56 protein-coding genes (2 of these 56 only partly in view) are annotated in these 56893 nt (G+C 67.3%); 21 read left to right on the plus strand and 35 right to left on the minus strand.

The features are described from left to right. The 5 genes from ASG64_RS04590 to ASG64_RS04610 form a co-directional block, all read left to right on the plus strand. Positions 1-101: the end of an LmeA family phospholipid-binding protein gene (locus ASG64_RS04590; RefSeq protein WP_042573879.1), read on the plus strand. It extends 679 nt beyond the left edge of the window; the window shows 101 of its 780 coding nt (coding positions 680-780); the start codon falls outside the window, past its left edge; it ends in the stop codon at positions 99-101. Next, positions 98-544, plus strand: coding sequence for a TlpA family protein disulfide reductase (locus ASG64_RS04595; RefSeq protein ID WP_056070412.1), 447 nt, complete (start codon positions 98-100; stop codon positions 542-544). The genes ASG64_RS04590 and ASG64_RS04595 overlap by 4 nt, the downstream gene beginning before the upstream one ends. A gap of 278 nt (positions 545-822) precedes the next feature. After that, the gene (locus ASG64_RS04600; protein ID WP_056070416.1) at positions 823-1290 is read left to right on the plus strand and encodes a DUF4395 domain-containing protein; all 468 of its coding nucleotides are present in this window, start codon (positions 823-825) and stop codon (positions 1288-1290) included. Between the two features lie 40 nt (positions 1291-1330). Continuing rightward, complete coding sequence (locus tag ASG64_RS04605; RefSeq protein WP_042573882.1) at positions 1331-2164, plus strand: sulfurtransferase; 834 nt, start codon at positions 1331-1333, stop codon at positions 2162-2164. A gap of 3 nt (positions 2165-2167) precedes the next feature. Continuing rightward, complete coding sequence (locus tag ASG64_RS04610; protein WP_042573883.1) at positions 2168-2476, plus strand: DUF1416 domain-containing protein; 309 nt, start codon at positions 2168-2170, stop codon at positions 2474-2476. Positions 2477-2539: 63 nt separating this feature from the next. Here ASG64_RS04610 and ASG64_RS04615 read toward each other — a convergent pair whose 3' ends face one another. Further along, positions 2540-4018, minus strand: coding sequence for a cutinase family protein (locus ASG64_RS04615; RefSeq protein ID WP_235579484.1), 1479 nt, complete (start codon positions 4016-4018; stop codon positions 2540-2542). 283 nt (positions 4019-4301) lie between these two features. Between ASG64_RS04615 and ASG64_RS04620 the strand changes: the two genes are divergently transcribed. Continuing rightward, entirely contained in the window at positions 4302-4979 is a 678-nt protein-coding gene (locus ASG64_RS04620; RefSeq protein WP_056070418.1) for an FABP family protein, read from the plus strand. Positions 4980-4982: 3 nt separating this feature from the next. On the opposite strand, the gene ASG64_RS04625 is transcribed toward ASG64_RS04620, so the two are convergent. From ASG64_RS04625 to ASG64_RS04650, 6 genes are all read right to left on the minus strand, one after another. After that, positions 4983-5279, minus strand: a complete 297-nt coding sequence (locus ASG64_RS04625) for a hypothetical protein (RefSeq protein ID WP_052493162.1) — start codon at positions 5277-5279, stop codon at positions 4983-4985. Between the two features lie 300 nt (positions 5280-5579). After that, positions 5580-7310, minus strand: coding sequence for a thiol reductant ABC exporter subunit CydC (gene cydC / locus ASG64_RS04630; protein WP_056070421.1), 1731 nt, complete (start codon positions 7308-7310; stop codon positions 5580-5582). Beyond that, complete coding sequence (gene cydD, locus ASG64_RS04635) at positions 7307-8983, minus strand: thiol reductant ABC exporter subunit CydD (protein ID WP_056070426.1); 1677 nt, start codon at positions 8981-8983, stop codon at positions 7307-7309. The genes cydC and cydD overlap by 4 nt, the downstream gene beginning before the upstream one ends. After that, the gene (gene cydB, locus ASG64_RS04640; protein ID WP_042573919.1) at positions 8980-10014 is read right to left on the minus strand and encodes a cytochrome d ubiquinol oxidase subunit II; all 1035 of its coding nucleotides are present in this window, start codon (positions 10012-10014) and stop codon (positions 8980-8982) included. The genes cydD and cydB overlap by 4 nt, the downstream gene beginning before the upstream one ends. A 12-nt stretch (positions 10015-10026) precedes the next feature. Next, complete coding sequence (locus ASG64_RS04645; RefSeq protein WP_056070428.1) at positions 10027-11502, minus strand: cytochrome ubiquinol oxidase subunit I; 1476 nt, start codon at positions 11500-11502, stop codon at positions 10027-10029. Between the two features lie 106 nt (positions 11503-11608). Next, complete coding sequence (locus ASG64_RS04650) at positions 11609-12469, minus strand: aminodeoxychorismate lyase (protein ID WP_056070431.1); 861 nt, start codon at positions 12467-12469, stop codon at positions 11609-11611. Between the two features lie 54 nt (positions 12470-12523). Between ASG64_RS04650 and ygfZ the strand changes: the two genes are divergently transcribed. From ygfZ to ASG64_RS04665, 3 genes are all read left to right on the plus strand, one after another. Then, positions 12524-13660: a CAF17-like 4Fe-4S cluster assembly/insertion protein YgfZ gene (ygfZ, locus tag ASG64_RS04655; protein ID WP_056070434.1), complete on the plus strand. Its 1137-nt coding sequence runs from the start codon at positions 12524-12526 to the stop codon at positions 13658-13660. Beyond that, complete coding sequence (locus ASG64_RS04660; protein ID WP_056070438.1) at positions 13657-14319, plus strand: MOSC domain-containing protein; 663 nt, start codon at positions 13657-13659, stop codon at positions 14317-14319. Before ygfZ ends, ASG64_RS04660 begins: the two co-directional genes overlap by 4 nt. A gap of 122 nt (positions 14320-14441) precedes the next feature. Beyond that, the gene (locus tag ASG64_RS04665; RefSeq protein ID WP_042573921.1) at positions 14442-14630 is read left to right on the plus strand and encodes a DUF3073 domain-containing protein; all 189 of its coding nucleotides are present in this window, start codon (positions 14442-14444) and stop codon (positions 14628-14630) included. Between the two features lie 162 nt (positions 14631-14792). Here the strand turns inward: ASG64_RS04665 and purM are convergent, their stop codons facing one another. The 7 genes from purM to purF form a co-directional block, all read right to left on the minus strand. After that, positions 14793-15878 carry a phosphoribosylformylglycinamidine cyclo-ligase gene (gene purM, locus ASG64_RS04670; RefSeq protein WP_056070442.1) on the minus strand — a complete coding sequence of 362 codons (1086 nt, stop codon included), beginning with the start codon at positions 15876-15878 and terminating at the stop codon, positions 14793-14795. Between the two features lie 71 nt (positions 15879-15949). Further along, entirely contained in the window at positions 15950-17584 is a 1635-nt protein-coding gene (locus ASG64_RS04675; protein WP_056070443.1) for an ABC transporter ATP-binding protein, read from the minus strand. Next, a complete protein-coding gene (locus tag ASG64_RS04680) occupies positions 17581-18540 on the minus strand; it encodes an ABC transporter permease (RefSeq protein WP_042573893.1) in 960 nt (319 codons plus the stop codon). The genes ASG64_RS04675 and ASG64_RS04680 overlap by 4 nt, the downstream gene beginning before the upstream one ends. Then, positions 18540-19628 (minus strand): ABC transporter permease, encoded by a 1089-nt coding sequence (locus ASG64_RS04685; protein ID WP_082042958.1) that lies wholly within the window; start codon positions 19626-19628, stop codon positions 18540-18542. The genes ASG64_RS04680 and ASG64_RS04685 overlap by 1 nt, the downstream gene beginning before the upstream one ends. Before the next feature lie 3 nt (positions 19629-19631). After that, complete coding sequence (locus ASG64_RS04690) at positions 19632-21257, minus strand: ABC transporter substrate-binding protein (protein WP_082518331.1); 1626 nt, start codon at positions 21255-21257, stop codon at positions 19632-19634. A gap of 113 nt (positions 21258-21370) precedes the next feature. Continuing rightward, entirely contained in the window at positions 21371-21955 is a 585-nt protein-coding gene (locus tag ASG64_RS04695) for an ASCH domain-containing protein (RefSeq protein WP_056070446.1), read from the minus strand. 14 nt (positions 21956-21969) lie between these two features. Beyond that, positions 21970-23541: an amidophosphoribosyltransferase gene (purF, locus tag ASG64_RS04700; protein ID WP_056070449.1), complete on the minus strand. Its 1572-nt coding sequence runs from the start codon at positions 23539-23541 to the stop codon at positions 21970-21972. A gap of 164 nt (positions 23542-23705) precedes the next feature. Between purF and ASG64_RS04705 the strand changes: the two genes are divergently transcribed. Both ASG64_RS04705 and ASG64_RS04710 read left to right on the plus strand, forming a co-directional pair. Further along, a complete protein-coding gene (locus tag ASG64_RS04705; protein ID WP_027504293.1) occupies positions 23706-24221 on the plus strand; it encodes a DUF427 domain-containing protein in 516 nt (171 codons plus the stop codon). After that, entirely contained in the window at positions 24221-24544 is a 324-nt protein-coding gene (locus ASG64_RS04710; protein WP_056070453.1) for a hypothetical protein, read from the plus strand. The genes ASG64_RS04705 and ASG64_RS04710 overlap by 1 nt, the downstream gene beginning before the upstream one ends. A 3-nt stretch (positions 24545-24547) precedes the next feature. On the opposite strand, the gene ASG64_RS04715 is transcribed toward ASG64_RS04710, so the two are convergent. Beyond that, positions 24548-24934 (minus strand): sterol carrier family protein, encoded by a 387-nt coding sequence (locus ASG64_RS04715; protein ID WP_056072686.1) that lies wholly within the window; start codon positions 24932-24934, stop codon positions 24548-24550. Between the two features lie 165 nt (positions 24935-25099). Here ASG64_RS04715 and ASG64_RS04720 point away from each other — a divergent pair, with 165 nt between their 5' ends. Further along, positions 25100-25513 (plus strand): VOC family protein, encoded by a 414-nt coding sequence (locus ASG64_RS04720; protein ID WP_056070456.1) that lies wholly within the window; start codon positions 25100-25102, stop codon positions 25511-25513. On the opposite strand, the gene ASG64_RS21760 is transcribed toward ASG64_RS04720, so the two are convergent. The 8 genes from ASG64_RS21760 to ASG64_RS04760 all read right to left on the minus strand — a co-directional run bounded on the left by ASG64_RS21760 (position 25482) and on the right by ASG64_RS04760 (position 34927). After that, positions 25482-25832: a CPBP family intramembrane glutamic endopeptidase gene (locus ASG64_RS21760; RefSeq protein ID WP_056070459.1), complete on the minus strand. Its 351-nt coding sequence runs from the start codon at positions 25830-25832 to the stop codon at positions 25482-25484. The two genes, ASG64_RS04720 and ASG64_RS21760, sit on opposite strands and share 32 nt — an antisense overlap. Next, positions 25829-27622, minus strand: coding sequence for an alpha/beta hydrolase (locus tag ASG64_RS04730; RefSeq protein ID WP_056070463.1), 1794 nt, complete (start codon positions 27620-27622; stop codon positions 25829-25831). The genes ASG64_RS21760 and ASG64_RS04730 overlap by 4 nt, the downstream gene beginning before the upstream one ends. A gap of 22 nt (positions 27623-27644) precedes the next feature. Next, positions 27645-29954, minus strand: coding sequence for a phosphoribosylformylglycinamidine synthase subunit PurL (gene purL / locus ASG64_RS04735; RefSeq protein WP_197074706.1), 2310 nt, complete (start codon positions 29952-29954; stop codon positions 27645-27647). A gap of 114 nt (positions 29955-30068) precedes the next feature. Beyond that, a complete protein-coding gene (locus ASG64_RS04740; protein ID WP_200933419.1) occupies positions 30069-30611 on the minus strand; it encodes a dihydrofolate reductase family protein in 543 nt (180 codons plus the stop codon). Between the two features lie 104 nt (positions 30612-30715). Next, positions 30716-31615 (minus strand): MetQ/NlpA family ABC transporter substrate-binding protein, encoded by a 900-nt coding sequence (locus tag ASG64_RS04745; RefSeq protein WP_056070466.1) that lies wholly within the window; start codon positions 31613-31615, stop codon positions 30716-30718. Beyond that, positions 31612-32355: a methionine ABC transporter permease gene (locus tag ASG64_RS04750; RefSeq protein WP_056070469.1), complete on the minus strand. Its 744-nt coding sequence runs from the start codon at positions 32353-32355 to the stop codon at positions 31612-31614. Before ASG64_RS04750 ends, ASG64_RS04745 begins: the two co-directional genes overlap by 4 nt. After that, the gene (locus ASG64_RS04755; protein WP_056070472.1) at positions 32352-33356 is read right to left on the minus strand and encodes a methionine ABC transporter ATP-binding protein; all 1005 of its coding nucleotides are present in this window, start codon (positions 33354-33356) and stop codon (positions 32352-32354) included. Before ASG64_RS04755 ends, ASG64_RS04750 begins: the two co-directional genes overlap by 4 nt. Positions 33357-33652: 296 nt before the next feature. Beyond that, positions 33653-34927: a M18 family aminopeptidase gene (locus ASG64_RS04760; RefSeq protein WP_056072687.1), complete on the minus strand. Its 1275-nt coding sequence runs from the start codon at positions 34925-34927 to the stop codon at positions 33653-33655. Positions 34928-35604: 677 nt separating this feature from the next. Here ASG64_RS04760 and ASG64_RS04765 point away from each other — a divergent pair. Beyond that, positions 35605-36870 (plus strand): alpha-amylase family protein, encoded by a 1266-nt coding sequence (locus ASG64_RS04765; protein WP_056070476.1) that lies wholly within the window; start codon positions 35605-35607, stop codon positions 36868-36870. On the opposite strand, the gene purQ is transcribed toward ASG64_RS04765, so the two are convergent. Then, positions 36860-37537 (minus strand): phosphoribosylformylglycinamidine synthase subunit PurQ, encoded by a 678-nt coding sequence (gene purQ, locus ASG64_RS04770; RefSeq protein ID WP_042574506.1) that lies wholly within the window; start codon positions 37535-37537, stop codon positions 36860-36862. The genes ASG64_RS04765 and purQ overlap by 11 nt on opposite strands. Further along, positions 37534-37767, minus strand: a complete 234-nt coding sequence (gene purS / locus ASG64_RS04775) for a phosphoribosylformylglycinamidine synthase subunit PurS (RefSeq protein WP_027504302.1) — start codon at positions 37765-37767, stop codon at positions 37534-37536. The genes purQ and purS overlap by 4 nt, the downstream gene beginning before the upstream one ends. Before the next feature lie 89 nt (positions 37768-37856). Between purS and ASG64_RS04780 the strand changes: the two genes are divergently transcribed. Next, positions 37857-38501, plus strand: coding sequence for an MBL fold metallo-hydrolase (locus ASG64_RS04780; RefSeq protein ID WP_056070479.1), 645 nt, complete (start codon positions 37857-37859; stop codon positions 38499-38501). Positions 38502-38546: 45 nt separating this feature from the next. Further along, entirely contained in the window at positions 38547-39281 is a 735-nt protein-coding gene (locus tag ASG64_RS04785) for an SIMPL domain-containing protein (protein WP_056072691.1), read from the plus strand. Between the two features lie 8 nt (positions 39282-39289). Here the strand turns inward: ASG64_RS04785 and ASG64_RS04790 are convergent, their stop codons facing one another. After that, on the minus strand, positions 39290-40948 hold the full coding sequence (locus ASG64_RS04790; protein ID WP_056070481.1) for an FAD-binding dehydrogenase: 1659 nt from the start codon (positions 40946-40948) through the stop codon (positions 39290-39292). A 64-nt stretch (positions 40949-41012) separates the two neighbouring features. Between ASG64_RS04790 and ASG64_RS04795 the strand changes: the two genes are divergently transcribed. Beyond that, on the plus strand, positions 41013-41645 hold the full coding sequence (locus ASG64_RS04795; protein WP_056070484.1) for a TetR/AcrR family transcriptional regulator: 633 nt from the start codon (positions 41013-41015) through the stop codon (positions 41643-41645). On the opposite strand, the gene ASG64_RS04800 is transcribed toward ASG64_RS04795, so the two are convergent. Then, positions 41630-42211 carry a helix-turn-helix domain-containing protein gene (locus ASG64_RS04800; protein ID WP_042574502.1) on the minus strand — a complete coding sequence of 194 codons (582 nt, stop codon included), beginning with the start codon at positions 42209-42211 and terminating at the stop codon, positions 41630-41632. The genes ASG64_RS04795 and ASG64_RS04800 overlap by 16 nt on opposite strands. 65 nt (positions 42212-42276) lie before the next feature. On the opposite strand from ASG64_RS04800, the gene ASG64_RS04805 reads away from it, so the two are divergent. Both ASG64_RS04805 and hglS read left to right on the plus strand, forming a co-directional pair. Beyond that, entirely contained in the window at positions 42277-43854 is a 1578-nt protein-coding gene (locus tag ASG64_RS04805; RefSeq protein ID WP_056070487.1) for a bifunctional NAD(P)/FAD-dependent oxidoreductase/class I SAM-dependent methyltransferase, read from the plus strand. 11 nt (positions 43855-43865) lie between these two features. Continuing rightward, complete coding sequence (gene hglS, locus ASG64_RS04810) at positions 43866-45125, plus strand: 2-oxoadipate dioxygenase/decarboxylase (protein ID WP_056070488.1); 1260 nt, start codon at positions 43866-43868, stop codon at positions 45123-45125. Here hglS and ASG64_RS04815 read toward each other — a convergent pair. The 3 genes from ASG64_RS04815 to ASG64_RS04825 all read right to left on the minus strand — a co-directional run bounded on the left by ASG64_RS04815 (position 45105) and on the right by ASG64_RS04825 (position 47913). Then, positions 45105-45842, minus strand: a complete 738-nt coding sequence (locus tag ASG64_RS04815; RefSeq protein WP_042574570.1) for a DUF2334 domain-containing protein — start codon at positions 45840-45842, stop codon at positions 45105-45107. The genes hglS and ASG64_RS04815 overlap by 21 nt on opposite strands. A gap of 69 nt (positions 45843-45911) precedes the next feature. Then, entirely contained in the window at positions 45912-46412 is a 501-nt protein-coding gene (locus ASG64_RS04820) for a glutathione peroxidase (RefSeq protein ID WP_042574499.1), read from the minus strand. A gap of 109 nt (positions 46413-46521) precedes the next feature. After that, a complete protein-coding gene (locus tag ASG64_RS04825; RefSeq protein ID WP_042574498.1) occupies positions 46522-47913 on the minus strand; it encodes a cation:dicarboxylate symporter family transporter in 1392 nt (463 codons plus the stop codon). Positions 47914-48069: 156 nt separating this feature from the next. Between ASG64_RS04825 and ASG64_RS04830 the strand changes: the two genes are divergently transcribed. Further along, positions 48070-49653: a sensor histidine kinase gene (locus tag ASG64_RS04830; RefSeq protein ID WP_056072694.1), complete on the plus strand. Its 1584-nt coding sequence runs from the start codon at positions 48070-48072 to the stop codon at positions 49651-49653. A gap of 4 nt (positions 49654-49657) precedes the next feature. Then, positions 49658-50347: a response regulator gene (locus tag ASG64_RS04835; RefSeq protein WP_056072697.1), complete on the plus strand. Its 690-nt coding sequence runs from the start codon at positions 49658-49660 to the stop codon at positions 50345-50347. On the opposite strand, the gene ASG64_RS04840 is transcribed toward ASG64_RS04835, so the two are convergent. From ASG64_RS04840 to ASG64_RS04850, 3 genes are read right to left on the minus strand one after another with little or no spacing between them, the layout of a single operon-like run. Beyond that, positions 50344-51243 carry an alpha/beta hydrolase gene (locus ASG64_RS04840; RefSeq protein ID WP_235579485.1) on the minus strand — a complete coding sequence of 300 codons (900 nt, stop codon included), beginning with the start codon at positions 51241-51243 and terminating at the stop codon, positions 50344-50346. The genes ASG64_RS04835 and ASG64_RS04840 overlap by 4 nt on opposite strands. Before the next feature lie 52 nt (positions 51244-51295). Beyond that, the gene (locus ASG64_RS04845) at positions 51296-53425 is read right to left on the minus strand and encodes a S9 family peptidase (protein ID WP_056072706.1); all 2130 of its coding nucleotides are present in this window, start codon (positions 53423-53425) and stop codon (positions 51296-51298) included. Between the two features lie 44 nt (positions 53426-53469). Next, positions 53470-54354, minus strand: coding sequence for a phosphoribosylaminoimidazolesuccinocarboxamide synthase (locus ASG64_RS04850; protein ID WP_056070491.1), 885 nt, complete (start codon positions 54352-54354; stop codon positions 53470-53472). Between the two features lie 98 nt (positions 54355-54452). On the opposite strand from ASG64_RS04850, the gene ASG64_RS04855 reads away from it, so the two are divergent. Next, entirely contained in the window at positions 54453-55892 is a 1440-nt protein-coding gene (locus tag ASG64_RS04855; protein WP_056072708.1) for an MDR family MFS transporter, read from the plus strand. Here the strand turns inward: ASG64_RS04855 and ASG64_RS04860 are convergent. After that, a complete protein-coding gene (locus ASG64_RS04860; RefSeq protein WP_056070492.1) occupies positions 55850-56764 on the minus strand; it encodes a siderophore-interacting protein in 915 nt (304 codons plus the stop codon). The genes ASG64_RS04855 and ASG64_RS04860 overlap by 43 nt on opposite strands. A gap of 102 nt (positions 56765-56866) precedes the next feature. Continuing rightward, positions 56867-56893 carry the 3' portion of a DUF4012 domain-containing protein gene (locus tag ASG64_RS04865; protein WP_056070495.1) on the minus strand. 1779 nt of this gene lie beyond the right edge of the window, so the window shows 27 of its 1806 coding nt (coding positions 1780-1806); its start codon lies beyond the right edge, outside the window; the stop codon is at positions 56867-56869.

Raw genomic sequence — 56893 nt, forward strand, 5'->3', positions numbered from 1 at the left:
GCATCCTGCCGTCGACGGTCTACGCCGAGGGCGGCCAGATCGTCATCGAGGGCAGCGCTCAGGACGTCACGATCGATCTCGACGAGATCCGCGCACCGTGACCGCCGTTCTCGTCCTCGTCGTCGCACTGGTGCTGGCCGGAGTGGTCGGCCTGTGGCTCAGGCGGCGCGAAGGCGCCGTCCGGTCGACCGAACCCGGCACCGCGTCCGCGAGTCGCGCGGACGCCCTCCGCGCCGTCGGTGTGCGCGACGGCGCGGTGACGGTGCTGCACTTCTCGGCCACGTGGTGCGGTCCGTGCGCGGCCGTGCGCCGGGTGGTGGCCTCCGTGGTCTCCGATCTCGACGCGTCCGGGCGCGCAGTGTCCGACGTCGAGGTCGACATGGACGAACAGCCGCAGCTCGCCCGCGAGTTCGGTGTCATGTCGTTGCCGACGACGTTCGTGCTCGACCCGTCGATGCGGGAGCGCTCGCGTGCGTCCGGGGTGCCATCCGTCGCCGACCTGCGTACCGCGATCCTGGCTGCGTCCGGACCCACGACTTCGTGATCCTCGCCATCGTGCGTACGATGGCCTGCGTGACCGCCAGCCACGAGCTTCTGCTCACCCGACGCCGCACAGTAGATCTGTGCCGCCTCGGCGGCTGTTGCTGCCGTTGCCGCTGACGACGGTCCTTCCCCAGCGCTGATCCGCTCCCGCGCCGCGTGCACCTCACGCCGCCGGTAGAGACGTATCCCGAGGAAGACCATCGGCCGCCCGCGTATCCCGCGTGCCCCGGCCTTCCGCGCTCGGTCCCACCACTCTTTCCTCACCGCAGGAGCATCTCGATGCCAACTCCCACCGCGAGTCCCTCACAGGTCGACGTGCGGGGTCCCCGGTTCGTCGCCTGGGTCACCACCGTCGTCCTGGTCGTCACTCTCCTCGTCTCCACCGTGTCCCTCTCCGCGGCCGCGATCATCCTGGGTCTGCAGACTCTCGTCTTCGCCTACGGCGCTGCCGCAGGTCCGGCCGCACACCCCTACGGCCGCGTCTACGCCGCAGTGGTCGCACCACGGCTCGGGCCGGTGCAGGAGAAGGAACCGGCGACACCTCTGCGGTTCGCGCAGGGCCTGGGGTTCGTGTTCGCGGTCGTCGGCACGGCAGGCTTCGCTCTCTCCTCCACCGCCGTCGGGACGATCGCTACCGGACTCGCCCTGTTCGCAGCCGTCCTGAACGCCGCCTTCGGTATCTGCCTGGGCTGCAAGATCTACCCACTCGCGAGCCGGCTCCTGCCTGCTCGACAAGCCATCTCCTGATCCACCCGTCACCTGTAGAAGAAGAATCGAAAGGAACCACATGGCTCGCTCCGACGTCCTGGTCACTGCCGACTGGGCCGAGCAGAACCTGCATGCTCCCAAGACCGTGTTCGTCGAGGTCGACGAGGACACCAGCGCCTACGACACCGGCCACATCGAGGGTGCCGTGAAGCTCGACTGGAAGTCCGACCTCCAGGATCCGGTCCTTCGCGACTTCCTCAACCAGGAGCAGTTCTCCGACCTGCTGTCGACCCGCGGCATCGCCAACGACGACACCGTGATCCTCTACGGCGGCAACAACAACTGGTTCGCCGCGTACGCGTACTGGTACTTCAAGCTGTACGGCCACAAGGACGTTCGTCTGCTCGACGGCGGCCGCAAGAAGTGGGAACTGGACGGTCGTCCGCTCAGCACCGACGCCGTCTCGCGCGAGACCACGTCGTACAAGGCCGAGGCTCCCGACCTGTCGATCCGCGCGTTCCGCGACGAGGTCATCGCCGCCATCGGCACCAAGAATCTCCTCGACATCCGCTCCCCCGACGAGTACTCCGGCAAGATCCTCGCGCCGGCGCACCTCCCCCAGGAGCAGAGCCAGCGTCCGGGCCACATCCCCGGAGCCGTCAACGTTCCGTGGAGCAAGGCTGCCAACGAGGACGGCACCTTCAAGTCCGACGAGGAACTAAAGGAGCTCTACGACGGTGTCGGCATCGATCCCGCCAAGGGCACCATCGCGTACTGCCGCATCGGCGAGCGTTCGTCGCACAGCTGGTTCGCACTGACCCAGCTGCTCGGCTACGACAACGTCAAGAACTACGACGGCAGCTGGACCGAGTACGGCTCCCTCGTCGGAGCACCGATCGAGTTGGGAGCGTAAGACATGTGCGGAGCACCAGTTCAGGGACAGACCCTTCCGGCCGGCGTCGACATCGAGAAGGAAACGGTCATCACCGGCCGCGTCCTCGCGAAGTCGGACGGCCAGCCCGTGGGCGGCGCGTACGTGCGTCTGCTCGACAGCACCGGTGAGTTCACCGCCGAGGTCGTCGCATCGGGAACCGGTGACTTCCGGTTCTTCGCTGCGCCGGGCACGTGGACGCTGCGCGCCCTGTCCGCCAGTGGCAACGGCGACGTCACCATCTCCCCCGAGTCCGCCGGACTTCACGAGGCAGAGATCGCCATCGGCGCCTGACCGCCTCCGATCGACAAGAGCCCCGCCCGAGCAGTTCTCGGGCGGGGCTCTTCGCGTTCGTCTCTACTTGCCGGGTTCGGGCGGCAGTCCGAGCGACTTCAGCACTTCTTCCCATGTCGACGGCACGGTCTCCGTCGGCGTGGCCGGCGGTGCGAGGTACCCGGGGGCCACCGGGGGGATCACCCGGGGAGCCCCGACGCCGTCGGCTGCCGGCGGGACGGCCGGCTCGGTCACCGGCGGCTTCTCACTCTCGTCCCTCGCGATGTCGGTGATCCACCGGATCAGCTTCTCGCTCTCCCAGTCCCTACCGTTGTCCGGGAAGTTGTCCCAGTAGTAGAGGTGCTGGAGGAACCCGAGCTCGATGTACGGCTTCTCCCACAGCTGCGGGATGTCCGCGTTGTCCGCGGCGAAACCCTTCGCTTCGGCCGCCAGCTTCGCCTCGACGACACTGCGGCCCGGTCCCATGGCCCACTGCGCGGCGTCGAACATCTCCTGCGGCGACGGCGCAGGCTCGTCGGCGGTGGGTTCGGTGCGGTCGGACACGCGCAGCATGACGTCGAGAACGGACTCGTCGGACGTCGCGAATCCGGGGTCGGAGAACACGTGCGCGATGGTGCGCGCGGCCACGTCGGACGACACGGCGGCGAACTCGGTGACCGTCCGTGCGGGGTCGAGAAGTGTGAAGTGCATGCGCCCGAACACGTTCAGCGCCAACGGGAGTACGCCCAGATTCTCGGGGGCGTCGCAGGCGATGTCCATCGGACGGCAGGCCCACCGGATCTTGTCGGTCAGCGTTCCGTAGTCCTTCGGCTCCGAGGACATGAAGCCGCCCCCGGGAGGTCCCGGCTTGTCCAACGACGCGGTGCCCGCGGGTCGGTAGGGATCGCCGACGAGGGCGACCCCGGCGATGTCGTCGGACGTGACGTGGGCCGTCGACGGGCGTGACCCGATGTCGACGGCCAGACGTTCGACCGCTTCGGCGCCGACGCTGTAGCCGAGCAGGACGTACTTCGTCGACGTCCCGCACGCAGTCTTGTTCTCGTCGATCATCCGGGTCATCGTGCTCAGGCCCTCGCGCACCGACTCCTGGTAGGTGGGCACCGGATCGGCCACCGCGACGCCGTACTCGGAGGCATAGGGGACGTAGACCCACCCGACGCGTCCGGGGTACTCGGCGTTGGCCTCACCCGTCGGAACGGTCACGTTGCCGACCCAGTTCGACCACGGCAGTCGGTCGACCTCGTCGACGGGATTCCTGTCCGACTCCGAGTCGGTCGCTCCCGTGATCGCGACGATCAGGACATCGGGGCAGTCGTAGGCGTAGTTGTTCGGATCCTGGTCGACCTTGTTTCCCAGGCCGAACGTGTCCAGTACGGACTCGACCGGGTCGTCGCCGAGGCCGAGCGGATCCGACGGTGTGATCGGGGCGGCCGCGGCGACGGACGTCTGCAGGACACTCACCGCCAGCAGGGCCGTCGCACACACGGCGAACACTCGTGTGGCGGCTCCACCGGGCGACATCCGCCCCGTCCTCGACTCCATGACCCTCTTCACCGGCACCTCTCCGACCACGTATCTGCAGTTCCGACATCGGAACGCTCCGACCCTATGCAACCCGGCGGCCGTTCGGACCGACGCGAGCTTGTCATCGGTCACAAGGTCTGCGGCCCGAACAGTCGGGCGCCCGGGCCAGGAACGACGACCGACGCGCCGCGGTCTACACTCGATACGTGGTCATCTTCTTCGAGGTACTCCTGGTGCTGGCGTCGATTCTCATCGCCTGGTTCTCCCTGTACGTGGTCTACCGCTTGGTCACCGACGAGTCGTGAGCAGTCCGTTCGACGACGGCCGGTCCGGCAGCGCATCGCCACGCCTGAGTGGTGACGAGGCAGTAGCGCGCGCCGAGGATCGGGCCAAGGAGACTGCGGGTCGCAACATCCCGGTGCTCCCCGACCTTCCGGCGACCGACGACACCGCCAATCTGCGACTCGGCGTCGACATCTCGCATTCCGTTCTGGCCCTCCTCCCCCTCGTGGGCGTGTGGCGGGGCGACGGTGAAGGACATGACGCCGACGGCGACTACACCTTCGGCCAGCAGATCATCGTGAGTCACGACGGCGGCCCGTACCTGACGTGGGAGTCCCGGACCTGGCGCACCGACGCCGACGGCGCCTACACGGCCGAGGATCTTCGCGAGTCCGGCTTCTGGCGCGTCAGCGGATCCGGCATCGCGGGTGCCGAGGACGAGGAAACTCTCGAGCTTCTGCTGACACACGCGACCGGCCTCATCGAGCTCTACTACGGGCGCGCGCTGACACAGTCGTCGTGGGAGTTGGCCACCGACGTCGTCATCCGCACCACCTCCGCCGCGCTCGTGGGCGGGGCGAAGCGTCTGTACGGCATCGTCGACGGCGGCGATCTGGCGTATGTCGAGGAGCGCGTCGGACCGGACGGCGATCTCGCCCCCCGATTGTCCGCACGCCTCGCCCGCTACGTCGGCTGACCTCTACTCAGCGCTCGCTTCGGCATCGTCCTTCGAGGACGACTCGTCGTCGGAGTCGGCCTTCTCCGGATCGAAGTCGGCGAACGCGGTTCCCGACACGGTGCCGTTGGTGCCCGGCAGTGTGACCGTCTCGCGGGCGCCCGTCTTGTACCGGTCGTTCAGTCCGTCCATCTTCTCGCCGGCGCGGTCGAGGTCCTCCTGCGTCAACTCGGGGCCCACCGTGTCCTCGTTCGACGTGGTCGTGTCGGCATCGTCGGACTCTGTGGTCTCGGTGGTCTCGCTGCTGCGGTCGTCAGTCATGCACCCACACTGACACACCGTCGGCGTCGCCTCGGCAGAACGGGAAAGACCGTCGTCGGTAATGGTCCCGATCGACCCCGGACATGACGCGACCCCCGAGCCCTACCGGTACACCCTTGCGGGAGTACGGGTCTCGGTCTGGACGGACCGAGGGCTCGGGGGTCGGGTAGCTGCCTGGTATTCGCCCGCCGCTCGCGCGGTGAGTGATATCCGTCAGCGGGTGCGGCTAGCGGGCAGCCACCTCACGCGTCCAAGAGTCATACAATTCCAGACCACCTCCTCTCTCGTGTACTGACGACGCTACGCGTGGAACAGCGCGCTCTGCAACGGCTTTTTCTCGGAGCGAACAGACGATGTCCGGACCGCGCCGGCAGGGGCCTCGCCGCGGACGTGGAGTGTGCGCACACCATTCGGTACCGGACTGTGCGTCACGACCACGACGGACCGCTCCGGCTCGAACAGTCCGCCTGCGGGGTCGAGCGCCGCGGAGAGAAGCCGAGCCGACGATGCGTCGTCCAGGTGCTCGGTGGGTTCGTCGACGACCAGCACCGACGCTCGCGACACCACCGCCCGCGCCAGGAGCAGTCGACGACGCTGCCCGCCGGATATCGCTCGATCCCCGCCTTCCAGCAGGGTGTGCAGTCCCCCGGGCAGGGTCTCGACCCAGTCACCGAGACCCACTCGCTGCACGGCGTCCAGAGCGTCGCGCTCGGTGAGGTCGCCGCGCACCACCCGAAGATTCTCCAGCACGGTCGTCTCGAAGACGTGTGCGTCCTCGGCGAAGTAGGTCACCTCGGCGCGCAACCAGTCCTCGGGCACGTCGTCGATCGGGTGACCCGCCACGCGCACCTCCCCCGAGATCGCCGGCACGAGCCCGGCGAGTGTCATGGCCAGAGTCGACTTGCCGATGCCGCTCGGGCCCACGATCGCTATGCGCGCACCGGGTTCCAGACGCAGCGACACAGGCGCGGTGTGGGCGCGCCCGCGGCCGGCGACCACGGCGTCCCCCTCGAGACTCACATCCCCGGTGGGGACCGACCGATCGGCGGCCGCGTGTCCGGGGCCCGCCGAGTCGACCAGAGCCATGATGCGCCGGGCCGCCGCGGAGCCTCGCACCAGAGCGACAGCCGCCGCAGGCACGGCCCCTGTCGCCTCGAAGGCCGCGAGGGGCACGAGGACGACGACGGCCAGGCCCGTCGGATCGGCACCCCCGGAGAATCCCGTTCCGCTCCCGTAGGCCGCGATGCCCGTGATGAGCGCTCCGAGAACGGCGGCCCCCATCGACAGGGGCGTCGCCGCAGCGGACAACGCGGACCACGTTCCGGCGCGATCCTGCGCTGCGGCGGCGGCCGCGTCCGCCTCGTCCGCCCGGCGTCGGACGTCCGCCAGACGGCCCGAGACGCGCAATTCGGCGGCGTGGTCGACGGCCGTGACGGCATGTCCCGCATAGTCGGCCCGCGCGAGAAGCAGGGCCTGCGCCGACGCCGTCTCGGCCCGACCCGCGAGCCACGGCGCGACGACACCGGACACGAACAGTGCTGCGGCGAGGATCGTCGCGGCTGCGGGCGACCACACGGCGACCACACCGACCGCCGCGACCGAGATCACCGACGCGACCGCGACGGGGACGAGCGCGCGCACCACCACGTCGCCGACGGCGTCCACGTCGGCGCCGGTACGCACGAGGAGATCTCCCCGTCGCAGAGTTACGGAGGCCGACGAATTCCCCTGCGCAAGAATGTGATACAGCGAGGACCGCGCCGACACCATTCCTCGCAACGCGACATCGTGGGTCGCCAACCTCTCGAGGTAGCGGCACAGGCCGCGAGTGATTCCGAGGGCGCGCACCGCGACGACGGCGACGGACAGGTGCAGCACCGGGGGCATCTGCCATGCCCGCGTGATGAGCCACGCCGACAGCGCCGACAGCGCGAGCGCGCTGCCGAGCGTCGCGACTCCCGCCAGGACGGCGCGGATCATCCTGCGCGGCTCGAGGTCGAGAAGACGCACAGCCCTCACGAGGTCGTTCATGCCGGCACCGCCGGTCGGCTCGCCGTCACGACACCGTCCGCGACCGCGAGCAACTCGGGCGCGTGCCCCACCACGACGACGGTGCGGCCGGATCGCGCCGCCGCGACGAGCGACTCGAGCACGCGTGCAGTACATTCCGGATCCAGGTGAGCAGTCGGTTCGTCCAGGAGCAGCACGGGCGCGGCGGACGCGAGAGTCCGCGTCAGAGCAAGTCGTTGCGCCTCCCCGAGGGACAAGCCGGCTCCCCCTGCACCCAGCACGGTCGAGCGTCCGTGCTCCAGCGTCGCGAGGACACGGTCGAATCCGGTGGCGCGCGCCGCCGCGTCGACGTCTCCACCCGCCCCGAGGTCGAGGTTGTCCGCGACAGTTCCGGCGACGATCGCCGGCCGCTGCGGGAGCCATGCGACACGGTCCCACCAGGTCTCCAGGTCCACCCTCGACAGGTCGAGACGTCGACCGTCGGACGAGATCAGCTCGACGCGGCCCTCGTCGGGTTCCACGAGACCCAGGATGGTCGCGAGAATCGTGGATTTGCCGGTGCCGTTCGCACCGGTCAGGACGGTCACCTCGCCGGGCCGGAACGTCGCGTCCACACCCGAAGGCGCCCACCCGTCGCGGCCGCGCACCGATACTCCGGTGAGCTCGACGGTGAGGGCACCGGTCGGCGGTGCCTGCGTGCGGAAGCCGGGACGTGCAGAGCCCTCGGTGGATTCGAGCAGGGCGAAGGCCCGACCGGCGGCCTCGGTCCCGTCCTCGGAGGCGTGGAACGCGCTGCCCAGCGCACGGAGAGGGAGGTAGACCTCGGGTGCCAGGACGAGGGCGATGATACCGGCGGTCAGCCCCATCTCGCCGTACACGAGTCGCAGGCCGATCGTCACCGCGACGAGCGCCACACCGAGCGTCGCGAGCAGCTCGAGGACCATCGACGACAGGAAGGCGACGCGCAGCGCCGACATGGTCCGACGTCGGTGGCTCTCTCCCAGCTCGGCGATCCGCGCCGCGGGTCCGTCCTGACGGCCCAGTGCGCGCAACGTCGGGATGCCCGCCAGCAGATCCATCGTCCGAGCGGACAGTCGCGCCATCGCATCCAGTGTCCGACGCGATCGGCCGCGCGTCAGGAGCCCGATGAGCACCATGAACACCGGGATCGTCGGCAGGGTCACCACGACGATCACCGCGGACAGGGGGTCGACGAGGGCGATGACGAGAACCGTTGCGGGAGTGACGATTGCTGTCAGCACCAACGCCGGAAGGTAGTCGGTGAGGTAGGGCGCCAGTCCGTCGAGTCCCCGCGTGAGCACTGTCGTCCACTCACCACGATCGTCCACCCCGCGGAGGTCGCGACAAGTGGTCGCGGCATCGAGAAGGTCGGCCTTGAGACCACGCACGACCCGGAGCGCGGACCGTTGCGCGTACCGGGACCTCGCCCACGTCGCGATGCTGCGAACGACGACGGCGCATCCGAGGACGACCAGCTCGGCAGTCCAGGCGCCGGGATCACGACGCGACGGGTCGGTGATCGCTCCGCCCAGCACGGTGCCGACCATGACGGCGACGACGATGACGCAGGCGGTGGTCACCGAGGAGAAGACCACCGACCCGACGAGGTAGCGCCGGACCGGTGCGGACCGTGTCCACAGGCGAGGATCTATCGGACCCGACCGCGTGCTCACGGCGCCCTCGTCAGACCGATCGACGGCGGGATGTGCTGTGACCCGATGCGGCGGCGGAACACCCAGTAGGTCCAACCCTGGTACGCGAGCACGACCGGCGCGACGATCGCCGACAGCCACGACATGATGCGCAACGTGTAGGCCGAGGACGATGCGTTGTCGACGGTCAGCGAGAACGCGTCGTCGATCGTCGACGGCATGACATCGGGAAACAGCGAGCAGAACAGCAGCAGCACCGCGCTCGCTATGGTCACCGTCGTTCCGACGAACGCCCACCCGTCACGCCCGCGAGCGAGAGCGGACGCAGCCGCCGCGAGCCCGGCGACCGCCGCGAGGACCAGCCACCATGTCCACCCCTTGCCGTGTGCGACCTGGGTCCACAGCGCGAACACCCCGGTGACCGCGGCGACCGGAAGGAGCAGCCGGGCAGCAAGAGTCGACGCGTCGTCGTGTACCTCGCCGGCAGTCTTCAGCGCGATGAACACGGCGCCGTGGAACGCGAACAGCAGCGCCGTCGTCGCGCCGCCCAGCAGGGCGTACGGCGAGAGCAGGTCGAGCAGTCCGGACGTCACCTTCTTGTCGGCGTCGATCGCGACACCACGGACGATGTTGGCGAAGGCCACGCCCCACAGCACGGCAGGCACCCACGACCCGATACCGATACCCAGGTCGCACCGCCGACGCCACACCGGATCATCGATCTTGCCGCGGTACTCGATAGCGCAGATGCGGAGGATGAGCGCCACGAGGATCAGCAGCAACGGCAGGTAGAAGCCGGAGAAGAGCGTCGCGTACCACTCGGGGAAGGCCGCGAACAGCACTCCTCCCGCCGTGATGAGCCAGACCTCGTTGCCGTCCCAGACCGGACCGATGGTGTTCAGCACGACTCGCCGCCGGGTCTCGCCGTCCTCTCGCCGCGACGACCCCAGGATCGGCATGAGCATGCCGACGCCGAAGTCGAAACCCTCGAGGACGAAGTATCCGACGAACAACGCGGTCACGACGACGAACCAGAACTCGGGTGTACCCATGTCCATCTCCTCCTAGTAGGCGAACGACAGGGGACGCGCGTCGGCGTCGTCGCTGCCGTCGTCGTCGCGGTCGTCGTCGTGTGGATGCCGGTCGTGCTCGAGAGGTCCCGCCTGCACGTAGCGCTTCATCAGCAGGAACCAGACCGCGCCGAGTCCCGCATACAGAACCGTGAAGGTGATCAGGGATGTGAGAACGAGGCCGACCGGGTGGTCGGAGACGCCCTGGTCGACCGTCAGACGGATCATGTCGACACCCGTAGGATTCGGCGCGACGATCCACGGCTGGCGTCCCATCTCGGTGAAGATCCATCCCGCGCTGTTGGCCAGGAACGGCGTCGGGATCGCCAGGATCGACAACCGGGAGAACCACCGCTGATCCGGGACCCGGCCCCCACGAGTAACCCACAGACCGGCGAGGGCGAGCACGGCCGAACCCGCTGCGAGACCGATCATCATGCGGAATGCCCAGTAGGTGACGAAGAGGTTGGGCCGGTAGTTGCCGGGGCCGTACTGCTGCTCGTACTGCTGCTGCAGCTCCGTCACTCCCTGCACCGTCGCGTTCAGGTCGCTCTCGGCAAGGAAGGACGTCAGTCCCGGTATCGCGACGATGTGCTGGACGCTGTCGCAGTTGTTGTGGGTGCCGATGGTCAGGATGGAGAACGACGCACCGGTCTCGGTGTGGCACAACGATTCGGCGGACGCCATCTTCATCGGTTGCTGGTCGAACATCAGCTTGCCCTGGATGTCGCCGGTGATCGCCAGCGCGGCGCCGGATGCGATCATGACCACGAACGCCATGCGCGCGGCCGGACGGAACATGGTGCGCGCCTGCGATGTCGGGCCGGTCTCACCCTGCCGTGCACTGCGGACCATCCACCACCCGGCGATGCCGGCGACGAACGTCGCTGCGGTGAGGAAGGATCCGGCGACCGCGTGCGGGAAGGCTGCCAGCGCGGTGTTGTTGGTGAGCATTGCCCAGATGTCGATCAACTCGGCACGGCCCGTGTCCGGGTTGTAGACGGCGCCGACCGGATGCTGCATCCAGGAGTTGGCCGCGATGATGAAGTACGCGGACGCGTTGACGCCGATGGCCACCAGCCAGATCGTGGCCAGGTGAACGACTTTCGGCAGGCGCTGCCACCCGAAGATCCACAGACCGAGGAAGGTGCTCTCGAGGAAGAAGGCCACCAGGCCTTCGAGAGCGAGCGGGGCACCGAAGACGTCGCCGACGAAGCGCGAGTACTCCGACCAGTTCATACCGAACTGGAATTCCTGGACGATGCCGGTGGCGACACCGAGAGCGAAGTTGACCAGGAAGAGCTTGCCGAAGAACTTGGTCAGCCGATACCAGGAATCCTTGCCGGTGATCACCCACATCGTCTGCATCGCCGCGACGATCGGAGCGAGTCCGATGGTCAGCGGAACCAGCAGGAAGTGGTAGACGGTAGTAATTCCGAACTGCCATCGTGAGACATCGAGTGCGTCCATGCCCAGCTTCTTCTCGTCGGCGGCGAGGCGGGACTCCGCCTACGACGCAGACGTTACTACTACGCGTAGTAGTAGGCGATGGAATGTGTGCACCGTTACCCGGGCGTCAGCGCATGACGGCGGCGTCCACGAGGTCCCGCACGATGCGGTCGGTCGGCCGCTCGCGGTAGGTCGTGGAATCGAGCGTGTGCACGCGCGCGGCGAGCGTCACCGACGACACCAGCCAGACACTGTCCGCGAGAATGAGATCCGCGACGCGCAGCGGTGCGTGCTCGGTGCTGAAGCCGGCGTCCCCGGCGATCTCGAACAACGCGTCGACGGTGGTTCCGCGCAGCACACCGTGCTCGACGGGCGGCGTCACCATGCGGCGGCCCGTGATCGAGAGCACCGTCGACCGTGGCCCCTCGAGCACGTGCCCCTCGGTGCTGCGGAACACCACGTCGTCGACGCCGGCACGGGCCGCGTGCCGCAGTGCCGCCATGTTGGTCGCGTAGGACAGCGTCTTGGCGCCGAGGAGCGTCCACGGGGACGTCTCCCCCGCATCGATGGAGTAGCCGCGAGACAGGGTCATCGCCGACACGCCCTTCGCGCGCGATCGCGCCACTCTCTCCGAGACCTCGGAGACCGTCACCAACCCGGTGGGCGCCCCGCCGGAGTCCGACTCCCGGCCGCGGCTCAGATAGAGGCGCATGGCGCCTTCACCGGACCCGGTCCGCTCCCACTCCGCCACGGCCACCGACACCGCCGCGCGCCATGCCTCGGCGTCGGGCTCGTCGAGATCGAGCATGTCCGCCGAACTGGCGAGGCGCGCCAGATGGGCGTCGAGTCGACACGCTTTCCCGTCGCGGATCAGAATCGTCTCGAAGACGCCGTCACCACGGACCGCACCGAGATCGTCGGCATGCAGAACTGGGGCGGTCGGGTCCTGTACGACGCCGTCGAGGGTCACCACAACTCGTGAAGTCATGACCCCGAGGGTAGTGCCGTGGTAAGAAACCGGACGCGCTCCTAGACTGGGTGCGTGTCCGAGATTCCCGCAGTGACGTCCTCATCCGTGCTCGCTCGACCGGGTGCCGTCCGATCTCCCGACGACGGACCGGACCGCGGAACTGCATGGCACTACGGTGACCCGTTCGGCGAGCAGCGCGCCACTGCCACCACGGCAGCCGTCATCGACCGCTCGACCCGCTTCGTCATCGCCATCACCGGCGAGGAGCGCCTGACGTGGCTGAACACGATCTCCAGCCAGCAGGTCGCGACGTTGACCGACGGCTCGTCCGCCGAGAATCTCAGCCTGGACGTCAACGGTCGAGTCGAGCACCACATGGTCATGACCGACATCGACGGAACCACGTGGATCGACACCGAGGCCGATCGGGGGCCCGATCTGCTGGCGTTCCTCACCAAGATGGTGTTCTGGTCGAAGGCGGCCCCGCGGCGCGGCTCCGAACTCGTCGTCCTCTCCCTGCTCGGACCGAAGGCACCGTCGATCCTGCGCGCCGTCGGCACCGAGGTTCCCGATGCCGCGTATCAGGCAACGCTTCTGGTCCCCGGGGATCCGTCCTCGGGGTTCGTCCGGAGGATGCCGTGGCCGGCGCGCGTCGACTCGTTCGACGTGCTGGTCCCCGCGGCCTCGCTGGACGAGTGGTGGGCCAAGTTCGTCGTCGCCGGTGCGCGCGAAGCCGGCAGTTGGGCGTTCGAGGCACTGCGGGTCGAGTCCGGACGCCCGCGCATCGGCCTCGACACCGACGACCGAACGATCCCGCACGAGGTCGGCTGGATCGGCGGTGTCACGGAGTTCGGGGCGGTGCACCTGGACAAAGGGTGCTATCGCGGCCAGGAAACCGTCGCCCGCGTCCACAACCTGGGCAAGCCACCCCGTCGCCTGGTACTCCTGCACCTCGACGGATCCGCCGACGGCCGCCCCGAGACCGGTGACGACGTGACGGTCGGTGGACGCGCAGTGGGCCGTCTCGGCACCGTCGTCGACCACTTCGAGCTGGGCCCGATCGCCCTCGCGCAGATCAAGCGGGCGGTTCCGGTGGACACCACGCTCGACGCGGGTCCGTGCGCGGCCTCGATCGATCCCGAGTCGTACACGGCCGACACCGCCGTGCAGGCGGGCCGCGCTGCCGTGGATCGGCTGCGAGGTCGGTGACGAGCGCTGCAACGGGACGTGTCCTGTCGGTGTGCGTCGTGCACACCATCCATCCCATCTCACGGCCCGCCGTCGTGGACTCGGCCATCGACAAGCGCGCGGTCGAGGGTCCGGTCGCCGTCGACGAGAACGGGCTGCACGGCGATCGTTCCTGTGACACGAAGTTCCACGGCGGCGCCGATCAAGCCGTGTACGCCTACGACGAGTCCGAGGCGATGCGCTGGGCGGTGGATCTGGTTCGCGACGTTCCGGCCGGATACTTCGGCGAGAACCTCCGGGTCACCGGCATCCCCGTGACGGACGCGGTCGTCGGCACCCTGTGGTCGGTGGGTACCGCCGTCCTCGAAGTCACGATCCCTCGACGTCCGTGCGCGGCATTCGCTCGGTGGACGCAGGAGCAGACGTGGGTCAAGCGTTTCACCGAGCGCGCCGACGTCGGCGCATACCTGCGCGTGGTCCGGCCGGGCGTCCTCACCGCGGGTGATGCGATCGAGATCACGATGGTGCCCGATCATGGCGTGACCGTCCGCGATCTGTTCGTCGGGGACTCCGCGGACGCGATGGCGACCCTTCTCGAGACCCCCGGCCTGGCCCCCAAGGTGTATCGGGAGGCTCGGGACATGGCAGCGCGAGCGGCGCGGCGCACATCGTCGGTGTGACACCGGATCCGGTGGAAGCGCAGACCCGATTCGCACGCTAGAGTGTGGTCAGGAAGAACACACAATCAGACGGGGCCGCCAAAAAATCCCAGGCCGCCCCGCTATTCGCGAGGGGGTTAGCCATGGGCCGCGGCCGGGCTAAGGCAAAGCAGACCAAAGTTGCACGTGAGCTCAAGTACAGCTCACCGTCCACGGACTTCGAGAGTCTCCAGAAGGAGCTCGCAGGTTCCCCCGACTCGCACCGCAACGGCATCGCCGACCGGGAGCCATCCCGGCACGACGATGACGAATACGACGACTGGCGGCGCTGACCGCACCCCCTGATCGGGGATCATCCACTCTTCACACCGCAACCGTGCGGGGCGTTCCGAATCCGGGACGCCCCGCACGGTTGCGCGTGGTGCGTGTAGTCGTCATCGGACACACAGAATCGCCCGGGACAGGAATCCTGCCCCGGGCGATCTGTTCGTCTGTCAGAAGCGCGGGTGGTTGCCCATCAGCACTGCGCGCTCGTCGGTCCCGGTGTCGGCCGACTTCTTCACGGTGCCCAGCGTCCAGCACTCGATGTGGCGTGCGGTCAGCACCGCGAGCGCCCGGTCGACATCTTCGGGCGCCACGATCGCGACCATACCGACGCCCATGTTGAACGTCCGGTCCATCTCCTCGCGCTCGACGCGGCCGCGCTGCGCGATCATCGCGAAGACCGGCGCGGGGCTCCACGTTCCACGGTCCAGTTCCGCGACCAGACCCTTCGGCATGACGCGCGCGAGGTTCGCCGCGAGTCCGCCGCCGGTGACGTGGCAGAACGTCCGCACGTCGGTCTCCGCGGCGAGCGCGAGGCAATCCTTGGCGTAGATGCGCGTCGGCTCGAGCATTTCCTCGCCGAGCGTGCGGCCGAACTCCTCGACGTGACCGGTCAGGGACATACGGCTGATGTCGAGAAGGACCTTGCGCGCCAACGAGTAGCCGTTGGAATGCAGACCCGACGATCCCATCGCGATGACGACGTCACCCGGGCGGACCCGGTCCGGTCCGAGCACCTGATCGGCTTCGACGACGCCGACGCCGGTGGCGGACAGGTCGTACTCACCGTCGGCCATCATGCCGGGGTGTTCCGCGGTCTCTCCGCCGAGCAGGGCGCATCCCGCGAGGATGCATCCGTCGGCGATTCCCTTCACCAGCTGCGCGACATGCTCCGGGACGACGCGGCCGACGGCGATGTAGTCCTGCAGGAACAACGGTTCCGCGCCGCAGACGACGAGGTCGTCGACGACCATGGCGACGAGGTCGAGCCCGACCGTGTCGTGCTTGTCCAGAGCCTGGGCCACCGCGATCTTGGTGCCGACTCCGTCGGTGGAGGCTGCGAGCAGCGGCTCCCGGTAGCCACCCTTCAGGGCGAACAGACCGGCGAACCCTCCGAGCCCACCCATGACCTCGGGCCGCGACGCGCGCTTGGCCAGCGGCGCGAACAGCTCGACAGCGCGATCACCGGCTTCGATGTCCACTCCCGCTGCTGCATACGAGGCGCCGGCGCCGTGCTGGTGGGTGTCATCGGTCATGGGTGTACTGCTCCAGCCTGATCTGAGGGATGCCCGTGCGGGTCGAGTGCGGCCCTAACGGTACCGGAGGACTATCGGTCCCCACGGTCTCGTGTCACCTCGGGGCGAGGAATGGCCGCGATGAGGCGCTTGGTGTACTCCTCCGCCGGATCACGCAGGATGCGTCCCGGTGTGCCGAGTTCCACGACGGCGCCGCCCCGCAGCACCGCCACCCGGTGTGCGAGACGGTCGACGACAGCGAGATCGTGACTGATGAACAGGCAGGCGAAACGGAGTTCGGTCTGCAGTTCCTCGAACAGGTCCAGCACAGCGGCCTGCACCGAGACGTCGAGCGCGCTGGTGGGCTCGTCCGCGACCAGCAGATCGGGCTTGAGCACGAGTGCGCGGGCCAGAGATGCTCGCTGCCGCTGACCACCGGACAGCTCGTGCGGGTAGCGCTTCTCGGTGCCCTTCGGCAGCTGCACCGCATCCAGCCACTCGGTCACCGTGCGTGCGATCTCTGCTTTGGACCCGCTCTTGTGCACGATCATCGGTTCGGCGACGCACTGGCCGACCGTCAGCCGCGGATTCAGCGATGTCGACGGGTCCTGGAAGACGAACCCGAAACGCTTGCGCAGACTCTTCAGCGCCGATCCTCGGAGCCGGCCGATGTCCTGCCCGAGCACGTCGACCTCGCCGGACGTCGGCTTCTGCAGCGCTGCGACGCACCGGCCGATCGTGGACTTGCCGGAGCCCGACTCCCCCACCAGCCCCAACGTCTCGCCGCGGTGCAGGTCGAACGTCACCGAGTCGACGGCGCGGAAGACGGACTGTCCGATACCGCCGGGGAACTGCACGACCAGGTCGCGCACGGACAGGACGACCTCGTCCTCGATGGTGCGGTCCGAGATCTGCGGGTCCAGCGTCGGGACGGCAGCCAGGAGCTTCTTCGTGTAGTCGGCCTTCGGTGCCTCGAACAGATCGTGCACCGAGGCTTCCTCGACGACTTCGCCGTCCTTCATCACCACGACACGGTCCGCGATGTCCGCGACGACACCCATGCTGTGGGTGATCAGCACGATCGCGCACCCCAGCCGGTCCTTGAGGTCCCGCAGCAGGTCGAGGATCTCCGCCTGCACCGTGACGTCGAGAGCCGTCGTCGGCTCGTCGGCGATGATGACCTTCGCCTCGCACGAGATGGCGATCGCGATCATCACGCGCTGCTTCTGACCACCGGACAGCTCGTGCGGGTAGTAGCCGAATCGCCGCTCGGGGTCGGGGAGACCGACCATCGTGAGCAGTTCGATCGCACGCGCTCGGGCGGCCTTCTTGTCGCGGGTCTTCCCGTCGGGGCCGGCGTGAGCTCGCAAGGCCTCGACGATCTGGTAGCCGACGGTGAACAGCGGGTCGAGTGCGCTTCCCGGTTCCTGGAAGACCATCGCGATCGCGTTGCCGCGGAGGTCGGCCCACTGCTTGTCGCTGAGCGAGGTGACCTCGCGCGTACCGACGGTGACGGACCCCCCGACCTTCGCGGTGTCGGGAAGCAGTCCGATGGCGGACCGCACACTGACCGACTTCCCGGAACCCGATTCACCGACCACGGCCAGCACCTCGCCGGGGAACACCTGGAAACTCACGCCCTTCACGGCGTCGACGGATCCCGCGTCGGTGGCGAAGCTGACCGACAGGGCCTCGAGTGTCAAGGCGGCCGGAGTCGACGCTGTCATGAGGCGTCCTTCTGCTTGCGACGTGTACGGAGAACGGGATTGAGTGTCTCGCTGACGGATTCGCCCACCATGGTCATGCCGAGCACGACCAGGACGATGGCGGTTCCGGGGAAGATCGACGTCCACCAGATGCCGTTGGAGATGTCCGGCAACGCCTTGTTGAGGTCGTATCCCCACTCGGACGCGGACGTCGGCTCGATGCCGAACCCGAGGAATCCGAGACCGGCGAGCGTGAGGATGGCCTCGGCGCCGTTCAGCGTCAGGATCACAGGAAGCGTCTGGGTGACGTTGGCGAGAATGTGGCGGAACATGATGCGCAGCGGACTGGCTCCGGTCACACGAGCGGCGTCCACGTACGGCTCCGTCTTGACCGACACGGTCGCGTTGCGCACCACCCGGAAGTACTGCGGCACGAAGACCGCCGTGATCGCGATGGCGGCGGACAGGACACCGCCGAAGCTGGAGGATTGACCACCCGCCACGACGATCGAGACGACAACCGCCAGAAGCAGACTGGGGAACGCGTACATCGCGTCCATGAACAGCACCAGCACGCGGTCGACCCATCGACCGATGTATCCGGAGATCAGACCGAGCGGGACACCCACCACGATCGAGAGCACCAGCGACGTCACGATCACCAGGAGTGCCGTGCGCGCGCCGTAGACGACGCGGGAGAACACGTCCTCGCCGCGGACCGACGTACCGAAGATGTGATCGGCGCTCGGCGCCGCCTGACGTGCGAATTCGACTCCGTCGGAGGAGGTCTGGGAGAAGCTGTACGGCGCGATCAGCGGCGCGAAGACGGCCATGATCACGAACAGCGCGACCAGGACGAGGCCGATGACGATGGTCGCCTTCTGCAGCCCGGCGCTGGATCGGATGATCGACAGACCCGGTACACCGCGGCGTCGTTTCGGGGTCTCGATTGCGCCGACGGTGACCTCGATACTCATCAGAACCTCACTCGTGGGTCGACGATCGCCACGATGGCATCGGTGAGGAAGCTGATGACGGCCACGACGATCGCCAGGAACGTCACGATGCCCTGCACGGCGATGAAGTCACGGGCTTGCAGGTAGCGGGCCAGCTGGTAGCCCAACCCCTGCCATTCGAAGGTGGTCTCGGTGAGCACGGCACCGCCCAGCAGCATGGCGATCTGCAGTCCCATCACCGTCACGACGGGAATGAGTGCGTTGCGGAAGGCGTGCCGACGTGCGACGACGCGCGACGAGAGTCCGCGCGCACGAGCAGCTTCCACGTATCCGGACTGCAACGTCTGCAGCAGGTTGACTCGGACGAGGCGCAGGAACACACCGGCCGTCAGGAGCCCGAGTGCGACGGCGGGGAGGACGGCGTGCTTCAGCACGTCGACCGTGTAGCTCGGCTCGCCGTAGAGGATCGAGTCGATCAGCAGGATGTTCGTCTTCGGTGACACGTTCTGCAGAGCGAGTTCGACGTTGGTGCTTGCGCGGCCGGCGACGGGCAGCCACCCGAGTTTCACGGCGAAGACCAGCTTGAGCAGCATGCCGACGAAGAACACCGGGGCCGCGTAGAACAGGATCGCGAGGATGCGGAGCGTGCCGTCGGAGATCGAGTCCCGACGCGTCGCCGCATAGAAGCCGAGTGGGATCCCGACGGCGAAGGCGACGAGCAACGCCCAGAACGCGAGTTCGAGCGTGGCGGCACCGTTGGTGATCAGCACACTGCTGATCTCCTGGTTGCTGGTGGCGCTACGGCCGAAGTCGCCGCGCAGCAGTCCCGAGAGGTACTCCCAGTACTGCACCAGGATCGGCCGGTCGTAACCGGCCGCGGCGCGTCGTTCGGCGATCTGATCGGCGGGCAGTCGTCCACCGAGGGCAGCACTGATGGGATCGCCGAGAACGCGCATGAGGAAGAAGACGACCGTGACCAGGATCCATGCCGTGGGAATGATCAGCAGGAACCGGATCACGAGATAACGGGCGAGCGCGCCGTAGCGTGACGACGCGCTCGCCCGTGACTGCTTCCCCACCGACGCCTCGTCGGGCGTGGTGGTGACCATGGATCAGCCCTTCGTGAGCGGGGTGAAGCGGAACTTGAAGGAGGCGTCGAGCGTCTCGTCGACACCCTGCACCTGGTCCGTGGAGATGGCGATCTGCTTGCCCTCGAGAAGCGGCAGCGTCGAGACGAAGTCCTGCGCCATGCGGGTCTGGATCTCACCGATGATCTCGAAGCGCCGGGCCGGGTCGGTCTCGGTGCGCTCGGAGTCGATCAGCGCGGTGATCTCCGGGTTCTCGAAGTGGTTCTGCAGGAAGTTGTCCGGCGCGAAGAACGGCGTCAGGTAGTTGTCGGCGTCCGGGAAGTCCGGGAACCAGCCGAGCTGGTACACCGGGTAGGTGTCGGCGACGCGTTCCTTGTTGTAGGTGTTCCACTCGGTGGACTGCAGGTTGACCGTGAACAGTCCCGAGCTCTCGAGCTGGCCCTTGACCGCGGCGTACTCCTCCGACGAGGACGAGCCGTAGTGGTCGGGGTTGTACTGCAGGTTCACCGCGACGGGGGTCTGAACGCCGGCGTCGGCCAGGAACTTCGCGGCCTCGTCCTTGTTCGGCGCCTCACCGTAGACGTCCTTGAACGCGGTGTTCGCGCCCTCGAGTCCACTGGGGACCACCGACCACGCCGGCGTGAAGGTGCCCTTGTAGACGTTCTCCGACAACGCATCTCGGTCGACCGACGCGGCCATGGCCTTGCGGATCGCGAGCTTCTGCTCGGGGGTGCCGCCGGGCATCGTGTTCTGGTTGAAGACGATGTAGCGGAGCTCTCCGCCGGGGCCCTCGTGGACGGTGAGACCGTCGACCTGGTCGAGGGACTCGATGTCCGTCGGGGTCAGCGAACGCCACGCGACGTCGATGGACTTGTTCTGCATGTCGAGCTTGAGGTTGTCCGCACTGGTGTAGGTGCGCAGAGTGACCGAGCTGGTCTTGGGCGCACCGAGCACACCCTTGTAGTCCGCTGCGGCCGAGAAGCTGACGAGCGAGTTCTTCTCGTAGCTGTCGATCGAGTAGGGGCCGGCGAAAGGCTTGGCCGCGACGACGGCGTTGTCGTCCATGATCGAGTCGGCCGGGAAGACCTCGGAGTCGATGATCGGGCCGGTGTTGGTCGCGAGCACCTGCGGGAAGGTCTGGTCGTTCGGGGCCTTCAGCGTGAACTCGACGGTCTTGTCGTCGGGCGCGGCCACCGAGTCCAGGTTCGCCAGCAACGAGGAGGGACCGTTGGGATCGTTGATCGACACGATGCGGTCGAACGAGAACTTCACGTCCTCGCTGGTCAGCGCGTGTCCGTTGGAGAACTTCAGGTCGTCCTTCAGCGTGCACGTGTAGACGGTCGGCTGGCTGAACTCGCAGCTCTGCGCGGCGTCCGGCTGCAGCTCGTCGCTGCCCGGCGCGTAGTTCATCAGGAACGGGTAGACCTGGTTCATGATCGTGAACGAGCCGTTGTCGTACGACGCGGCGGGATCGAGCGAGTAGACCTGATCGGTGGTGCCGACGATCAGGGCCTCACCGCCGCCCTCGCCGCCGCTGCCGCCGTCATCGGTGCGGCCGGAACCGCAGGCCGCAGCAGTGAGAGCAGCGACGGACAGGATGGATACGGCCGCGGTACGCCGCGCCGTGCGTCCTCGTGAGGGCACGCTCATGGTGTGGATGTCCTTCGTGAGTGTGGACCGGGATGATTCGGTGAACGGCACGTTACCGAGTTCGCGTGTCGTTCATGTGTCGAACCACACGATATTTTTAACATGACCGGTACTTACCTGTCCGACGGCCTGACGTCCAACAGCTTCTCGCCTCGCGGAGACAGCCGGTACCCCACGGCGAGACTCTCGGTGAGACCGAGTGCTTTGAGCCGTCGCACGCGCGGCTTGAACACGTCGCGCTCGAGGCCCAGCACGGCGCCGAGATCGGCAGCCAGCACGGCGGGGCGGTCCCGGATCAACTCGAGCGTGCGCCAGGCCCACGGCACATCGGCACGGTCGTCCATGCGGTCGATCTTGCCGATCAGTACGGCGAACTCGTCGTCCGACAGATCGTCGTCGGCACGAAGAGCGATACGGGGATCCTCACCACCGAATGAGACCTCGACGCGCCATACCGGATCACCCTCGGACCCGCGAAAACCCTTGCGAAGAGCGACGATCGACGTTTCGCCGGCGGCAACGGCGTCGTCGTCGGTCAACGAGTCCGGATCGACCTCGGTGATCGCGTCGACCACGATCACTCCGGCAGAAGTGTGAATCCACGTGCCCGGCTTGACGCGCCGCTTCGACCACCGGCGGTACTGGACGCGCACCGTTCCGGCGGCGATTGCCTGCGCGACGGCGAGACGGATCAACATCGGTCTGCGGGACGTCAGGGCCGGGAGAGCGCGCTCACGTTGTCGTCCGTGACGGGCATCGCGATACCGGCAGTCGTCGCGAGCATCCCCTCGAGCACGTTCTTACCCATGGCGGTCTCCTTGGGGAGCTCGATCGGGTACTTGCCGTCGAAACACGCCGAGCACAACCGGCTGGCGGGCTGCTCCGACGCGGCGATCATGCCCTCGATCGAGATGTAGCCCAACGAATCGGCGCCGATGGCCTGCCGCACACCCTCGAGCATGCCGTCCTCGGAGTCCATGCCGTTTGCGATCAGCTCCGCCGGCGAGGCGAAGTCGATGCCGTAGAAGCAGGGCCAGCGGACGGGCGGCGACGCAATCCGCACGTGGATCTCGAGTGCGCCGGCCTCCCGCAGCATCCGCACGAGCGCACGCTGGGTGTTGCCGCGAACGATGGAGTCGTCCACCACGATGAGTCGCTTGCCGCGGATGACCTCGCGGAGAGGGTTGAGCTTGAGGCGGATGCCCAGCTGACGGATGGTCTGCGACGGCTGGATGAACGTGCGCCCGACGTAGGCGTTCTTCATCAGACCCTGGCCGTACGGGATGCCCGAACCCTGCGCGTACCCCACGGCGGCGGGAGTACCGGATTCCGGAACGGGGATGACCAGGTCGCCCACCGCGGGGTGTTCCTCCGCGAGGCGGCGGCCGATCTCGACGCGTGTCGAGTGGACCGAGCGGCCACCGATGACACTGTCGGGACGAGCGAGGTAGACGTACTCGAAGATGCAGCCCTTGGGCTCGGGAGCCGCGAATCGCGACGACCGCACGCCGTCCGCGTCGATGGCGAGCAGTTCGCCGGGCTCGATGTCGCGGACGAACGAGGCGCCGACGATGTCCAGGGCGGCGGTCTCGGAGGCGACGACCCAGCCGCGGTCGAGGCGACCGAGCGACAACGGGCGCACGCCGTGAGGATCACGCGCCGCGTACAGGGTGTGCTCGTCCATGAAGGTCAGGCAGAACGCGCCCTTCAGTGTGGGCAGCAGTTCCATCGCGGCCTGCTCGATGGTGCTGTCCGCTGCGCCGTGCGCGAGAAGAGCGCCGACGATGTCGGAGTCCGACGTGGCACCGGTCCCACGGGGGCGGCCCATGATTCCCGCATCGCGGGCGCGCTCCGACAATTCAGCGGTGTTCACGAGGTTGCCGTTGTGGCCCAGAGCGATGCCGCTGCCGGCCGCGGTGGTGCGGAAGATGGGCTGCGCGTTCTCCCACGTCGTCGATCCGGTGGTGGAGTACCGGCAGTGCCCGATGGCGATGTGGCCACTCATCGCGCCCAACGTCTGCTCGTCGAATACCTGGCTGACCAGGCCGAGATCCTTGAACACCAGCACCTGCGATCCGTCGGCGACGGCTATGCCGGCAGCCTCCTGACCGCGATGCTGCAGAGCGTAGAGACCGTAATAGGTCATCTTGGCGACGTCCTCGCCCGGAGCCCACACACCGAAAACGCCGCATTCCTCGCGCGGGTCGTTCTCGTTGATGTCCAGATCCGGACCGGATGTGTCATCGAGCAGATTCGGGCTGTGGACCGATGGTTCACGAGTCACGACGCGCTCTCCTTGACTACGGCGAGGGGTTGGGGTGCAGAAGATGCGCTGCACACACACTGCGTGAGTCTACGGCCATCACGACCTCGAACCAGCCCCCGGCGGCAATCGATACCGCCGCTCGGTGTGATCCCCGACTCGTTCATCGGTGCCATGATGGATGCATGGCCAGCAGACTCCCGTACGGCGTGACCCCCGAACAGCCCGGCGAGGGCCAGGAATCGGTGTGGGACTACCCCCGACCGCCCGCGCTCGAAGCGTCGGACAAGCGACTCGTCGTGCGATTCGGGGACGTGGTCGTCGCCGACAGCACGTCCGCGTACCGGGTGCTCGAGACCAGCCACCCGCCCACCTGGTACATCCCTCGCGCCGACATCGACGAGAGCCGACTCCGCCGATCCGGCGCCCGATCCACCATGTGCGAATGGAAGGGCTCGGCGACGTACTGGGACATCCTCGGCGAGGACGGCGCCGTTCTGGAGGCGGGCGGATGGAGCTACGAGAACCCCACTCCGTCGTTCGTCCCCATCTCCGGCGCGCTCTCCTTCTCCCCCGTCTCCCTGACGTGCGAGCTCGACGGCGAGGTCGCACGTGCGCAGGAGGGCGGCTTCTACGCCGGCTGGATCACCCGCGACGTCGTCGGACCCTTCAAGGGCATCGCCGGGAGCTGGGGCTGGTAGTGGCCGAGAAGAACTTCTACAGCCACTCCGACGCGGCCGAGAAGTCCCGCCGCGACAAGGCCGTCGCTCTCGCTCGATACCTGTGGGACCGCGACATCTCCGCAGACGACCTCGCGGCGATGGCCGCGGACGTCCGACGCAAGGTGGCCCGTGCCGCGGACATCAATCCGCCCAGCTCCGACGAGACATGGACGGTGGTGTCGACGCTGTTGCGCGAGAAGGCCGAATGGGCGCGCGATCACCCCGATCACGACGCGGCCCGTCGAGCACACTCGGACGAGAAGATCCTGTGGGTGAAGCCGCCGGTACAGCCCTGGCGGTGAGGGTCAGATCCGGACGAGTGGGAGCCAGTGCGCCACCTCGCCGGCGCGGCCACCCGATGCCGTGACGCCCGCTCCGCGCACGGCGTCCTCGAACGCCACGCGCCCCGTCACCATCAACAGCCATGTCCGAGGGTCGCATTCGACGACGTTGGGGGGCGTACCTCGGGTGTGACGCGGTCCGACGATGCACTGCACCGCGACGAACGGCGGTACGCGCACCTCGACACTCGAGCCGGGCGCCGTCTGCTCGATGGTGCGCGCACTGAGCCGCACCGCGGCGGCGAGATCGGCGCGCGGCGGCTTCGGAAGGTCGGGATCGTCGAGCCATGCCGATACTGCCTGGAGGGACGCGCGGAGTTCGGCCGGGTCGACGGGTTTCGAGGGTGCCACGCCGTTCAGTGTCCCACCGAGCGCGGTGGGTCCCGAGCCGTGCCTCACCGTCCACAGGTCGCTCTTATCGACGGGATCCCGTCGATTCGTGAGAGTTGTGGATGCTGAGGCACGGCCTGATCAACGAGGACCGCGGCTGTCCGCGATGGACGCTTCACTGTTTCCATGACACCGAACCCTTATCAAGGATCGACCATCGACCACCTCAACGTGACGGTCACGGACGTCGATCGCTCACTCGCAATCTACGTGCCGGCTCTCGGCGTACTCGGGATCGAGAAGCTGCTCGACTTCACCGGCGGACCGGACGACGACTACGTCCGCATGGTCGGATTCGGCAGTGGCCGCAAGCCGTTCTTCTGGCTCGTCCAGGGAACCACCGTCGATCCTGAACTGCACGTGGCGTTCTCGGCACCGACCCGTGACGCCGTCCGGGAGTTCCACGCCGCGGCCCTTGCGGCGGGCGCACGGGACAAGCTGTCTCCGCGCGTCTGCCCCGAGTACCACGAGAACTACTTCGGCGGCTTCGTGTACGACCCCGACGGGATCAACCTCGAGGCGGTCTGTCACCTCGAGTAGAGCTCCACCACGTCGATGCGATCGCACCGACCGAGTTGGCGGCCCAGTGCAATGCCATGGGCGTGAGAATGGTTCCGGTTCGCCGCTTAGACTCGACGAACAGTGCGCCGGCCGCCCCGGTGAACAGGACGACGGGCACCGACCTGCCCGAGTCGTACCAGTGCCAGACCCCGAATGCCGTGGAGCCGACCACGAGTGCGGCACGCGGACCCACTACGGCAGTGGCCACGGTGTCGACGACGCCGCGGAACAGGAACTCCTCGGGAAGCACTGTGCCGATGGGGATGTCGAACAGCACCCACCGGGCCAGTCCGGTCACTTCTCGGGACCGTCGGCGTCCGCGTACTCGTTCATGACGACGCGGATGCGCTCGGTGTCCGCCTGGGTCCAGCCCTCGGGTGCCGCCACCGCGGCGAAGCCGTCGAGCACCGTGGTGCCGTAGTTGTGGCCGTGTCCGTCGGGCACACCGGCCGCATTGGTGAGGTCGGCGCTGACCTGCCAGAAGGTGACGAAGGGGAACCACCGCATGCTCGGCAGTCGGTCGTACCCGGGCGGCTCGGCGAGCCAGTCGGGCCGCTGGAACAACAGGTCCGGTGTCCACCACACGATGGGGTCGGACGGGTGCTGGATGTAGAGCACTCGCGGATACGGCCAGTCGCCATCGAGGGCGTCGACATCGCGTGTGCTGTCGGCGAACCTCATGAGAAGCCCACCGGCGTAGACGGGTTCGACTTCGGTGCTGCCGGGGTCGCGGCGGCTCACGTACGTGTCCCAGATGCGGTTCGAGTTGGGCGGCCCCACCCAGAGAACGCCGTCGACGGTATCGCGAATGTCCGCGATGTCGGCGAAAGCTCCCTCACCCGCCTGCGTTCCGAGACTCTCGCCGTAGACGTAGAACTTGGGCCTGGTCGCCTCGGGCTCCTGCTCCCAGCGCTCGTGCACGCTGTCGATGAGCAGTTTCCCTGCCGCCGCGGCTTTCTCACGGTCGGCGAGGAACGAGATCCAACTGGGAAGGTACGAGTACTGGGACGCCACCAACGTGACGTCGCCGTCGTACATCAGCTCCACCGCGCGCGCTGCTGTCGGATTGACCCAGCCGGTTCCCGTGGTGGGGATGACGACGATGGCCTTGCGCGAGAACGCATCCATTCGATCGAGCTCGCGCAGGAGCAGATCCATGCGCTCGTCGTCGGTCTCGGCGCTTTCCAGGCCGACGTAAGCCCGAATAGCCTCCTTGCCCGTGCGGCCGGTCGCTCGTGTCATCTCGTCGGCGGACAGCCCGCCCGAGACGAAGTTACGACCCTCGAATCCCAAGGTGTCCCAGCCGACCAGCGACCCGGAGCCACCCGACCGCTCCGGCACGGTCGGCTGTTCCGCACCCTCACGGGTATCACCGTTGGCGGTACTGAACACCGAGTTGGCGACGCTCATCGTCCCGCGCAGCAACACACCCTGCACCAGCGTGATCAGCACCGTCAGCACGAGAACGAAGCCGACGAGGTTGGCAACCCACTGCGGGAGGCGGATGAGTCGTAGGAGCGATCGCACGACGAAACGACGGATGTCACGGATGACGCGCCACAGACCGATCAGCACCGCACACACCGCGAAACTGATGATGCCGGTGCGGATGAACCCCGTGGACGTCAGACCTTCGGCGCCCATCAGCGCGGCAAGCTGACGTTGCCAATCCGCCGAGGCGTACAGCATGACGGCGCCGGAGACGGTGGCGATCACCGGGACAGCGACCAGAAGCGCACGCTCGACGCGGAGCGGCAACGGCCACCACGGTTGTTGCCGCAGCACCGTGCGCAGCATGATCCAGCCGACGGCGACACCGACTCCGTAGCCGATGGCCGCCGTGATGCCGCTGACGATTCCCTGGAACAGCCACCCACGCGGAAGCAGCGACGGTGTCAGCGACCAACAGAAGAACAACGCGCCGAACGCGATACCGGTGACGTCCAGGCGCAGAAGCCCCCACGCCCAGACCCAGGCAGGGTGCTTGCGCACCGTGCGCGTCGCGGACGCGAGGACGTAGGCCGGTAATTCCTCGAAGCTGTGCGGTCGCTCCAGCTCGTCCGACGGCCGGGTGTCGGTGTCGGTCATCGGACGGTGCCGGAAACTTCGGTCAGCCGAACAGCGCTGGAAGCGTCCCCTCGTACGCCTCGCGGAGTTCGGTGAGGGGGACGGTGAACAGCCCCTGGAACTCCACCTCGTCCGACCCTTCGTCGGCCACCCCGATACGCACCCATGGCATCCCCCTCGCACTGCACATCCCCGTGAACCTGGTCTCCTCGGTCCGAGGGACTGCAACGAGTACCCGCCCGGACGACTCCGAGAACAAGGTGACGAAAGGATCTGTTCCCTCCGGCGGCAAGATGCGGCAGCCGGTTTCACCGGCCAGCGCGACCTCGACGACCGTCTGCGCGAGTCCGCCCTCGGACAGGTCGTGCGCTGCGGTGACCAGACCGTCGCGGCTCGACGCGGTGAGGATGTCCGCCAGCAACTGCTCGCGGGCCAGGTCGACCTTCGGCGGAACACCGCCGAGATGGTCGTGCACGACCTGCGACCAGATGGATCCGTCCAGCTCGTCGTGGGTCTCCCCCAGCAGGATCAGAGTCTCGCCCGGTTCCAGGCCGATCCCCGTCGGGATGCGGCGATGGACGTCGTCGAGCACACCGAGCACACCGACCACGGGCGTGGGCAGGATCGGCGTCGATCCGGTCTGGTTGTAGAAGCTGACGTTGCCGCCGGTGACCGGAATGCCCAGTTGCACACAGCCGTCCGCCAGACCACGCACGGCCTGCTGGAACTGCCACATGACACCCGGGTCCTCCGGCGAGCCGAAGTTCAGGCAGTTCGTCACGGCCTTGGGTGTGGCGCCCGTCGTCGCGACGTTGCGGAACGCTTCCGCGAGAGCGAGTTGCGCGCCGCGGTACGGATCCAGCGCCGTGTAGCGACCCGACGCATCGGTCGCGAGAGCGATTCCGCGACCGGTCTTCTCGTCGATACGGATGACGCCGGCGTCGGCGTGCTCCGCCAGAACCGTGTTGCCGCGGACGTAGCGGTCGTACTGCTCGGTGATCAGGCGACGGCTGCACAGCTGCGGCGACGAGATCATCGTCAGGAGCGTCTCGCGCAACTCCACACCCGTCGTCGGGCGCGGCAACCCCTCGGTCGTGTTCGCGACCAGAGCATCCTGCGACGCGGGCCGCTGCACCGGGCGCTCGTAGACGGGGCCGTCGTGCGCCACCGTCTTCGGCGGAACGTCCACGACAGTGTCACCGTGCCAGGTGATCTGGAGGTTGTCGCCGTCGGTGACCTCACCGATGTCCGTCGCCAACACGTCCCACTTCGCGCAGACAGCCATGAAAGCGTCGACGTTCTCGGGAGACACGACGGCGCACATACGTTCCTGCGACTCGCTCGAGAGCACCTCGGCGGGTGTCATCCCGGTGGCCCGCAACGGAACCCGATCCAGCGCGATGTGCATGCCGCCATCGCCCGCGGATGCGAGCTCCGATGTGGCGCAGGACAATCCGGCACCGCCGAGATCCTGGATGCCGACGACGAGCTTCTGCTGGTACAGCTCGAGGCAGCACTCGATGAGCACCTTCTCGGTGAACGGGTCGCCCACCTGAACGGCCGGAAGCTTGCGCCTGCCCTGTGTCTCGTCGAACGTCTCCGACGCCAGCACCGACACTCCGCCGATACCGTCGAGGCCCGTTCGGGCGCCGAACAGGATGATCTTGTTGCCCGCACCCGACGCGAACGCCAGATGCAGGTCCTCGGTGCGCATGACACCGGCACACAGCGCGTTCAGCAGAGGGTTGCCCGCGTACGACGCGTCGAAGACCGTCTCGCCGCCGATGTTCGGCAGACCCAGCGAATTCCCGTACCCACCGACACCGCGGACGATGCCCTCGAGCACGCGACGAGTGTCGGGGGCATCCGCAGCACCGAAGCGCAACTGATCCATCACCGCGATCGGTCGGGCGCCCATCGCCATGATGTCGCGGACGATGCCGCCGACGCCGGTCGCAGCGCCCTGGTAGGGCTCGATGTACGACGGGTGGTTGTGGCTCTCCACCTTGAAGGTGACCGCCCAGCCGTCGCCCACGTCCACCACGCCGGCGTTCTCACCGATACCCGCGAGCATCCCGGAACGCATCTCGTCCGTCGTGGTCTCACCGAAGTACTTCAGGTGCACCTTCGACGACTTGTACGAGCAGTGCTCGCTCCACATCACGGAGTACATCGCCAGCTCGGCATCCGTCGGACGACGCCCGAGAATCTCCTTGATCCGTGCGTACTCGTCGTCCTTCAAGCCCAACTCCGCGTACGGCTGGGCGGTGTCGGGCGTCTCGGTGGCGGTGGTGACGGTGTCGACCGGAGGCACGGAGACCGCCTCGACCTGAGGAGTGGACTCGACAGACACGGTGGATGGGGTCCTTCCCTCGGCAGAATGTCGAGGTCATTCTATGTCCACCGTCGACCGGCCTCCGACCGGCCTCCGGCCTGCCCGCTATCCCTCCGACCGGCCTCGGCCTGCCTACTCGGGGCGGATGCCGTAGTCGAGCACGGCGTTGCCCTTGCTGGTGATGGTGGCGTTCTTCAGCACCAGCCGGGTCAGGGGGTCGCCGGGCTCGAACAGTCGCTGACCCTTGCCGACGACGACGGGGTGCGTCATCAGGGTCAGCGTGTCCAGGACGCCGGCCGCGAACAACTGCCGGACCAGAGAGATGCCGCCCACGACGGCGATCTCACCACCGTCCGACTTCTTGAGCTCCCGCACGAACTCGACCGGGTCACCCTCGATCAACGTGGAGTTCTGCCACGACAGATCGCCCGTCAGGGTGCGCGACGCGACGAACTTCTCCACGGGGTTGATGAACCCGGCGAACGGGTCGTCGGCTCCGGCGTTGCCGAAGTGATCCGACCACGACTCGTACGCGACCCGCCCCATGATCGCCGTCGTTGTCCTGCCCATGAAACCGCCCATGGACTGACCGAGCTCGTCGTCGAAGCTGTCGAACTGCCACTGGTCCGGTGCCTCGACCACTCCGTCCACCGAATGGAACAGACCTGCTGTCACTGTGCGCATCGTGCCGACCCCTCGTGATGAACCGGCGCCGATCGCCGGTCGTCCTGCAGGAGTGACCGTAGACGGCGCCGGAACTCATCACGGGCAGTCACCGACTACAGCGGAAGCAGGATCCCCTTGACCCGAGGATCGGTGGCCAGGAACTCCTGCACCGCCGGATCCTTGAACGCGTCGACAAGCTTGGTGATGTTCTCGCTGTCCTGCCACTGCGTCCCGATGGTGAGCTGGCCGGCGAACTCGTCCGGGGCGGCGGGAGCGAAGATCTGCTTCTCCTGCGGGATACCGGCGGCCAGGTAGTACTCGGTGTACCCGACGGCCGCGTCGATGTCGGGCAGCGCCCGCGTCTGTGCGCCGAAGTCAAGCAGCGCGAACTGGAGGTTCTTCGGATTGGCGACGATGTCCTTCTGGGTTGCCGACGCCTTGTCGACCGCCGGATCCAGAGTGATCAAGCCTGCGCGTTCCAGGACCCACAGGCCCTGCGCCTCGTTGGCGGGGTCCGAGTACAGCGACACGGTGGCGCCGTCGGGTAGCTGCGAGTAGTCGGTGTACTTGTCCGACCAGAGCCCGAAGCCCCAGCGGAACACGGGCGTCGCAGCGACCTCCTCGAAGTCGGGATTCGCCTCGAGCACCTGGGACAGCCACAGCTGGTGCTGGTAGACGGTGCCGGCGACCTCGCCTTCGCTGACGGCGCGGTTGATGGTGTTGGAGTCGGCCAGCCCGCGGAACTCGACGTCGATGCCGTACTTCGGAGCGACGTTCTCCGCGACGAAGTTCACCAGCGCCTGCTCGGATGCGTTCCCCTCGGCGGTGGCGACCACCAGCGTGGCGCCGGCGATCTCGTTGGGCGACTGTGTGTCACCGAAGAAGACCAGGCGCGTCGCCACTGCAGCGGCCGCGACTACGACGACACCACCGATGATCCACGGTGCCTTTCGACGCTTCTGCAGTTCGAAGCCGTGATCGTCGGTGCGGGAGTCGTTCTCGGTCGTGGTCATGCGAGTGCCTTTCGGGTGGGTCGCGTCGGCCGGATGCCGATTCTGCGACTGGGTGTGGTGAGGCGCACCAGCGCGTCACCGACGAGTTGGACCGTGGCCACGGTGGCCACGGTGGCCACGAGGATGAGAATGGTGGCGATCATGACCGTGTGATCGAACCGCTGATAGCCGTACGTCACTGCGACGTAACCGATTCCACCGGCTCCGATGGTTCCGGCGATGGCGGAGTACTCGATCATCGCGATGGTGTTGATGGTCAGTCCACCGAGGATCGACGGAACGGCCTCGGACAGTTGCGCGGTGGTGACCACCTGGAACGTCGAGCCACCCGAGGCTCGGGCCACGCGCACCACGTCCGGCGGTACCGACCTCAGCGAGTTCTCGACGATGCGCGTGAAGAAGGCGATGCCCGCCAACGACATCGGCACGACGGCGGCGGCGATACCGATGTTGGTGCCGGTGATCCACCGCGTGAACGGCACGATCGCCGCCATCAGCACGAGAAACGGCAGCGAACGACCGATGCTGATGACCCAGGTGAGCGGTATGTGCACGGCGCGGTTCTCGAACAGGCCACCGGGCGCGACGTTGAAGACGACCGCACCCAGCGGAGTTCCCACCGCGACGACGATCACCATGACGATGCCCACCATCGTGACGGTGTCGACAAAGGCGGGTATCAACAGTGCGGGCAACTCGTTCACCGGCACCTTGTTCCCGGCCGCCAGTACCCCGCTCATGCGACAGCCACCGACAAGTTCTCCTGCGCCATGTGCCCACTGAGCCCGAACCGCGCGAGCGCCGCACGAACCCGTGCGCTCACCGCGTCGGCAACCCCCAGGGTCACGCTGCCGACGGTGACTCCGCCGACCACCTGAACCGACGCACCCAGAATCGACACCGGATCGCCGAGTTCCAGACCCAGACGGCCTATCCAGTCGGACGGGACGACCAACGAGTCGTACACGACGTTCCACACTCGCTGTCCTGCAACGGGTTCTGCATCCGCGCGGCGGGGCCTCAGCTCGGCCCCGAGTGACGACGAGTGGTCCGTCAACAGCTCGACCAACCTCCCGCGCTCGACGATGCTTCCCGCGTCGAGGCGGGCAACCGAATCCGCCACCGTCAGCACCGTGTCCATCTCGTGGGTGATGAAGACGATGGCCAGGTTCAGGTCGTCGCGAAGCTCCCGGAGCAGCGCGACGACCGACGACGTCGTATCCGGATCCAGCCCCGACGTGGCCTCGTCGGACAGCAGCACCGACGGCCGAAGCGCCAGGGCCCGAGCGATTCCGACGCGTTGCCGCTGACCACCCGAGAGTTGATACGGGTAGTGGCCGGCCCTGTCGGTGAGGCCGACTCTGCTCAACAACTCGCTCACTCGCGCTGCGGACTCCGCCTTCGTGACGCCGAGGTACTGCAGCGGTAGTGCGACGTTCTCTGCTGCGGTGCGACGCTCGAGCAGTGACGACGACTGGAACACGGTGCCGATACGTCGACGAGCGATACGCAGACCACGGGTATCCGCACTGGTCAGGTCCGTGCCGTCCACGACGACCGACCCGGACGTCGGTCGCTCGAGAAGGTTGAGACAGTGCGCGAGGGTGCTCTTACCGGCACCACTGGGGCCCACGACGGCGAGGATCTCACCGCTGTCGACGGTGAAGGTCAACGAGTCGAGGACCACCGTGCGGTGATCACCCGATCCGAACACCTTCGTCAGGTCGGTTACTTCGATCATGGGACTGCTTTCGGCAGAACGCCGCCCCGACAGAGATCGGTGGCGGCACGGCGGATGAGCGAAATGCTCACGCGCACTGTGCCATCAGCGCACACCGCCGACCAGAGTTCGAATCACCGCGATTGTTGCTCGCGGGGCGACCGGTCCGTGTCACCCTGCTGCCGGTGCACCCACCGCCGCCGCGCGCAGCGCCCGACCATGCGCGCACTCTGCAATCCGCGCAGACCGCCGCGCGCAGCGCCCGGCGCACACCGGCGCCCGGCCGGCCGAGCAAACCGGCCGAGCAACCCCCGCGCCTAGGCCCCCAGGAACGCAGCCAAGGCGTCGGCGTACATATCGACGTCGTGCGCACCCATCACCTCACGAGCGGAGTGCATGGCGAGCTGCGCCGCACCCACGTCGACGGTGGACAGGCCGGTGCGTGAGGCGGTGATGGGGCCGATGGTGGAACCGCACGGCAGGTCGGCCCGGTGGACGTACCGCTGCAGTGGGACGTCGGCGCGCTCGCAGGCCAACGCGAAGGCCGCGGCACCGGCGGCGTCGGTGGCGTAGCGCAGGTTCTGGTTGACCTTGAGAACCGGGCCACCGTTGACCTCGATGCGGTGCGCGGGCTCGTGCCGGGAGACGTAGTTGGGGTGCGTGGCATGGGCCATGTCGCCCGACGCGTGGATCGACCCGGCCATCGCGCGCAGGAATTCTTCGCGGCCACCGCCGCGGGCGAGCACGATGCGTTCGAGCACCGTGTTCATCAGATCGGAGAAGGCACCGCGGTCCGACATGCTGCCCACCTCCTCGTGGTCGAAGAGTGCGAGTACGGGGATGCAGTCGTCGGCCTGGGCGGCTGCGACGACCAGCGCTTCGGTTCCGGCGTAGCAGGTGCCCTGGTTGTCCAGTCGGGCCGAGCTGACCAGATCGTCCGAGAGTCCCACCACTGCAGCGGGATTGAGGTCGTGGGTCATCAGCTCCCAGCCGAGTACGTCGCCGGGGTCGACACCGACCTCGTCGGCGAGGAACCCGATGAAGGAGTGGGGTGATCGTCCGACGCCCCAGATCGCGTTCACGTTGTTCTGGGGATCGAGGTGCACGCCTTTGCGATCCTCGGACAGGTGGATCGCCAGTTGGGGTACGCGCAGGATGGGCCGGTCGACGCGCACGAGTACCTCACGGACGGATCCGCCGTCGCGGACGCCGAGACGCCCGGAGATCCCGAGATCCCTGTCGAGCCACGAGTTGAGCCATGCGCCGCCGTACGGCTCGAGCGCGACCATCTGCCAGCCGGCGACGTCGAGGTCGGGGTTCTGCTTCACGCGGAGGTTGGGGCTGTCGGTGTGCCCGCCCACGATGCGGAACGCCGCGTCGGGCGCACGCTCGGTGGACCAGGCGATGATCGAACCACCGCGGACGACCAGGTACCTGCCGGGCTCGGAAGGCCACGCGTCCGTCTCCGCAACGGTGGTGAACCCGTGTGCCGCCAGTTCCGAAGCCACCGTCTCGACGACGTGGAACGGCGACGGTGACGCGTCGACGAAGGAGCAGAGTCCGGCCGCGGTCGCGGAAGTGAGAGACGCCATGGTCACCGATCGTAGAGAGAGAAGGTGCGGAGACAGCAATGCCGGGCCCACCGCGAGGGTGGGCCCGGCATCACGAGTCGAGCAGGACTCAGCTGAAGAAGCTCAGTCCGTCGATGAACGTTCCGGCGCCGCCGAAGATGTCCGACAGTGCGGAGAGGAAGTCGGTGATCGCGGTGATGTCCATGGTTCATTCTCCCTTTGTGAGGTCGGCGGGCTTTATGCCCGGCACCTTTAGTAATCCATACAATGTAAGGGTTCGCAACCCGGGAACGGTCCCAATTCAGTGTCAGGAATCGACTCACGAGTCGACTCCTGAACCTCCCGCAACTCCGCTATCACACACTGCAGATCAATGGACCGGAACCGGCCGTGAACAATGGACCACGGAACGCCGTTCACCTGCCCCGAAGGACCCCGATCAGCTGAGGAAGCTGAGACCGTCGAAGATGGAACCGAGGGCATCGACGATGCCGGACAGATTCTGGAAGAGATCGAGCAGATCGGTGAGGTCGGAGGACATGGCAACTCCTTTGGCGCGAGGATGACGAACGGATGTCCGTCACTGCCAGTTACGCATGGTGGATGTCACCGTGCAACTCAACTTCGATAGTGGATAACCACAAGCAGACCGCCGGTCGACATACTGTCGTCGACACGAGCGAAAGAGGGGGTCGGCAGTGCAGAACTGGGTCGAACACGTCATCTGGTGGCAGATTTATCCGTTGGGTTTCGTCGGAGCCGAGACGGACGCGGTGGACGAGAGGAAGCACCGGCTCGAGCATGTGACGGACTGGCTCGACTACGTTCTCGAGCTCGGATGCAACGGCCTGGCACTGGGTCCGGTGTTCGCGTCGCAGACCCACGGGTACGACACGATCGACCATTTCTCGATCGATCGACGCCTCGGTAGCGAGACCGACATGGACGCCCTCGTCACCGCGGCGCACGACAAGGGCGTCCGCATCCTGTTCGACGGCGTCTTCAACCACGTCGGTCGCGGCCACGAGCGGTTCGTCGCTGCCGAGAAGGACGGACCCGACTCCGAATCCGGTCGATGGTTCACCTGGTCGGACGGTCGACCCCGCGCGTTCGAGGGCCACGATCTCCTGGTCGAGCTGAACCACGCCAATCCGGCGGTGCAGGACTACGTCGTCGACGTCATGAACCACTGGCTCGCACGGGGTATCGACGGGTGGCGGCTCGATGCCGCGTACGCCGTCTCACCCGACTTCTGGGCGGCAGTACTGCCCCGCGTCCGCGAGGCACATCCGGACGCCTGGATCGTCGGCGAGATGATCCACGGCGATTACGCCGACTACGTACGGCGGTCCGGCCTCGACTCGATCACGCAGTACGAGCTGTGGAAGGCGACCTGGAGCGCCATCAAGGACGCGAACTTCTTCGAACTGGCGCATGCCCTCGGTCGGCACGACGAGCTTCTGCCGACGTTCGTTCCCGCGACGTTCGTCGGGAACCACGACGTCACCCGCATCGCGTCCACGCTCGACGACGACCGAGACGTCGACATCGCGACGGCACTGCTCTTCTTCGTCGCCGGCACACCGTCGGTGTACTACGGCGACGAACAAGGCTTCCGGGGCGTCAAGGAGGAACGAGTGGGCGGAGACGACGCCATCAGGCCGCAATTCCCCGCCACCCCGGACGACCTCGCGCCGTACGGGTGGCCGCACTACCGGGTTCACCAGTCACTGATCTCGATGCGGCGGCGGTTCCCGTGGCTTCACCACGCGCCGGTGGAGGTGTCGACGCTGACCAACACCACCATGACGCTGAGCGCGACGGACGGGTCGACGACTCTGGCGCTCACCCTCAATCTCGGTGAGTCGCCGATCCGCCGAGCGAAGGGTGACGTGGTGGCCGCCGCGGACGGTGTCCACGGCGACCTTCCGCCGCATTCCTGGGCGGTGACCGTCAGGCAGTGACGATGGCGTCGAGGGCGGAGTAGAAGATTCCCAGCCCGTCGTCGCTGGGGCCCGTCAGGGCCTCGGTGGCGTGTTCGGGGTGCGGCATCAGGCCGACGATGCGGCCGTCGGCGGACGAGATGCCCGCGATGGCTCGTTGCGAGCCGTTCGGGTTGTCGCCGCTGTAGCGGAACACCACTCGTCCTTCGCCCTCGAGCTCGTCGAGCACGGCCTCGGACGCCTGGAAGCGACCTTCGCCGGACTTGAGCGGCACGAGGATCTCGGCACCGGCCTCGTAGCGGGATGACCATGCGGACGAGGTGCTCTCGACCTTCAGCCACTGGTCCCGACAGGTGAAGTGCAGGTTGGCATTACGCGTGAGCGCACCGGGAAGAAGTCCCGCCTCGCACAGCACCTGGAAGCCGTTGCAGATGCCCAGAACCGGCATTCCACCCTTGGCAGCATCGATGACTTCGCCCATCACGGGCGCGAATCGTGCGATGGCGCCGGCGCGCAGGTAGTCGCCGTAGGAGAACCCACCGGGAACGACGATCGCGTCGACACCCTTCAGGTCGGCATCGCCGTGCCACAGGGCGACGGCTTCCGCGCCGGCAAGCGTGACAGCACGCGACGCATCGATGTCGTCGAGCGTGCCGGGAAAGGTGATGACTCCGATTCTCGCGCTCACAGCCGGGTCACTTTCCATTCCTCGATGACGGTGTTGGCCAGGAATGTCTCGGCGATCTGGTCGAGCGTCGCATCGTCGACATCGTCGCCGACCTCGAGCTCGAACCGCTTGCCCTGACGGACGTCGGAGACACCGGCGAAGCCGAGTCGCGGCAGCGCACCGACGATGGCCTGTCCCTGGGGGTCGAGAATTTCTGCTTTGGGCATGACGTCGACAACCACACGGGCCACGTGAGAGCTCCTGAGCTAAGAGGGCAGATCCAGCAGGCACTTTACCCAGTCCGGAACCACACCACGAATCCGGCGCATACTGGGGAACCATGGAGCTGACTCACTTCGGACATTCGTGCATTCAGGTGTCGATGGCGGGATCGACGGTGCTGTTCGACCCCGGCGCCTTCTCGCACGGATTCGAGGGCATCACCGGCCTCGACGCCATCCTGATCACGCACCAGCACGCGGACCACGTCGACACCGATCGGTTGCCCGCCCTCCTCGAGGCCAACCCCGACGCGGCGCTGTACGCGGACCCGCAGACCGCGGACCAGCTCGGGGAAGGATGGACCGCCGTCAACGCAGGCGACGTCTTCTCGATCGGCGGCGTGCAGGTGACGGGTGCGGGTGGAACGCACGCCACGATCCACCCGGACATCCCGCTGATCGACAACATCGCCTATCTCCTGGGCACGCCGGATCAGCCGGGGCAGCTGATGCATCCCGGCGACTCGCTGTACGTTCCCGACGTGGAAGTCGACGTACTCGCACTTCCCGCGGCGGCCCCGTGGATGAAGATCGGCGAGGGCATCGACTTCCTCCGCGCCGTCTCGCCGCGACTGGCCGTTCCGATCCACCAGGCCATCGTCGCGCCGGATGCGCGAGGCATCTACTACGGCATGCTGTCGGGCCTCGCGGGCGAGGGAACGGAGTTCCGCGCGCTCACCGAGGAGACGGGGACGTCGGTCTGACCACGTTCCACGGTCGACGCCGGTCCCGTCGTGGACACTGACCCGATGAACTGGAACCCACGGGCCTCGAAGGCTCTGGCATCGGCCGTCCTCCTCGCGGCAGTCTCCGTGACCGCAGCATGCGGGACCGACTCGGCGGGGACGGCGGCGACCGGCACACCGGCTGGAATCAACGTCAACGGAGTCGGCGAAGTCCAGGGCACTCCGGACACGCTGACTGCTCGCATCGGAGTCGAGACGACGGCCGACGACGTCACGACGGCGATCGACGAGGCGAACACCGCGGTGACCGCCGTGACCGACGCGATCTCCGCCGCCGGTGTCGACCGCGCGGACATCCAGACGCAGCAGGTGTCGATCGACCCGCAGAACTCCGACGGGTTCTCCGGTGGCACCTCGACCATTTCTGGGTACCGAGCCACCAACACTCTGCAGGTGACGGTGCGCGACCTGTCGAAGGCGTCGTCGGTTCTGGGCGATGCAACGACGGCAGGCGGCAACGCCACGCGGGTGTCCGGGGTGTCGTTCCGTATCGACGACGACTCCGACCTGATCGCCGACGCCCGGTCTCGGGCGTTCGCCGATGCTCGCGACCGCGCCGAGCAGTACGCGTCGCTGGCCGGAAACGACCTCGGGAAGGTCGTATCGATCACCGAGAACATCACCGGCCAGGAGTCGGCGCCGAGCTTCGACAGAAGTTCCGCCTCGTCCGCGGTGCCCATCGAACCGGGGCAGCAGACCGTCAGCGTCTCCGTGGCCGTGCAGTGGGGTCTCGAGTAGAACCTTCTCTACCGACTCAGCGCCCGGCCGGCCGCTCGTCCCGAGAAGATGCATCCTCCGAGGAACGTGCCTTCGAGCGAGCGGTACCCGTGGACACCGCCGCCTCCGAAACCGGCGACCTCACCCGCTGCGTACAGCCCGGGGAACGGCGTGCCGTCGGGGCGCAGGACTCGCGAGTCCAGGTCGGTCTGCAACCCGCCCAACGACTTACGCGTGAGCAGGTGCAACTTCACCGCGATGAGCGGACCTGCTGCGGCGTGGCCGGACGCATCGAGCAGCTTGTGCGGCGTGGCGATCCGCGCCAGGCGGTCGCCGCGGTAGTTGCGCGCGGCGTGGATCGCCGACACGGACAGGTCCTTGCTGAAGTCGTTGTCCATCTCGCGGTCTCGCGCGACGACCAATTTCTCGACCTCGGCGGAGTCGAGCGTGACGTCGCCGAGTTTGTTCATGCCGGCGACCAGTTCGGCCACCGTGTCGGCGACGACGAAGTCGACGCCCTTCTGCTTGAAGGCCTCGATCGGACCGGGGGCGCCGGGGCGCACTCGCTCGAGCAGTTTGCGCAGATCACGACCCGTGAGATCGGGATTCTGTTCCTGGCCGGAGAGACCGAATTCCTTCTCGATGATCTTCTGGTCGAGAAGGAACCACGTGTAGTCGTGTCCCGTCGACACGATGTGTTCGAGAGTTCCGAGCGTGTCGAAGCCGGGGAACAGCGGCGCCGGTAACTGCTGACCCGATGCGTCGAGCCACAGCGACGACGGACCCGGCAGGATGCGAATGCCGTGGTTGGGCCACACGGAGTCCCAGTTGGTGATGCCCTCGGTGTAGTGCCACATGCGGTCCTCGTTGATGATGTTCCCGCCCGCGGCACGCGAAATCTCCAGCATCCGCCCGTCGACGTGCGCCGGTACGCCCGAGAGCATGTGAGAGGGGGTGCGGCCCATGCGCTTCGGCCAGTTCTTCTGCACCAGGTCCCAGTTGCCGCCGATGCCGCCGGAGGTCACCAACACCGCACCGGCACGGATCTCGAAGTCTCCGATGACGGTTCGCGAGGACGACACGCCACGGGCGACGTCGGTCGGTTCCAACACAGCGCCGCGAACACCGGTCGCGACGCCGTCGGTCACCACCACCTCGTCGACGCGGTGCCGGAAGGCGGGGACCACGCTGCCGCGGTCGATGCCCTCGCGCACAATGCGCTCGAAGATCTCGACCAGTCCCGGCCCGGTGCCCCAGGTGAGGTGGAACCGCGGCACGGAGTTGCCGTGTCCGGTGGGGCCGTAGCCGCCGCGTTCGGCCCACCCGACGACCGGGAAGATCTTCCAGCCCCGCTCGCGCAACCAGGAGCGCTTCTCCCCCGCGGCGAACGCGACGTAGGCCTCGGCCCACTGCCGTGGCCACGCGTCCTCGGGCCGGTCGAATCCTGCGGATCCCAGCCAGTCCTGCAGGGCGAGTTCGTACGAGTCCTTGACGCCGAGCCGACGCTGCTCGGGACTGTCCACCAGGAAGAGGCCACCGAACGACCAGAATGCCTGCCCGCCCAGATTCGCCTCGTTCTCCTGGTCGAGCAGGATCACGCGCTTGCCGGCCGCCACCAGTTCCGCGGTCGCGACCAGACCCGCGAGCCCTGCACCGACCACGACGACATCGCACTCTCGTATCCCCATGAGCTCACCGTATACGGCGATCCGCGTTTTCGATACCGTCGGTATCGAGCGGTACTCTTCCCGAGTGAGCACCACCGAACCGACCACCCGCCCCCCTCGCGCCGAGGTCCGCGAGCGGATCATCGCGTCCGCGATGACGGAGTTCGGTCGACGCGGGTACGCCGACGCCACCCTCGATGCCATCGCCGAGCAGGCCGGGTTCACCAAGGGCGCGGTCTACTCGAACTTCGGTTCCAAGGAAGGGCTGTTCTACGAACTGATGGACCGGCAGGTGCTCGGCCGGGCCCGGATGTCGGTCGACCTGCTCGCCGAACTCCCGTCCGACCTGCGCGATGCCCAGCGTGTGCTCAGTACCCGGCTCACCGAAGCGATCTCGAACAACCGCGACTGGCATCTGCTGTTCATGGACTACTGGTCGAGAGCGCTACGCGACCCGGAGGTGGGCGCCCGGTTCGCCGAGCACCGGGCACAACTCCGTGCGGCGGTCACCGACGCCGTCGTCAGTGTCACCGAGAGCGCCGGCGCGACTCTGCACGTGCCCGCCGAGTGGGTCACGTTCGTCATCCTGGCGCTCAGCAACGGACTCGCCGTCGAGGAACTCGCTCAGCCGGGAACGGTGCCTCCGGAACTCATGGGTGAGGTCGTCGGACGCCTCCTGCACATTCCGGAGCACGAGGACTCTCAGCGCCCCGAGTAGGTCGCCTTCACGTGCATCCGCTCGCCCTGCGGACCGAATATTCCCAGGTACTCGACGGGCCGACGGTCGGCGCTACCGAACCAGTGCGGAAGGTGCGTGTCGAATTCGGCCACCTCGCCCGGACCCAGCACCAAGTCCTTGTCTCCCAGGATGAGTCGAAGCTTCCCGTTCAGCACGTAGATCCAGTGGTACCCCTCGTGGGACCCCAACGTCGGGTTCTCCTCGTAGCGGCCTCCGGGGACGATCTGTTTGAACGCCTGTAACCCGCCCGCCCGGCGCGTCAGCGGAACGACGGTCACGCCGTTCGTCGTGACCGGCGTGAACTGCACACGCGGATCCCCCGTCTCCGGGGCGTCGACGATGTCGTCCAAGGGAACGTCGTACACCTTGGCCAACGGCAGCAGTAGCTCCAGGCTGGGCTTACGTTGTCCCGACTCGAGACGGGAGAGTGTGCTCACCGGGATGCCCGTGCGGTCGGACACCGCCGCGAGGGTCACGTCCGCCGCGATGCGCAGAGCGCGCAGGCGTGGACCGATCGCACTGATCACTCCGTCGAAGTCGTCCATGCCCCTTATTGCAGTTTCAGCAAATATGTTTGTCAAATCCGCAGACTCGGGCGCACAGTGTCCGCATGACTTCACACCACCACGTCGACGCCGACGTGATCGTCCTCGGCGGCGGGTCCGCCGGACTGTCCGCCGCACTCATGCTCGGCCGTGCCCGTAGGCGAGTCCTGGTTCTGGACAACGGAACTCCTCGCAACGCACCTGCCTCGCACATGCACGGCGTGCTGGGTCGGGACCACACCTCACCGCTCGACTACCTGAAGAACGGCCGCGCCGACCTCGAGCGGTACGACGTCACCGTCGTCGACGCCACGGTCACCGCACTCGGCGGTCACGTCGGGCACTTCACCGCGACCACTGCGGGCAGTCCGGAGGACGGTCGGAACGCGCACGACGGTCGCACCTTCTCGGCGCGGCGCATCGTGGTGACGACCGGACTCACCGATCTGCTCCCGCCCGTCGACGGTCTGGCGGAACGCTGGGGCCGGGACGTCGTGCAGTGCCCCTACTGCGACGGGTGGGAGATCCAGGATCGCCGCATCGGTGTCCTGAGCACCGGGCCGTTCAGCATCCATCACGCCTCGATGTGGCGGCAGTGGACTGAAAATCTGACCTTTTTCACCGACGGCGGACCATTGGCGGACGAGGATCGCGAGAAGTTCACCGCGCGCGGCATCGAGATCGTCGAGAAGAAGGTCACCGCGGTGCTCGCCGGGGAGGATCGACTCCGTGCGGTCGGCCTGGCAGACGGGACCGAGGTCGCGGTCGACGCTCTCGCCGTGGGGCTGCGCTTCACCGCTCGCAGTGAACTTCTCGGATCGCTCGGCCTCACCACCGTGCCGCACGCGACGGGCCTCGGCGACGTCGTCGAGGTCGACTCCTTCGGAGCCACCACCGTGGCGGGAGTGTGGGCGGCGGGCAACGTCACCGACCCGTCGGCCACGGTCATCGCCTCCACCGCGCAGGGAGCCCTCGCCGGCGCTCATGTGAACGCGAACCTCATCGCCGAGGAGTTCGACCAGGCGGTCCAGGCAGGGCGACCCCGTCCGGCGCTGGACGGGCAGTTCTGGGACGAGTTGTACCGCGAGTCGGACAAGCGGTGGAGCGGCAATCCCAACCCGACGCTGGTCCAGTACGCGGAGCACCTCTCCCCCGGACGTGCCGTCGACGTCGGATCGGGTGAGGGCGCCGACGCGGTATGGCTGGCCGAGCGGGGCTGGACCGTCACGGGAGTCGACATCTCCGAGGTCGCCGTCGAGCGGGCACGCGGACTGCACGACGGTGTGACGTGGCTGGCACAGGACCTGCTGACCGATCCGCTGCCGCCGCACTCCACGGATCTGCTGACGCTGCACTACTTCGGCATCCTGCGGGACGGGCCGGCGGACGGGCTCGCGCGCCTCGTCGACACCGTCGCGCCCGGCGGCACGCTGCTCATGGTCGGCCACACCCCGTCGCCCGGACACCGCTGGGCAGGGTTCGATCCCACCGACTTCCACAGTCCCTCCACGGTCGCTCAGTCCCTGGACCCCGCCGAATGGACGATCGTGGTCGACGAGACGCGTCCGCGGTCGGCACCGCAGGCCCCCGGTACCCCGCACATCGACGACGACATCCTCGTGGCGGTCCGTACGACCGGTTAACGTGTGCAGCCATGATCCCGGCTTCGACACTCCGCGCTCGTTTCGCTGCCGCCCTCTCCGACATGTACGGGCGGGAGGTTCCCGCGTATCGGACGTTGGTCGATGTCGCGTCGGCGGTCAACGGTGACGTGATCGCACGCGATGGTGCCGAGGCCGAGCGCCTCGGCACCATCGACCGCGTCACGGCGGAGCGACACGGTGCCATCCGAGTCGGCACTGTCGACGAGATGCGTGCCGTCGCAGTGTTGTTCGGTGGGTTCGGCATGCATCCGGTGGGCTTCTACGATCTTCGGGACGCGGCCACTCCGATTCCGGTCGTGTCCACCTCATTCCGACCCGTCGATCCGACAGAGCTCGCACGCAACCCGTTCCGGGTGTTCTGCTCGATGCTCGTCGTCGACGACAGGCGCTTCTTCTCCCCGGACCTGCAGTCGCGGCTGTCCCGGTCGCTGGCCGCACGGACGCTGTTCCCACCCGACCTGCTGACTCTTGCGGCCCGCGCCGCCGCGGACGGCGGCCTACCGGAACCCGACGCGTCCGTTCTGGTGCAGGGCGCCGTCTCCGTGTTCGAACTGGGAACGGATCCCGTCGATCGCGCCTGGTACGACGAGCTCGAGGCGGTGTCGTCGGTGGCAGCCGACATCGGCGGTGTGTCGTCCACCCACATCAATCACCTGACTCCACGGGTGCTCGACATCGACGAGTTGTACCGCAGGATGAGCGATCGAGGCATCGAGATGATCGACCGCATACAGGGGCCGCCGCGGTGGGACGGACCGCCGATCCTCCTGCGACAGACATCGTTCCGTGCATTGGCCGAGCCACGATACTTCCGCGACGAGACGGGATCCACCTACTCGGACCGACTGCGGGTGCGTTTCGGCGAGGTCGAGGCCCGCGGCGTCGCGCTGACCCGACGCGGCCGCGAGGTCTACGACAGCGCCATGGTCGCGGTCGACGGACTCGGTGACGACCAGGCCGCGACGGAATGGGCTCGACACTTCCCGAGCACCGACCGTGAGATGCACGATCGTGGGCTCGCCTACTACGTCGACGAGAACGGCGCGTTGGAGCCGATCGTGTACGAGGACTTCCTCCCCGCGTCGGCGGCAGGGATCTTCCGTTCCAACCTCACCTCGGACGGCGCCGTCGACACGGACGTGGAGGGGACGGTGTGGACCGCGGACTCCCTGGCCGGCGCTCTAGGGATGCCGGTCGTCGATCCGTACGACCTCTACGACGCCCGAGTGTCAGGCCACGGCGGATCGTGAGCGCGGAACCCATTCGTACTTGGCCGACGTCGCGCCGTGGAAGCGTGCGAGGTCGACCGCGTCGAGCATCGCCGACCGTGGGCCGGGTCTCCCCAGCTGCTTGGCGCTGACGGACAGCCTCACGACGCCTCCGCGGCGCGCCGTGCGTCCGGCACCCATGACGAGCGCTCGGCACCACCACGGCTCGCTCGATCCGGGCTCCCACACGTATCCACCGGTTCCGGTTCCGAAGCCCTCGCCGATACCGTGGACGCGCCCCCGCACGACGGTTCCTCGTTCGAGGTCCTGGATCCCGCCGAGACCGGCACAGACTCGGAACCCGACGGTCGGAAGAGCCGAGATCGCGCCGGGTGATGCCACCCACCGGGGCGGCGCGAACACCCGGGTGCGCATGCCGATCTCCTCCATGACGCGGTCCGCGGCGCGCAACCTCAACTGCGCTTCGTGCGCGGGAAGAGTGGCGAATTCGGCGCGACGCCGCTTGGTCGCGGCCTGGTCGTACCCGTGCAGCACCACGGCGTCGCCGTGATCGCGTCGTTCTCTGAGCCAGTCCTGCGTCGGGGCGTCGCGGGTCAGGCGGTACTTGTCCTTGAGCCGCGGTGCGACCAGCAGTGACAGGTCGACGTCGCGTCGGTCCATCTCTTCCGCGAACGCTGCTGCGGCGTCACGGGTTTCGTCGCGGATTCCCGATACGGACACGATCAGGCGTGCACTCATGAAAGAACCGTCGCACACCGAGGTGTACGACGGTTCGTCGATCACGTGAACGCGAGCTGAAGACTCGACTCAGAGCGTGGAGACCGGGAGCACCTTGTCGATGGCGGCCAACACCTCGGGAGCATCGGGCTCGGTGCGGGGACGGAACCGGCCCACGACCTCGCCGTCGGGCGAGACGAGGAACTTCTCGAAGTTCCACTGGATGTCACCGGCAGTGCCGTCGGCGTCGGGTGCCTGCGTCAGGATCTCGTACAGCGGGTGCCGATCGGACCCGTTGACGTCGACCTTCTCCATCAGGGGAAAGGTGACGCCGTAGGTGGTCGAGCAGAAGGTCTCGATCTCCTCGGCCGATCCGGGTTCCTGGCCACCGAACTGGTTGCACGGAACGCCGACGACCGAGAGTCCCCGCTCGGAGTACTCCTTCGCCAGCTTCTCGAGGGCGGTGTACTGGGGGGTCAGGCCACATTTCGAGGCCACGTTGACCACCAGCACAGCGCGACCCCGGTACTCCTCCAGGGAGGTCGGAGCGCCGCCGAGAGTGTTGATGCCGACGTTCTGCAGATCTGTCATGGGCTCACAGTACCGGCCGGTAACCAGTGAGCACTACACCGACGACAGTTCCCGCCGACAGTATGTCGGCGGGAACCGTGGACGTGAGTGCCTCGGCAGGAGGCCTGTGTCAGGCCTGCGTCTTGACCATGTCGGGCTTGGCCTCGGGGTCGCGGGCCTCTCCGTGTCCGTCGTCGACCATGGTGGTCTCGTCGAAGGGGATCTTGCCGGAGAGGACTTCCTTGACCCGCTCGTTGTCGATGGTCTTGGTCCAGGTGCCGACCAGCATCGTGGCGACGGCGTTACCGGAGAAGTTGGTCACCGCGCGGGCTTCGGACATGAACCGGTCGATGCCGACGATGAGGCCGATGCCGTCGAGCAGTTCGGGGCGGTGGCTCTGCAGTCCGCCGGCCAGGGTGGCCAGGCCTGCACCGGAGACGCCGGCCGCACCCTTGGAGGCGACGATCATGAACAGCAGGAGCGAGACCTGCTCGCCGATTCCGAGCGGGTTGCCCATGGCGTCGGCGATGAAGATCGAGGCCATCGTCAGGTAGATCGCAGTGCCGTCGAGGTTGAACGAGTAACCGGTGGGGACGACGACGCCGACCGTGGTGCGCTCGACTCCCACGTGCTCCATCTTGGCGATGAGGCGGGGCAGAGCCGACTCGGAGGACGAGGTGGCGACGATGAGCAGGTACTCGCGGGCCAGGTACTTGACCAGCTTGAAGATCGAGACGCCGGAGACGAAGCGCAGGATCGTGCCGAGGACGCCGAAGACGAAGATGGTGCAGGTCAGGTAGAAGGCCAGCATCAGGGTGGCGAGCTGGATGACGGCGTCGAAGCCGGTGTCACCGACGACCTTGGCGATGGCGCCGAAGGCACCGATCGGGGCGAGCCACAGGATGCCGGCGAGGATGCGGAAGACCAGCTTCTGGATCAGGCCGATGCCGCGGAGGATCGGTTCGCCCGTCTTGCCCATGGCCTGCACGGCGAAGCCGACGAGCAGTGCGACGAACAGGGTCTGCAGGACGCTGCCCGCGGTCAGCGAGGACAGCAGCGACGTCGGGATGATGCCCTGGAAGAACTCCAATGTTCCGCCGCCCGCGTGGGCCTGGTCGGCGTACTTGGCACCGGCATCGGAATCGGCCGGGATGTTCAGTCCCGATCCCGGCTGGATGAGGTTGCCGACGACCATGCCGATGGCGAGAGCGAAGGTCGACATCGCGATGAAGTAGCCGAGGGCCAGGCCACCGACCTTGCCGACGCTGGCGGCTGCCTTGACCGATCCGATGCCCAGCACGATGGTGCAGAAGATGACCGGGCTGATCATCATCTTGATCAGCGAGACGAACATCGTCCCGAGAACGCCGAGGCTGGATCCGAGATCCGGAGCCACGAGGCCGACGATCACGCCGCCGACGACGGCGATGATCACGGCGATGTAGAGCCAGTGGGTCTTGTCGCGCTTCTTCTTGGGCGGCGGTGTGGAGTCGTACGGTTCAGCGTCGATGCTGGCGGTCATGGTTGTCCTTACGATCGTGGCGTGAGGTGGATCACGCTTGTCTGACTGGAATGGTGGTCCATGATCGTGACTCGAGTCACGTATTAGTTCGTTTCGTTCATGTGTAGTGCAGTCACGCACATCACGCGGGCAGAACAGTCGATCCCGGAGGCATCGTTGACCAGCACGAACACCCGTCGCGGCCGCAGCGTCGCTCGCCAGCTGTTTCTCGGACAGCTCGCCGTGGTGGTGCTGCTGGTGACGCTCGGCGGCGCCGCGGCCCTGGTCGACGCGCGCCGAGACAGCGACGACGGGATCCGCCGCGAGGTCGTCGACATCGCCGTCTCCGTCGCCACCGCACCCTCGACCGTCGACGCGCTCGAGTCCGCCGATCCGACGGCGATGCTGCAGCCGGTCACCGAACGCGTGCGCCGATCGACGGGCATGGATTTCATCGTCGTCATGGCGCCCGACCGCACCCGCTTCACCCACACGACCACGGAACTGATCGGCGGGAAGTTCACCGGCAACATCGACGAGGCGCTCGCGGGCGCCACGTTCACCGAGACCTATCGGGGCTCGCTGGGGCCGTCTATCCGGGCGGTGACTCCGGTCCTCGACGGTGACCGTGTCGTGGGGCTGGTCTCGGCCGGCGTCACGCGAGCGAAGATCTCCGACCAGTTCGTCGCCGGGCTTCCCGCGGTCGGCGGCATCATCGCGGCGGCGCTGGCCGTGGCGATCGCGGCCAGCTACCTCCTCAATCGGCGCCTGAACAGCCAGACGCTCGGATTGGCCCCCGACGAGCTGCGGAGCATGTACGACCACCACGATGCCGTTCTGCACTCCATCGGCGAGGGCCTGGTGGTGTGGGGCGACGGCCCCGAAGCGGAGCTCGTCAACGACGAGGCGCGGAGGCTGCTCGACCTCCCCGACGGGGCCGTGACCCGAGACATGCTTCCGGAGTCGTTACGTCGCCTCGGCGAGGACACGGTGCGCGACGAGATGCACCTCACGTCGACCCGGGTGCTGGTGGTGGCGCAGGATCCCGTGCTCCGCGGGTCGCGCCGCCTCGGCACGGTCACGGTGATGCGTGATCACACCGAACTCCAACGGGTGCTCGGCGAACTCGACTCGATGACGTCGTTCGCGGAATCGCTCCGCTCGCAGGCGCACGAGTCGGCGAACCGTCTGCACACCGTCATCACGATGGTCGAGCTGGGCCGCACCGAGCAGGCCGTCGAGTTCGCGACGCAGGAACTCGCCTTGTCGCAGAACCTCATCGACCGGCTCATGAGCACGGTGCAGGAGCCGGCAGTCGCGGCACTGCTGCTGGGCAAGGTGAGCCAGGCAGCCGAGCAGGGCGTCGAACTGACCGTCACGGAGGACACTGCGCTGACCGACACCGCGGCGTTCGACCGACGCGAATTGGTCACTCTCGCCGGAAATCTGATGGACAATGCCATCGATGCTGCAAAACAATCGGACGACCCGTGGGTGGAGGTGACCGTGCGCGAGAGCGAGACGGACCTCGTGATCCAGGTGGCGGACAGCGGACCCGGAATGGACGCCGAGGCGCTGGCCAAGGCCCGCACGCGTGGCTACTCCACGAAGTCCGGATCCCGCGGGCTCGGGCTCGCGCTGGTCTCCCAGGTCATCCATCGCCACCACGGAACCCTGACGTCGGAGAGGACGTACGGTTCGGTGGTCACCGCCACCATCCCGCTCCATGCGGTCCGCGAGGCGTCGACACCGCATGAGTGAGAACATGATCCGCGTTCTCATCGTCGAGGACGAGCCACTCATCGCCGAAGCGCACGCGAGCTACGTGGGCAGAGTTCCCGGTTTCGTCGCGGCCGGGGTCGCACACACCGCCGCCGCGGCGATGCGTGCGGCGGCCAAAGCCATCGCCGACGGCTCCCCGTTCGACCTGGTCCTCCTCGACATCGGGCTGCCGGACGCCAACGGGATCGACGTCGCGGCCGCTCTCGGCGGGCTCCGGCCCGGTCCCGACGTCATCGCCATCACCTCCGAACGCGATCTCGCGATCGTCCGGAGCGCGGTCGCGCACGGCGTGGTGCTGTACCTGCTCAAGCCGTTCACCTTCGCGGCGTTCCGCGACAAGCTCGAACGGTACAGCGAGTTCCGCACCGCTCTGCGGGACGGTGAATCCGCGGTCAGTCAGCGCGACATTGACCGTGCGATGGCGTCGCTCCGCACTGCCGACGAACGCGCGGCCTCCCCCAAAGGCATTGCTCCCCAGACTCTCACCGAGATCTCGAACAGCGTACGGGCGCAGCCCGACGGGCTGGGAGCCTCCGAGGCCGCCAAGGCCGTCGGTGTGTCCCGCGTGACGGCGTGGCGCTACCTCGAGCGCCTCGCCGACGACGGTCTGGTGGACCGGCACACCGAGTACGGCAAGGCCGGCCGGCCCCAGGTGCGGTACCGCTGGCGCTAGCCGGTCGAGACGGGAACCGTGCGCGTCAGGAACGCCACCTGGTCGGCCACGACCCGCTCGAACCCCTCCCCGACGTAGATGTCGAAGTGCCCGTACGGGTACACCTCGATCTGCCCCCGGGGTGCCTTCGCCGCATGTCGCAGAGTCGCTTTCGTGGGCGCCACCGTGTCGGGATCGCACACGCAGAACAGCACCGGCGCGGTGATGCGCTTCGCCGCACGCCCCGGGAAGTAGCGGGTGATGGCGAGCGCGAACCGCGCCGCGACCTCGTTGGAGAAGGTGGACCCGTCCGGCTGTAGAGCGAGGTAGCCGCTCAGCGCATCGGGACTGGCCATCAGAGCGGTTCCGCGGTGCTCCGCGGCCAACGCCACCATCACCGGTGGCTTGCCGCGGAGCGAGCCCAGGACGTCGCGCAGGGCGAGCGGGGTGATCTTGAGAGTGGTGACCAGAGGTGTCGCCCTCGCGGATGCCAGACCGTCCGTGAACGGGCACTGCGAGACGACCGCGGCGATCCCGCCGTCGCGCGCCGCCGCCTCGAGGACGTGCCCGCCTCCGAACGACGAGCCCCACAGGATGATCCGCGCGGGATCGATCCGATCGAGGGAACGGGCATACGCGATCGCGGCCGCCCAGTCGTCCAGCTGCCGGCCGATGTCGAGCAGCTGGCGCGGCTCGCCGCCGCTTCCTCCGAAGTGCCGGTAGTCGAAGACCAGGCATGCGTAGCCCGCCTCGGTGAAACGCTCCGCGAACGCGTCGAGTCGCATCTCGCGGACTCCGCCCAGACCGTGACCGAGAACGATGATCGGTTGGTTCGGTGATGCGTTCTCGGGCCGGTACAACCATGCGGCGCACGTGGTCCCGTCGGACGAGAACTCGACATCACTACGACTGCTCACGGCGGTTCTCCTCGGGATCGGCACGCCGGACGCGGCGCGAAACCCCGGCGGCTTACCCTGCCGCACCGACCTCCGCGGGCGCAATGGCTCCTGTACGTTCCACAACCCAGGCGTACTCGAAGGCGATTTCTTTCCATTTTTCGTACCGGCCGCTCACGCCTCCGTGACCCGCACTCATCTCCGTCTTCAACAGGATGGGCTCGGACCCGGTGTTCTTCACGCGCAGCGCCGCGATCCACTTCGCCGGCTCGACGTAGAGGACACGGGTGTCGTTGATCGACGTGATCGCCAGGATCGCCGGGTAGGCCTTCTCCTCCACGTTCTCGTAGGGGCTGTACGACTTCATGTAGTCGTAGACGTCCTTGTTCTCCAACGGGTTTCCCCACTCGTCCCACTCGATGACGGTGAGCGGCAGCGACGGATCGAGAATGGACGTCAGCGGATCCACGAACGGCACGTTGGCCAGGATCCCGGCAAAGAGTTCGGGCGCCAGATTGGCGACGGCACCCATCAGCAGACCGCCCGCGCTGCCACCGTCGGCCACCATCCGATCGGCTGTGGTGACGCCGGTGTCGACGAGATGGCGTGCGCACGCGACGAAGTCGGTGAACGTGTTCTTCTTGTTCAGCATCTTGCCGTCCTCGTACCACAGACGACCCAACTCACCGCCGCCGCGGACGTGGGCGATGACGAAGACGATGCCCCGATCGAGCAGGGAAAGCCTCGACACCGAGAACCCGGGATCCATACTGGCTTCGTAGGATCCGTAGCCGTACAGCAGGGTGGGTGCCGGTCCCTCGACGTCGACACGCTTGATCACCGACAGCGGCACCTCGGTGCCGTCCTCGGCCGTCGCCCATTCCCGCGACTGCGTGTACCGGGCCGGATCGAAGTCTCCGAGGACCGGCTGCGACTTGCGCAGGATCCGCTCGCCCGTCGCGAGGTCGTAGTCGTACACCCGCGACGGCGTGATGAAGGACGTGTACCCGAAGCGCAGCAGCGGTGCGTCCCACTCCGGATTCGACCCGAGACCCACGGAGAACAGTTCCTCGTCGAATTCGAGTTCGTGGCGCTCACCGAACCCGTCGTCGTCGAGGTGCCACAACGCCATGCGCGGCACGGCGTCCCGACGGTAGGAGAGCACGAGGTGTCGCCCGAACGCGTCCACGTCCTCGAGTCGGACATCGTCGCGGTGCTCGATCAGGATCGTCATCGCGGACGGGTCCTCGACAGGCGCATCGGCGAGAACGAAGTTCTCGGCCTTCACCCCGTCGACGACGTCGTTGTGCAGGATCAGGAAGCGGTCCTGTCCGCCGACCACCGCGTGCTCGGCGCTGTACTCGACACCGTCACGACGCGGCAGGATCACCGTGAACTCACCGGTGGGGTCGTGAGCATCGAGGTACCAGCCCTCCGTGGTGACCTTCGACCCCACCCAGATCATCAGGTACTTCTCGCTGCGCGTTTCACCGAAGCTGACCCAGTACGACTCGTCGGGCTCGTGGAAGATCACCACGTCCTCGGTCGTCGGGGTGCCGATCCGGTGCCGCCACACCTTGTCGGGGCGCCACGACTCGTCGACCGTCTGATAGAAGAGGTACTGCTGATCGGCGGACCAGGTGGCGCCGGGTGCCGTCTGTGCGATCTCGTCCGGGAACAGGTCACCGGTGCGGAGATCCTTGATGCGCAGCGTGTACCGCTCGTCCCCCTCGGTGTCGACGGAGTAGGCGAGCAGATGCCCGTCCTCGCTCAGCGAGAACGCACCGATGGAGAAGAACTCGTGACCCTCGGCGAGGATGTTCGCGTCGAGCACAACTTCCTCGCCCGGCACGTCGACGCCGGCGTCGAGCGACGGAGGCGTCCAGTCGACGGGCGAGGCGACCGGGCACCGGCACTGCATGCCGTAACTCTTGCCCTCGAGCGTGCGACCGTAATACCACCACTGCCCGCGACGCGTCGGTACCGAGAGATCGGTTTCTTGCGTCCGCGACTTGATCTCGTCGAAGATTCTCTCGCGCAACGGCTTCAGGTGGGCGGTCTGCGCCTCGGTGTAGGCGTTCTCGGCCTCGAGGTACGCGACGACCTCGGGATCGGTCTTCTCGCGCAGCCACTCGTACTCGTCGACGACCACATCGCCGTGATGCGTGCGCGTCGTGGGCACCGTCTTCGCGATCGGTGCCATGGGCCCGTTGGGGGAGGTCGAGCCGTTCAGGGAAATCGAGTCGGTCACGGGGTCACCCAATCGTCGAAGGAAAGTCCCGAGATGCGTTCGTACGCATCGATGTAGCGGGCACGAGTACGGTCCACGATGCTCGGCGGCAGTGGCGGCGGAGCGTCGTCACCGTGCCGGTCCCACCCCGACTCCCCCGTGAGCCAGTCGCGGACGAACTGCTTGTCGAAGCTGGGCTGGACCCGACCCTCGGTGTAGCCGTCGAGCGGCCAGTACCGGGAGGAGTCCGGAGTGAGGACCTCGTCGGCGAGCACGAGTTCGCCGTCGGAGTCGAGACCGAACTCGAACTTCGTGTCGGCGAGGATGATTCCTCGACCGGCCGCGAATTCGGCGGCGCGCGAGTAGATCTCGAGTGTCGCGCTGCGCAGCTTCTCCGCGGTGCCGGCTCCGACCGTCCGGACCACCGCATCGAAGTGGATGTTCTCGTCGTGGTCACCGATCTCGGCCTTGCTGGCCGGCGTGAAAATGGGCTCGGGAAGCTTGCTCGCCTCGGTCAGACCGTCGGGCAATGCGACTCCGCACACGGATCCGGTGGCGCGGTAGTCGATCAATCCCGATCCCGTCAGGTACCCACGGGCCACGCATTCGACGGGCGCCATGGTCAGGGCTCGGACGACGAGTGCCCGGCCCAGGACTTCCTGCGGAATGCGGGGGTCGTCTGCGTCGCCCGCGAGGTGATCTCGAACGCCGAGCTGCGCGAAGAAGAACACGCTCATGGCGGTCAACACCCGCCCCTTGTCGGGAATCGGCGTCGACAACACGTGGTCGTAGGCGGAGATCCGGTCGCTGGCCACCAGGAGGAGGTGCTCGTCGTCGATCCGGTACAGATCGCGAACCTTACCGGCGGCCAGGTGTGGGTACTGGGAAAGAGAAGGGCGCACGTCGATCGAGCGTAGTCGTGCCGGGATCCGCCGTGGTGGCGGTATCTGGCAGTCTACGAAGGGAGCCTCGGTAGCGAGGCGAACGAAGGAGTGTGGCGGTGACGACGACGGACAGGGTGCAGGTCGGATTCCGGTCCGAACGCGGGCCGATCCTCGCTGCCCTCATGCTGTGCAACTCGCTGGTCGCGCTGGACTCGACGATCATCGCGACGTCGGTTCTGACCATCGTCGACGACCTGGGCGGCTTCTCGCAGTTCCCGTGGCTGTTCTCGGTGTATCTGCTCGCGCAGGCGGTCACCGTTCCGATCTACGGCAAGCTGGCCGACCTGTTCGGCCGCAAGCGGCTGGTGTTGTTCGGGATCGCGGTCTTCGCCGTCGGATCGGTGCTGTGCGGTCTGGCCTGGAGCATGCCCGCGCTGATCGTCGCCCGCGCGATCCAGGGAATAGGTGCCGGCGCGATCCAGCCGATGGTCCAGACGATCGCCGGCGACATCTACACGGTGCGCGAGCGCGCCAAGGCCCAGGGCTATCTCGCCAGCGTGTGGGCGATGTCCTCCATCGTCGGTCCGACGCTCGGCGGACTGTTCTCCGAGTACCTGTCGTGGCGGTGGATCTTCTTCGTCAACATTCCGCTGTGCGCCGTCGCGGCCGTGATGTTGATGCGCAAGTTCGACGAGAAGCCCACGGAGGCGCGCACACGAGGAGGCATCGACTACACGGGTGCGGCTCTGCTGACGGTCGGCGCCGGCGCCGTGATCCTGGGGTTGCTCGAGGGTGGCCAGTCGTGGGCGTGGAACTCCCCGACGTCCGTGGCGGTGTTCGTCCTCGGTGCCGCCTGCCTCGGGGTCTTCGTCCTGGTGGAACGCCGCGTCGAGACACCGATCCTGCCCCTGTGGGTGCTGACGCGCCGCGTCCTGGTCGCCACCAGCGCGGTCGGCGCGGTGATCGGTTCCATCGTCCTGACCCTGACCACGTACGTTCCGACGTTCGTCCAGGGCGTCCTCGGCTTCGGAGCGTTGGCCGGTGGTTTCACGCTGGCGCCGCTGCTGTTGTCCTGGCCGTTGATGTCGTCGCAGTCCGGCCGGCTCTACCTACGCATCGGCTTCCGTCGCACCGCCGTGATCGGCGCGTGCATCGTCGTGGTGGGGGCGGTCCTGACACTGGGGTGGACCGAGACGTCGCCCATCTGGCAGATCTGCCTCGGCGCATTGGTGATCGGAGCCGGGATGGGCCTGGTGGCCAGCCCCGCGCTGATCGCGGCGCAGTCGAGCGTCGACTGGTCCGACAGGGGCGTCGTCACCTCGACCAACACGTTCGCGCGGTCGATCGGGAGCGCTGTCGGAATCGCGGTGTGCGGCGCCATCGTCAATGCCAACGTGGGTGCAGAACCGTCACCGGCAGATCTTGCCGACGCCATCCACCTGGTCTTCTACACCGTCGTCGCGGGCGCCGTCCTGATGCTGGTGGCCGCGTTCGCGATGCCGCCGATGTCCGGTCAGAGTCCGACGCGCTCGAGCAGTGCTTCGAATTCTTCCTGAGCCTGCGCCTCGGTCTTGCCCTCGCGGAGCGCGCGGCGGTAGCCGGCCAGAGCCATCGCCTCGTAGCGGCGGTAGGAGGCCAGCCATTCCTCGGCCTTTTCCCGCCAGTAACCGATGACCGAACACTGGCGGGTCGTGAATCCCCACTGCTTGCGGACGTGCGAGCGCACCGAGCGGGACGAGCGTGCCTCACCGGCGAACCACAGGTATCCGACGCCGTCGGGACGATCGAAGGACGCCACCGCGTCGGGGAGAACGCTGGGGGTCAGCCCGTTGCCGGTGCCGATCCGCCACTCGACCGTGACGTCGCTGTCGACGGCGAGTTCCTGGACGTCGGCTCCGTCCAGAACTTCGAGGATCACGTGAGTACGCAGCCCCGGCCGACGGGTCTCGAGTGCACGCGCGACGGCGGGCAGCCCTGTCTGGTCGGCGACGAGCACCTGCCAGTCGGTGTTCTCGGGGCAGCAGTACCAACTCCGCGGACGCGAGAGCACCACGCTGTGCCCCGGCTGCACCGACCGTGCCCAGGACGAGGCCACTCCGGTCTCGTGCAGCACGAAGTCGACGGTCACCGTGGAGTCGTCGCGGGTACGCACCGTGTAGTTGCGGCACTCGGGACGCGTCGCCACGTCGTGGTAGCCCCAGGTCCCACCGACAAGGGTCATCGGAGGAAGTGTCGCGTCGACCGAGGAGGGAAAGTGGACGGTCACGCATTCGTCCGGTGCGTCCAGCCCGACGTAGTAGCGGAGAGAAGGTCCGCCGAACACCACGCGCACGAGGTTGGGGGACAACCTGCTCACCGACTGGACCGTCGCGGCGTAGAAGCCCGGCTCGACGATGGAGTCCGCGTCGATCTCGAACGCCGTGGACATCGCAACCCCCTCGCCTGGACTCCGATCCCTGCGGAATCGATCTGTAAGGCGAGCCTAACCATCGTTCAGCGAGAGCGCAATGGTCTCACCGAGCCGACCGGCTCACGATCCCGAACAGTCCGGCACGTC

The organism is Rhodococcus sp. Leaf247 (assembly GCF_001426185.1).
Taxonomy (GTDB): domain Bacteria; phylum Actinomycetota; class Actinomycetes; order Mycobacteriales; family Mycobacteriaceae; genus Rhodococcoides.

What these genes read in the sequence shown, in the direction of transcription:
- cydB (WP_042573919.1), bottom strand. Translation starts at nt 10,014, where the DNA reads ATGGGTACACCCGAGTTCTGGTTCGTCGTCGTGACCGCGTTGTTCGTC.
- ASG64_RS04750 (WP_056070469.1), bottom strand. Translation starts at nt 32,355, where the DNA reads ATGAGCGGGGTACTGGCGGCCGGGAACAAGGTGCCGGTGAACGAGTTG.
- ASG64_RS04860 (WP_056070492.1), bottom strand. Translation starts at nt 56,764, where the DNA reads ATGTCCACGGCGTTCGAGATCGACGCGGACTCCATCGTCGAGCCGGGC.
- ASG64_RS04625 (WP_052493162.1), bottom strand. Translation starts at nt 5,279, where the DNA reads ATGACTGACGACCGCAGCAGCGAGACCACCGAGACCACAGAGTCCGAC.
- ASG64_RS04645 (WP_056070428.1), bottom strand. Translation starts at nt 11,502, where the DNA reads ATGGACGCACTCGATGTCTCACGATGGCAGTTCGGAATTACTACCGTC.
- ASG64_RS04790 (WP_056070481.1), bottom strand. Translation starts at nt 40,948, where the DNA reads ATGGGGATACGAGAGTGCGATGTCGTCGTGGTCGGTGCAGGGCTCGCG.
- ASG64_RS04705 (WP_027504293.1), top strand. Translation starts at nt 23,706, where the DNA reads ATGGCCAGCAGACTCCCGTACGGCGTGACCCCCGAACAGCCCGGCGAG.
- ASG64_RS04605 (WP_042573882.1), top strand. Translation starts at nt 1,331, where the DNA reads ATGGCTCGCTCCGACGTCCTGGTCACTGCCGACTGGGCCGAGCAGAAC.
- ASG64_RS04730 (WP_056070463.1), bottom strand. Translation starts at nt 27,622, where the DNA reads ATGACCGACACCGACACCCGGCCGTCGGACGAGCTGGAGCGACCGCAC.
- ASG64_RS04785 (WP_056072691.1), top strand. Translation starts at nt 38,547, where the DNA reads ATGAACTGGAACCCACGGGCCTCGAAGGCTCTGGCATCGGCCGTCCTC.
- ASG64_RS04745 (WP_056070466.1), bottom strand. Translation starts at nt 31,615, where the DNA reads ATGACCACGACCGAGAACGACTCCCGCACCGACGATCACGGCTTCGAA.
- ASG64_RS04720 (WP_056070456.1), top strand. Translation starts at nt 25,100, where the DNA reads ATGACACCGAACCCTTATCAAGGATCGACCATCGACCACCTCAACGTG.
- ASG64_RS04805 (WP_056070487.1), top strand. Translation starts at nt 42,277, where the DNA reads ATGACTTCACACCACCACGTCGACGCCGACGTGATCGTCCTCGGCGGC.
- ASG64_RS04615 (WP_235579484.1), bottom strand. Translation starts at nt 4,018, where the DNA reads ATGGAGTCGAGGACGGGGCGGATGTCGCCCGGTGGAGCCGCCACACGA.
- ASG64_RS04820 (WP_042574499.1), bottom strand. Translation starts at nt 46,412, where the DNA reads ATGACAGATCTGCAGAACGTCGGCATCAACACTCTCGGCGGCGCTCCG.
- ASG64_RS04665 (WP_042573921.1), top strand. Translation starts at nt 14,442, where the DNA reads ATGGGCCGCGGCCGGGCTAAGGCAAAGCAGACCAAAGTTGCACGTGAG.
- cydC (WP_056070421.1), bottom strand. Translation starts at nt 7,310, where the DNA reads ATGAACGACCTCGTGAGGGCTGTGCGTCTTCTCGACCTCGAGCCGCGC.
- hglS (WP_056070488.1), top strand. Translation starts at nt 43,866, where the DNA reads ATGATCCCGGCTTCGACACTCCGCGCTCGTTTCGCTGCCGCCCTCTCC.
- ASG64_RS04760 (WP_056072687.1), bottom strand. Translation starts at nt 34,927, where the DNA reads ATGGCGTCTCTCACTTCCGCGACCGCGGCCGGACTCTGCTCCTTCGTC.
- ASG64_RS04825 (WP_042574498.1), bottom strand. Translation starts at nt 47,913, where the DNA reads ATGACCGCCAGCATCGACGCTGAACCGTACGACTCCACACCGCCGCCC.
- ASG64_RS04695 (WP_056070446.1), bottom strand. Translation starts at nt 21,955, where the DNA reads ATGTTGATCCGTCTCGCCGTCGCGCAGGCAATCGCCGCCGGAACGGTG.
- ASG64_RS04690 (WP_082518331.1), bottom strand. Translation starts at nt 21,257, where the DNA reads ATGAGCGTGCCCTCACGAGGACGCACGGCGCGGCGTACCGCGGCCGTA.
- ASG64_RS04845 (WP_056072706.1), bottom strand. Translation starts at nt 53,425, where the DNA reads ATGGCACCGATCGCGAAGACGGTGCCCACGACGCGCACGCATCACGGC.
- ASG64_RS04600 (WP_056070416.1), top strand. Translation starts at nt 823, where the DNA reads ATGCCAACTCCCACCGCGAGTCCCTCACAGGTCGACGTGCGGGGTCCC.
- ASG64_RS04835 (WP_056072697.1), top strand. Translation starts at nt 49,658, where the DNA reads ATGATCCGCGTTCTCATCGTCGAGGACGAGCCACTCATCGCCGAAGCG.
- ASG64_RS04685 (WP_082042958.1), bottom strand. Translation starts at nt 19,628, where the DNA reads ATGGTCACCACCACGCCCGACGAGGCGTCGGTGGGGAAGCAGTCACGG.
- ASG64_RS04800 (WP_042574502.1), bottom strand. Translation starts at nt 42,211, where the DNA reads ATGGACGACTTCGACGGAGTGATCAGTGCGATCGGTCCACGCCTGCGC.
- ASG64_RS04755 (WP_056070472.1), bottom strand. Translation starts at nt 33,356, where the DNA reads ATGATCGAAGTAACCGACCTGACGAAGGTGTTCGGATCGGGTGATCAC.
- ASG64_RS04680 (WP_042573893.1), bottom strand. Translation starts at nt 18,540, where the DNA reads ATGAGTATCGAGGTCACCGTCGGCGCAATCGAGACCCCGAAACGACGC.
- ASG64_RS04650 (WP_056070431.1), bottom strand. Translation starts at nt 12,469, where the DNA reads ATGACTTCACGAGTTGTGGTGACCCTCGACGGCGTCGTACAGGACCCG.
- ASG64_RS04780 (WP_056070479.1), top strand. Translation starts at nt 37,857, where the DNA reads ATGGAGCTGACTCACTTCGGACATTCGTGCATTCAGGTGTCGATGGCG.
- ASG64_RS04815 (WP_042574570.1), bottom strand. Translation starts at nt 45,842, where the DNA reads ATGAGTGCACGCCTGATCGTGTCCGTATCGGGAATCCGCGACGAAACC.
- purM (WP_056070442.1), bottom strand. Translation starts at nt 15,878, where the DNA reads ATGACCGATGACACCCACCAGCACGGCGCCGGCGCCTCGTATGCAGCA.
- ASG64_RS04675 (WP_056070443.1), bottom strand. Translation starts at nt 17,584, where the DNA reads ATGACAGCGTCGACTCCGGCCGCCTTGACACTCGAGGCCCTGTCGGTC.
- ASG64_RS04610 (WP_042573883.1), top strand. Translation starts at nt 2,168, where the DNA reads ATGTGCGGAGCACCAGTTCAGGGACAGACCCTTCCGGCCGGCGTCGAC.